General features: G+C 71.6%; 43 protein-coding genes and 1 pseudogene. 20 read left to right on the top strand and 24 right to left on the bottom strand.

Features of this window, described 5'->3' with window-relative positions:
* Window positions 1-486 precede the first annotated feature (486 nt).
* The 5 genes from ACWCP2_RS32365 (at window position 487) to rarD (ending at window position 7,176) form a co-directional block, all read left to right on the top strand.
* Window positions 487-1,800 (top strand): sensor histidine kinase, encoded by a 1,314-nt coding sequence (locus ACWCP2_RS32365; protein WP_450912122.1) that lies wholly within the window; start codon window positions 487-489, stop codon window positions 1,798-1,800.
* A 326-nt stretch (window positions 1,801-2,126) separates the two neighbouring features.
* Entirely contained in the window at window positions 2,127-2,786 is a 660-nt protein-coding gene (locus ACWCP2_RS32360) for a response regulator transcription factor (protein WP_450912124.1), read from the top strand.
* A gap of 144 nt (window positions 2,787-2,930) precedes the next feature.
* Complete coding sequence (locus ACWCP2_RS32355) at window positions 2,931-4,910, top strand: 2-oxoacid:acceptor oxidoreductase subunit alpha (protein ID WP_450912121.1); 1,980 nt, start codon at window positions 2,931-2,933, stop codon at window positions 4,908-4,910.
* Window positions 4,903-5,970 carry a 2-oxoacid:ferredoxin oxidoreductase subunit beta gene (locus ACWCP2_RS32350; RefSeq protein ID WP_450912120.1) on the top strand — a complete coding sequence of 356 codons (1,068 nt, stop codon included), beginning with the start codon at window positions 4,903-4,905 and terminating at the stop codon, window positions 5,968-5,970. Before ACWCP2_RS32355 ends, ACWCP2_RS32350 begins: the two co-directional genes overlap by 8 nt.
* Before the next feature lie 234 nt (window positions 5,971-6,204).
* Window positions 6,205-7,176 carry an EamA family transporter RarD gene (gene rarD, locus ACWCP2_RS32345; RefSeq protein WP_450912119.1) on the top strand — a complete coding sequence of 324 codons (972 nt, stop codon included), beginning with the start codon at window positions 6,205-6,207 and terminating at the stop codon, window positions 7,174-7,176.
* Between the two features lie 78 nt (window positions 7,177-7,254).
* On the opposite strand, the gene ACWCP2_RS32340 is transcribed toward rarD, so the two are convergent.
* Window positions 7,255-7,653: a DUF6193 family natural product biosynthesis protein gene (locus tag ACWCP2_RS32340; protein ID WP_450912118.1), complete on the bottom strand. Its 399-nt coding sequence runs from the start codon at window positions 7,651-7,653 to the stop codon at window positions 7,255-7,257.
* 192 nt (window positions 7,654-7,845) lie between these two features.
* On the opposite strand from ACWCP2_RS32340, the gene ACWCP2_RS32335 reads away from it, so the two are divergent.
* The gene (locus ACWCP2_RS32335; protein ID WP_450912117.1) at window positions 7,846-9,162 is read left to right on the top strand and encodes a M28 family metallopeptidase; all 1,317 of its coding nucleotides are present in this window, start codon (window positions 7,846-7,848) and stop codon (window positions 9,160-9,162) included.
* Between the two features lie 80 nt (window positions 9,163-9,242).
* On the opposite strand, the gene ACWCP2_RS32330 is transcribed toward ACWCP2_RS32335, so the two are convergent.
* The 4 genes from ACWCP2_RS32330 to ACWCP2_RS32315 all read right to left on the bottom strand — a co-directional run bounded on the left by ACWCP2_RS32330 (window position 9,243) and on the right by ACWCP2_RS32315 (window position 12,502).
* Entirely contained in the window at window positions 9,243-9,659 is a 417-nt protein-coding gene (locus tag ACWCP2_RS32330) for a hypothetical protein (RefSeq protein ID WP_450912116.1), read from the bottom strand.
* Window positions 9,656-9,859, bottom strand: coding sequence for a ribbon-helix-helix domain-containing protein (locus tag ACWCP2_RS32325; RefSeq protein WP_239516343.1), 204 nt, complete (start codon window positions 9,857-9,859; stop codon window positions 9,656-9,658). The genes ACWCP2_RS32330 and ACWCP2_RS32325 overlap by 4 nt, the downstream gene beginning before the upstream one ends.
* 113 nt (window positions 9,860-9,972) lie before the next feature.
* On the bottom strand, window positions 9,973-11,235 hold the full coding sequence (locus ACWCP2_RS32320; RefSeq protein ID WP_450912115.1) for a LolA family protein: 1,263 nt from the start codon (window positions 11,233-11,235) through the stop codon (window positions 9,973-9,975).
* Window positions 11,236-11,491: 256 nt separating this feature from the next.
* Entirely contained in the window at window positions 11,492-12,502 is a 1,011-nt protein-coding gene (locus ACWCP2_RS32315; RefSeq protein WP_450912114.1) for a polyprenyl synthetase family protein, read from the bottom strand.
* 201 nt (window positions 12,503-12,703) lie between these two features.
* On the opposite strand from ACWCP2_RS32315, the gene ACWCP2_RS32310 reads away from it, so the two are divergent.
* Together ACWCP2_RS32310 and ACWCP2_RS32305 are read left to right on the top strand one after the other, a co-directional pair.
* Window positions 12,704-14,221, top strand: coding sequence for a peptide MFS transporter (locus tag ACWCP2_RS32310; protein WP_450912113.1), 1,518 nt, complete (start codon window positions 12,704-12,706; stop codon window positions 14,219-14,221).
* Between the two features lie 74 nt (window positions 14,222-14,295).
* Window positions 14,296-16,305, top strand: a complete 2,010-nt coding sequence (locus tag ACWCP2_RS32305; RefSeq protein ID WP_450912112.1) for a CocE/NonD family hydrolase — start codon at window positions 14,296-14,298, stop codon at window positions 16,303-16,305.
* 18 nt (window positions 16,306-16,323) lie between these two features.
* Here ACWCP2_RS32305 and ACWCP2_RS32300 read toward each other — a convergent pair whose 3' ends face one another.
* Window positions 16,324-17,964, bottom strand: coding sequence for a hypothetical protein (locus ACWCP2_RS32300; RefSeq protein ID WP_450912111.1), 1,641 nt, complete (start codon window positions 17,962-17,964; stop codon window positions 16,324-16,326).
* A 109-nt stretch (window positions 17,965-18,073) separates the two neighbouring features.
* The gene (locus ACWCP2_RS32295; protein ID WP_450912110.1) at window positions 18,074-18,880 is read right to left on the bottom strand and encodes an HAD family hydrolase; all 807 of its coding nucleotides are present in this window, start codon (window positions 18,878-18,880) and stop codon (window positions 18,074-18,076) included.
* Window positions 18,881-19,020: 140 nt separating this feature from the next.
* On the opposite strand from ACWCP2_RS32295, the gene fahA reads away from it, so the two are divergent.
* The 8 genes and pseudogenes from fahA (at window position 19,021) to ACWCP2_RS32255 (ending at window position 29,065) form a co-directional block, all read left to right on the top strand.
* Entirely contained in the window at window positions 19,021-20,256 is a 1,236-nt protein-coding gene (fahA, locus tag ACWCP2_RS32290) for a fumarylacetoacetase (RefSeq protein WP_450912109.1), read from the top strand.
* Between the two features lie 150 nt (window positions 20,257-20,406).
* Entirely contained in the window at window positions 20,407-21,177 is a 771-nt protein-coding gene (locus tag ACWCP2_RS32285; RefSeq protein ID WP_450912108.1) for a GntR family transcriptional regulator, read from the top strand.
* A gap of 52 nt (window positions 21,178-21,229) precedes the next feature.
* A complete protein-coding gene (locus ACWCP2_RS32280; RefSeq protein WP_030710222.1) occupies window positions 21,230-21,457 on the top strand; it encodes a 4Fe-4S dicluster domain-containing protein in 228 nt (75 codons plus the stop codon).
* A 14-nt stretch (window positions 21,458-21,471) separates the two neighbouring features.
* On the top strand, window positions 21,472-22,845 hold the full coding sequence (locus tag ACWCP2_RS32275) for an ABC transporter substrate-binding protein (RefSeq protein WP_450912107.1): 1,374 nt from the start codon (window positions 21,472-21,474) through the stop codon (window positions 22,843-22,845).
* Window positions 22,842-23,663: pseudogene (locus ACWCP2_RS32270) on the top strand (ABC transporter permease); the annotation flags it as partial. The gene ACWCP2_RS32275 and the pseudogene ACWCP2_RS32270, both read left to right, overlap by 4 nt.
* 1,029 nt (window positions 23,664-24,692) lie before the next feature.
* The gene (locus tag ACWCP2_RS32265; RefSeq protein ID WP_450912106.1) at window positions 24,693-25,433 is read left to right on the top strand and encodes an ABC transporter ATP-binding protein; all 741 of its coding nucleotides are present in this window, start codon (window positions 24,693-24,695) and stop codon (window positions 25,431-25,433) included.
* Window positions 25,434-25,479: 46 nt separating this feature from the next.
* Window positions 25,480-28,155, top strand: coding sequence for a fumarate reductase/succinate dehydrogenase flavoprotein subunit (locus ACWCP2_RS32260; protein WP_450912105.1), 2,676 nt, complete (start codon window positions 25,480-25,482; stop codon window positions 28,153-28,155).
* A 319-nt stretch (window positions 28,156-28,474) separates the two neighbouring features.
* Window positions 28,475-29,065: a hypothetical protein gene (locus tag ACWCP2_RS32255; RefSeq protein ID WP_450912104.1), complete on the top strand. Its 591-nt coding sequence runs from the start codon at window positions 28,475-28,477 to the stop codon at window positions 29,063-29,065.
* Window positions 29,066-29,160: 95 nt separating this feature from the next.
* Here the strand turns inward: ACWCP2_RS32255 and nuoN are convergent, their stop codons facing one another.
* Genes nuoN through ACWCP2_RS32185 form a run of 14 tightly spaced genes read right to left on the bottom strand, consistent with a single transcriptional unit; the run spans window position 29,161 to window position 45,011 of the window.
* Window positions 29,161-30,780 carry an NADH-quinone oxidoreductase subunit NuoN gene (nuoN, locus tag ACWCP2_RS32250; protein WP_450912123.1) on the bottom strand — a complete coding sequence of 540 codons (1,620 nt, stop codon included), beginning with the start codon at window positions 30,778-30,780 and terminating at the stop codon, window positions 29,161-29,163.
* 35 nt (window positions 30,781-30,815) lie between these two features.
* Complete coding sequence (locus ACWCP2_RS32245) at window positions 30,816-32,408, bottom strand: NADH-quinone oxidoreductase subunit M (RefSeq protein ID WP_450912103.1); 1,593 nt, start codon at window positions 32,406-32,408, stop codon at window positions 30,816-30,818.
* Window position 32,409: 1 nt separating this feature from the next.
* Entirely contained in the window at window positions 32,410-34,305 is a 1,896-nt protein-coding gene (nuoL, locus tag ACWCP2_RS32240; RefSeq protein ID WP_450912102.1) for an NADH-quinone oxidoreductase subunit L, read from the bottom strand.
* Between the two features lie 12 nt (window positions 34,306-34,317).
* Entirely contained in the window at window positions 34,318-34,617 is a 300-nt protein-coding gene (gene nuoK / locus ACWCP2_RS32235) for an NADH-quinone oxidoreductase subunit NuoK (protein ID WP_112449176.1), read from the bottom strand.
* Window positions 34,614-35,435, bottom strand: a complete 822-nt coding sequence (locus tag ACWCP2_RS32230) for an NADH-quinone oxidoreductase subunit J (RefSeq protein ID WP_450912101.1) — start codon at window positions 35,433-35,435, stop codon at window positions 34,614-34,616. The genes nuoK and ACWCP2_RS32230 overlap by 4 nt, the downstream gene beginning before the upstream one ends.
* Window positions 35,432-36,043, bottom strand: coding sequence for an NADH-quinone oxidoreductase subunit NuoI (nuoI, locus tag ACWCP2_RS32225; RefSeq protein WP_450912100.1), 612 nt, complete (start codon window positions 36,041-36,043; stop codon window positions 35,432-35,434). Before nuoI ends, ACWCP2_RS32230 begins: the two co-directional genes overlap by 4 nt.
* A complete protein-coding gene (nuoH, locus tag ACWCP2_RS32220) occupies window positions 36,036-37,406 on the bottom strand; it encodes an NADH-quinone oxidoreductase subunit NuoH (protein WP_450912099.1) in 1,371 nt (456 codons plus the stop codon). Before nuoH ends, nuoI begins: the two co-directional genes overlap by 8 nt.
* Window positions 37,403-39,907, bottom strand: coding sequence for an NADH-quinone oxidoreductase subunit G (locus ACWCP2_RS32215; RefSeq protein WP_450912098.1), 2,505 nt, complete (start codon window positions 39,905-39,907; stop codon window positions 37,403-37,405). Before ACWCP2_RS32215 ends, nuoH begins: the two co-directional genes overlap by 4 nt.
* Entirely contained in the window at window positions 39,904-41,253 is a 1,350-nt protein-coding gene (nuoF, locus tag ACWCP2_RS32210; protein WP_450912097.1) for an NADH-quinone oxidoreductase subunit NuoF, read from the bottom strand. Before nuoF ends, ACWCP2_RS32215 begins: the two co-directional genes overlap by 4 nt.
* Window positions 41,253-42,008, bottom strand: coding sequence for an NADH-quinone oxidoreductase subunit NuoE (gene nuoE / locus ACWCP2_RS32205; protein WP_450912096.1), 756 nt, complete (start codon window positions 42,006-42,008; stop codon window positions 41,253-41,255). Before nuoE ends, nuoF begins: the two co-directional genes overlap by 1 nt.
* Entirely contained in the window at window positions 42,005-43,345 is a 1,341-nt protein-coding gene (locus ACWCP2_RS32200) for an NADH-quinone oxidoreductase subunit D (protein WP_450912095.1), read from the bottom strand. Before ACWCP2_RS32200 ends, nuoE begins: the two co-directional genes overlap by 4 nt.
* The gene (locus tag ACWCP2_RS32195) at window positions 43,345-44,085 is read right to left on the bottom strand and encodes an NADH-quinone oxidoreductase subunit C (RefSeq protein WP_450912094.1); all 741 of its coding nucleotides are present in this window, start codon (window positions 44,083-44,085) and stop codon (window positions 43,345-43,347) included. Before ACWCP2_RS32195 ends, ACWCP2_RS32200 begins: the two co-directional genes overlap by 1 nt.
* Complete coding sequence (locus ACWCP2_RS32190; RefSeq protein WP_243339941.1) at window positions 44,082-44,636, bottom strand: NuoB/complex I 20 kDa subunit family protein; 555 nt, start codon at window positions 44,634-44,636, stop codon at window positions 44,082-44,084. Before ACWCP2_RS32190 ends, ACWCP2_RS32195 begins: the two co-directional genes overlap by 4 nt.
* Window positions 44,637-44,651: 15 nt before the next feature.
* The gene (locus ACWCP2_RS32185; RefSeq protein ID WP_030010013.1) at window positions 44,652-45,011 is read right to left on the bottom strand and encodes an NADH-quinone oxidoreductase subunit A; all 360 of its coding nucleotides are present in this window, start codon (window positions 45,009-45,011) and stop codon (window positions 44,652-44,654) included.
* Window positions 45,012-45,905: 894 nt separating this feature from the next.
* Here ACWCP2_RS32185 and ACWCP2_RS32180 point away from each other — a divergent pair.
* Window positions 45,906-46,781 (top strand): C40 family peptidase, encoded by an 876-nt coding sequence (locus ACWCP2_RS32180; protein ID WP_450912093.1) that lies wholly within the window; start codon window positions 45,906-45,908, stop codon window positions 46,779-46,781.
* A 222-nt stretch (window positions 46,782-47,003) separates the two neighbouring features.
* On the opposite strand, the gene ACWCP2_RS32175 is transcribed toward ACWCP2_RS32180, so the two are convergent.
* Window positions 47,004-47,417, bottom strand: coding sequence for a hypothetical protein (locus tag ACWCP2_RS32175; RefSeq protein ID WP_450912092.1), 414 nt, complete (start codon window positions 47,415-47,417; stop codon window positions 47,004-47,006).
* Between the two features lie 449 nt (window positions 47,418-47,866).
* On the opposite strand from ACWCP2_RS32175, the gene ACWCP2_RS32170 reads away from it, so the two are divergent.
* Window positions 47,867-48,193, top strand: a complete 327-nt coding sequence (locus tag ACWCP2_RS32170; protein WP_450912091.1) for a hypothetical protein — start codon at window positions 47,867-47,869, stop codon at window positions 48,191-48,193.
* 80 nt (window positions 48,194-48,273) lie between these two features.
* Here the strand turns inward: ACWCP2_RS32170 and ACWCP2_RS32165 are convergent, their stop codons facing one another.
* Window positions 48,274-49,266 (bottom strand): hypothetical protein, encoded by a 993-nt coding sequence (locus ACWCP2_RS32165; protein ID WP_450912090.1) that lies wholly within the window; start codon window positions 49,264-49,266, stop codon window positions 48,274-48,276.
* A gap of 188 nt (window positions 49,267-49,454) precedes the next feature.
* Between ACWCP2_RS32165 and ACWCP2_RS32160 the strand changes: the two genes are divergently transcribed.
* Entirely contained in the window at window positions 49,455-49,817 is a 363-nt protein-coding gene (locus ACWCP2_RS32160; RefSeq protein ID WP_450912089.1) for a hypothetical protein, read from the top strand.
* Here the strand turns inward: ACWCP2_RS32160 and ACWCP2_RS32155 are convergent.
* Entirely contained in the window at window positions 49,783-51,066 is a 1,284-nt protein-coding gene (locus ACWCP2_RS32155) for a geranylgeranyl reductase family protein (RefSeq protein WP_450912088.1), read from the bottom strand. The two genes, ACWCP2_RS32160 and ACWCP2_RS32155, sit on opposite strands and share 35 nt — an antisense overlap.
* A gap of 95 nt (window positions 51,067-51,161) precedes the next feature.
* On the opposite strand from ACWCP2_RS32155, the gene ACWCP2_RS32150 reads away from it, so the two are divergent.
* Complete coding sequence (locus ACWCP2_RS32150) at window positions 51,162-51,692, top strand: GNAT family N-acetyltransferase (RefSeq protein WP_450912087.1); 531 nt, start codon at window positions 51,162-51,164, stop codon at window positions 51,690-51,692.
* Window positions 51,693-51,979: the final 287 nt, after the last annotated feature.

The following is a 51,979-nucleotide window of genomic DNA, read 5'->3' as shown; positions in this document are numbered from 1 at the left end:
GGCTGGACGATCCAGCCCCTCCGGCGTGTGAGGAGCGGGGGTCCGGGCGGAGCCCGGGGAACGGTGGAAGGGCGGGTAGGGGACCCAGCCCCGCAGGGCGCCCGGTCGAGGACGGGCAGGGACGGCTCGCGACCGGGCGGGACGGGACGGGGGCGGCGGGGCGGAGTGCGGCAGGACGGAGTGCGGCGCGGCAGGGCACGCCGGCCCGGGAAGAGCCGGGGACGGGCCCGGGATGAGCCGGGACGGGCAGGGACGGCTCGCGGCCGGGCGGGCCGGGACGGGGGGCGGCGCGGCAGGGCACGCCAGCCCGGGATGGCCCGGGATGGGCCGGGCCGGGCTCGGGGGGAGGCAGCCCGGCTGAAGGTGGGGTGCGGGGGGCGGGGTGGGGTTAACCCCCCGGCGGAGAGGCCGACCTGCCGGATGGTTGCCGCAGGGGGCTGCGCGGGAGGGTGGGGGGACACAGTGGAGGAAGGGCGGGTCGGCGACATGAGCAATGGCAGCAGCGGTATCGGCAGGGTGGTGCGGGCTCCGTTCGAGGGGCGGACCTGGCGGGAGTTCGGGTACCTGATGCTCGGGCTGCCGCTCAGCACGCTGTACTTCTCGCTCGCCATCACCGGTGTCAGCCTCGGCGCCGGGCTGCTCGTCACCTTCCTCGGGGTGCCGGTGCTGGCAGGGGTGCTGGCCATGTGCCGCGGGTTCGGGCGCGTGGAGCGGGCCCGGGTGCGCGGGATGCTCCGCCACGACATCGCCGAGCCCGCGCCGGTCAAGGCCGCCAAGGGCGGGGCCATCGCCTGGATGGCGGCGCTGCTCAAGAGCGGGAGCGCCTGGCGGCACGTGCTGTACTCGGTGGTCCACTTCCCGTGGGCGGTGACCGCCTTCTGCGTGGCCCTGACGTTCTGGGCCTACGGCTGGGCCATGCTGCTGTACCCGCTCTGGTTCTGGGTGTTCCCGGCCTTCACCGATCAGCCGGGGCTGCAGGTCTTCCAGAACGACGACTACTCCTTCTATCTGGACTCCCCCCTCGCCATCGTCGTGACCTGCGCCGTCGGGCTGGCCTTCACGCTCGCCACCCCCTGGGTGATCCGCGCCCTGACCACCGCCGACCGGGTGCTCGTCGCCGGGCTCCTCGGGCCGTCGCGGCTCGCGAACCGGGTGAGCGAACTGGAGTCCGACCGCGGCGTCATGGTCGACACGGCTGCGGCCGACCTGCGGCGCATCGAGCGCGATCTGCACGACGGCGCACAGGCCCGGCTGGTGGCGCTGGCCATGGACCTGGGGCTGGCCAAGGAGAAGCTGGCGCAGGACCCGCGCGCCGCCGCGCAGATGGTGGACGAGGCGCACGGGGAGGTGAAGATCGCCCTGCAGGAGCTGCGGGACCTGGCCCGCGGAATCCACCCGGCGGTGCTCACCGACCGGGGGCTGGACGCGGCGCTCTCCTCGGTGGCCTCCCGGTGCGCGGTGCCCGTACGGGTGGCCGTGGATCTGCCCTCGCGGCCGGCGGCGGCGATCGAGGGGATCGCGTACTTCACGGTGTCGGAGCTGCTGCAGAACGTGAGCAAGCACGCGAAGGCCCGTACGGCCGGGGTCGACGTGTGGAAGTCCGGCGAGCGGCTGCTGATCCAGGTGGCCGACGACGGTGTGGGCGGAGCGGGAGCCGGAGAAGGAGCGGGCGAAGGAGCCGGTTCGGGGCTGGCCGGGCTGGCCGAGCGGCTCGACGCCGTGGACGGGGTGCTGGTCGTGGACTCCCCCGCCGGAGGCGGGACGACCGTCACCGCCGAGCTCCCCTGGCGCACCGTCTGACACTCCCCCCCCCTGATCCCGATCACAGACACCGCAGACACAGGTGACCGCACGGATGCCCCCCCCATGTGGGGGTGTCCGTGCGGTCATCCGTGTCTGCGATCGGCCCTCGCGGGTGCCGTTCGCCCCGCCGCGTCCGGGGGCCAAAGGCCCCACTTTCGGAGCCGGTGGCTCCGGAAGGCCTCCGGGGGCCGGAAACCGCCGGTCCGGGGGTGCGCGTTGATCGTGATCCGGCTATATCCGGGCTCAAGACTGGGATGCTTGGCTGAGTCAGGGAAACACGGGGTTCGAGTGGACGCGGGAGCAGCGAAGTCGTGGAAGACAGGGTGCGGGTGGTCATCGCCGAGGATTCAGTGCTGCTGCGTGAGGGCCTGACCCGGTTGCTGACCGACCGGGGGCATGACGTCGTCGCAGGCGTCGGGGACGCGGAAGCCCTGATCAAGACGGTGGCGGAGCTGGCCGCGGAGCATGCGCTGCCGGACGTGGTGGTGGCCGATGTGCGGATGCCGCCGACGCACACCGACGAGGGAGTACGGGCCGCCGTGCGGCTGCGGCGCGATCACCCCGGGATAGGTGTGCTCGTGCTGTCCCAATACGTGGAGGAGCAGTACGCCACCGAGCTGCTGGCCGGCTCCAGTACCGGGGTGGGGTACCTGCTGAAGGACCGGGTGGCCGATGTGCGCGAGTTCCTCGACGCCGTCGTCCGCGTGGCCCGGGGCGGTACCGCGCTGGACCCGGAGGTGGTGGCGCAGCTGCTCGGGCGCAGCCGCAAGCAGGACGTGCTGGCGGGGCTGACCCCGCGCGAGCGCGAGGTGCTCGGGCTGATGGCCGAGGGGCGGACCAATTCCGCGGTGGCCAAGCAGCTGGTGGTGAGCGACGGCGCGGTGGAGAAGCACGTCAGCAACATCTTCATGAAGCTGGGACTGTCACCCAGTGACGGGGATCACCGGCGGGTGCTGGCCGTTCTCACCTACCTAAGATCTTGATCAACTGACACTCTGTCAGGCAAGGCCGGATTCGGACAGACCGCCGAAGGGGCGGTCCAGAAAATGAGCAGCCCGGGGAAGCGATCCCTACGGTCGTAGGGTGGACCTTGGGCAGTGCTCACGCCTCGAAGGAGGTCCAGTTCAGTGACCAGCCAGGTCAGTAGCCCAGCCGAACAGTCCGACGGGGCCGAAGGCGCAGTCGTCGGCGAGCAGCGGACGTCCCCGGGCCCGGACGGCGAACCCGCAGGTCATGCGGGCCACGAGGCCCCCGCGAAGGAAGTACGCCGGCTCGATCGGGTGATCATCCGCTTCGCGGGTGACTCCGGTGACGGCATGCAGCTCACCGGTGACCGTTTCACCTCGGAAACCGCCTCCTTCGGCAACGACCTCTCGACGCTGCCGAACTTCCCGGCCGAGATCAGGGCGCCCGCCGGCACCCTCCCGGGTGTGTCGTCCTTCCAGCTGCACTTCGCCGACCACGACATCCTGACGCCGGGCGACGCCCCGAACGTCCTGGTGGCGATGAACCCGGCGGCGCTGAAGGCGAACATCGCGGACGTGCCGCGCGGCGCGGAGATCATCGTCAACACCGACGAGTTCACCAAGCGCCCGATGGCCAAGGTCGGCTACGAGACCTCCCCGCTGGAGGACGGCTCGCTGGAGGCCTACAACGTCCACCCGGTGCCGCTGACCACCCTCACGGTCGAGGCGCTGAAGGAGTTCGGGCTCTCCCGCAAGGAGGCCGAGCGCAGCAAGAACATGTTCGCGCTCGGACTGCTGTCCTGGATGTACCACCGGCCCACCGAGGGCACCGAGACCTTCCTGCGGCAGAAGTTCGCGAAGAAGCCGCAGATCGCGGAGGCCAACGTCACCGCCTTCCGGGCGGGCTGGAACTTCGGCGAGACCACCGAGGACTTCGCCGTCTCCTACGAGGTGGCCCCGGCCACCCGCGCCTTCCCGACCGGCACCTACCGCAACATCTCCGGGAACCTCGCCCTGTCCTACGGGCTGATCGCGGCGAGCCGCCAGGCCGATCTGCCGCTCTACCTGGGCTCGTACCCGATCACCCCGGCCTCGGACATCCTGCACGAGCTGAGCAAGCACAAGAACTTCGGCGTACGGACCTTCCAGGCCGAGGACGAGATCGCCGGCATCGGCGCGGCGCTGGGCGCGGCCTTCGGCGGCGCGCTCGGCGTGACCACCACCTCCGGCCCGGGCGTGGCCCTGAAGTCCGAGACGATCGGCCTCGCGGTCTCCCTGGAGCTGCCGCTGCTGATCGTGGACATCCAGCGCGGCGGCCCCTCCACGGGCCTGCCGACCAAGACGGAGCAGGCCGACCTGCTCCAGGCCATGTACGGGCGCAACGGCGAGGCCCCGGTGCCGATCGTCGCCCCGCGCACGCCGGCGGACTGCTTCGACGCCGCGCTGGACGCGGCCCGGATCGCGCTGACCTACCGGACCCCGGTGTTCCTGCTCTCCGACGGGTACCTGGCCAACGGCTCCGAGCCCTGGCGGATCCCGGACGTGGCGGACCTGCCGGACCTGGGGGTCCAGTTCGCCGCCGGACCCAACCACGAGCTGGCCGACGGCACCGAGGTCTTCTGGCCGTACAAGCGCGATCCGCAGACCCTGGCCCGCCCCTGGGCGGTCCCGGGCACGCCGGGGCTGGAGCACCGGATCGGCGGCATCGAGAAGCAGAACGGCACGGGCAACATCTCGTACGACCCGGCCAACCACGAGTTCATGGTCCGCACCCGCCAGGCCAAGATCGACGGCATCCTGGTCCCCGACGTGGAGGTCGACGACCCGGACGGCGCGCGGACCCTGGTGATCGGCTGGGGCTCGACGTACGGGCCGATCACGGCCGCCGTACGCCGGCTGCGGCTCGCCGGGCTCCCCATCGCGCAGGCCCACCTGCGCCACCTCAACCCGTTCCCGAGGAATCTGGGTGAGGTCCTGAAGCGTTACGACAAGGTAGTGGTGCCGGAGATGAACCTCGGGCAGCTCGCGACCCTCCTGAGGGCGAAGTACCTGGTCGACGCGGCGTCGTACAACCAGGTCAACGGCATGCCGTTCAAGGCCGAGCAGCTCGCCAACCATCTCGAGGAGGCCATCAATGACTGAGGTGACCGACAGCCCGACCCTGCTCTCGCTGGTGCCCAAGGCGGCCGCCAAGCAGTCGATGAAGGACTTCAAGTCGGACCAGGAGGTCCGCTGGTGCCCCGGCTGCGGCGACTACGCGGTGCTCGCCGCCGTCCAGGGCTTCATGCCGGAGCTGGGGCTGGCGAAGGAGAACATCGTCTTCGTCTCGGGCATCGGCTGCTCCTCGCGCTTCCCGTACTACATGGACACGTACGGGATGCACTCCATCCACGGCCGCGCCCCGGCCATCGCCACCGGGCTCGCGACCTCGCGCCGCGACCTGTCGGTCTGGGTGGTCACCGGTGACGGGGACGCGCTCTCCATCGGCGGAAACCACCTGATCCACGCCCTGCGGCGGAACGTCAACCTCAAGATCCTGCTGTTCAACAACCGGATCTACGGGCTGACCAAGGGGCAGTACTCCCCCACCTCCGAGGTCGGCAAGATCACCAAGTCGACCCCGATGGGCTCGCTCGACGCCCCCTTCAACCCGGTCTCGCTCGCGATCGGCGCGGAGGCCTCCTTCGTGGCCCGTACGGTCGACTCCGACCGCAAGCACCTCACCGAGGTGCTGCGCGCGGCGGCCGCCCACGAGGGCACGGCGCTGGTGGAGATCTACCAGAACTGCAACATCTTCAACGACGGCGCCTTCGAGGTCCTCAAGGACCACGAGCAGGCCCAGGAGGCCGTGATCCGCCTCGAACAGGGGCAGCCGATCCGCTTCGGCGTGGACAACGCCCAGGGCGTGGTGCGCGACGTGGCCACCGGCGACCTGGAGGTCGTGACGGTCACCCCGGAGAACGAGTCCCGGATCCTGGTCCACGACGCCTCCTCGGCCTCCCCGACCAACGCGTTCGCGCTGTCCCGGCTGGCCGACCCCGACACGCTGCACCACACGCCCATCGGGGTGTTCCGCAACGTGCGGCGGCCCGTCTACGACACGCTCATGGCCGATCAGCTGGAGACGGCCGTGGACCGCAGCGGCAAGGGCGACCTGGGCACGCTGCTGAACGGGAACGACACCTGGACGGTGGTCGGCTAGCCGGGCGTGAGGCCTCCGCCCCGGCCCACCGGAGCCCGGACCCGCAGGCAGGGTCCGGGCTCCGCCGCGTACCGGGCTCCGTCGCGGACCGGGCTCCGCCGCGTACCGGACGCCGGGCGTACCGGACGCCGGGCCTCCACCCGAGTGTCATGAGCATCTCGCCGGACACTAATGACTTTCGGGGCGCGCGGCGCTACCGTCGTCAGGTTGGCTTGAAGTAGCTCTGGAGGTCCCGTGACGGCACAGAACGACCAGCGCACCGGGCTGCTCTACGGCTTCGCCTCGTACGGGATGTGGGGGATCGTGCCCCTCTTCTGGCCGCTCCTCCAGCCCGCCGGAGCCGTCGAGATACTCGCCCACCGCATGGTGTGGTCCCTGGCCGTGGTCGGCGTGGCGCTGCTGGCCCTGCGGCGCTGGGGCTGGGTCCCGGAGCTGCTGCGCCAGCCCCGCAAGCTCGCCCTCACGGCGGTGGCCGCCGCCCTGGTCACCGTGAACTGGGGCGTGTACATCTGGTCGGTCAACAACGGCGCGGTCGTCGAGGCGAGCCTCGGCTACTTCATCAACCCCCTGGTCACCATCGCGCTCGGCGTCCTGGTGCTCGGCGAGCGCCTGCGCCGCACGCAGTGGGCGGCGGTCGGGATCGCCGTCACGGCCGTGCTGGTCCTCGCCGTCGGGTACGGACGGCCGCCGTGGATCTCGCTGATCCTGGCCTTCTCCTTCGCCCTGTACGGGCTGATCAAGAAGCAGCTCGGCATGGGCGGCCTGGAGTCGCTGACCGCCGAGACCGTGATCATGTTCCTGCCCGCCCTCGGCTACCTGCTGTGGCTCGGCTCGCGGGGCGAGTCCACCTTCACCGCGCAGGGCCCGGGGCACGCCGTCCTGCTGGCGTCGGCCGGGCTGGTCACCGCGATCCCGCTGATCTGCTTCGGCGCCGCGGCGATCCGGGTCCCGCTGTCCACCCTCGGACTGCTCCAGTACATGGCCCCGGTCTTCCAGTTCGGCCTCGGTGTCCTGTACTTCCACGAGGCCATGCCGCCCGCGCGCTGGGCCGGCTTCTCCCTGGTCTGGGTCGCCCTGTCGATCCTCACCTGGGACGCCCTGCGCACCGCCCGCCGCTCGCGCGTCCTGCGGCCGGGCGGACCGGCGGGGTCCCGGCCCGCGCCGCTGCCGGCGCCCCTCCCGGCCCCGGCGCGCGAGAGCGCGTAGGACCGGGACCGGAGCCGGCGGCACCGACGGGCGCGTCCCCGGACGCGCCCGTCCGCACGTCCGCCGGACCCGGGCGGCCTACGCCTCCATCGGCAGCCCCGTGGCGGCGAGCCGCAGGCGGGCCGGTACGTGGGCGAGCACCAGGGTCACGGCCTCCGCGGCCGTGGCGGCCTCGCCCACCTCCGCGGAGGGATCGCGCCGCATGACGCGGAACCGCCCGTCGGGCAGCGGGATCACGAAGGGGACCGCGACCTCGTAGGGGAAGCGGGTCGTGCTGCTGAAGTTCACGTGGCCGTGGCTCGTGTACGGGTACAGCTGCCGCAGGATCGGGTCCTCGTAGGCCGCCTCCAGCACCGCGATGGTGCCGGTGCGCCAGTCCTCGGAACCGAGGCGCTCCAGCCTGTCCGCCCATGCCCGCCGCGTGCCGGCCCACTGGGCCTCGACGACCGCCGCACGGGTCTCTTCGTTCACGTTCATCCCCCCAGTGTGCTCCCGCACCGGCCCCGGGGGCGGCTCCGTCCGCTTTCCGAACGGGTGTGACCGGATTGAGGTCTTGACGGACTGTCATGTCCTCGCTGACCATCAGGCTCGCACTGACGCACGTTGCTCACTTGTTCCACCCCGCACGTTTCCGCACACATCCCCAGTACGGAATCCCGGAGCCCCCACATGAGCCTGTCCGTCTCCCGCCGTCTGGCCGCCGTGACCGCCCTCGCGGTCGCCGGCCTCCTCTCCGCCACCGCCCCCTCCGCACTCGCCACGCCGGCCTCGGTCGCCGCCGCGCCCACGCCGCCCGACATCCCGGTGGCCAACGTCAAGGCGCACCTGACGCAGCTGCAGTCCATAGCCACCGCCAACGGCGGCAACCGCGCCCACGGCAAGGCCGGTTACAAGGCCTCGGTCGACTACGTGAAGGCCAAGCTGGACGCGGCCGGTTTCACCACCACCCTGCAGACCTTCACCTCCAGCGGCGCCACCGGCTACAACCTGATCGCCGACTGGCCGGGCGGGGACCCCAACTCGGTCCTGATGTCCGGCTCGCACCTGGACTCGGTCAACGCGGGCCCCGGCATCAACGACAACGGGTCCGGCTCGGCCGCGATCCTGGAGACCGCACTGGCCGTCTCGCGCGCGCAGCTCCAGCCGACGAAGCACCTGCGGTTCGGCTGGTGGGGCGCGGAGGAGCTGGGCATGATCGGCTCGAAGTACTACGTGAACAACCTGCCGGCCGCGGAGAAGTCGAAGATCTCCGGCTACCTGAACTTCGACATGATCGGTTCGCCGAACCCGGGCTACTTCGTCTACGACGACGACCCGACCATCGAGCAGACCTTCAAGAACTACTACGCGGGCATCGGCGTCTCCACCGAGATCGAGACCGAGGGCGACGGCCGCTCCGACCACGCGCCGTTCAAGAGCGCCGGGATCCCCGTCGGCGGCCTGTTCTCGGGCGCCGACTACACCAAGACGGCGGCTCAGGCCACGAAGTGGGGCGGCACCTCCGGTCAGGCCTTCGACCGCTGCTACCACGCCTCCTGCGACACCTCGGCGAACATCAACGACACCGCCCTGGACCGCAACTCCGACGCGATCGCCTACGCGGTCTGGAACCTCGGGGCGGCCACCCCAGTCCCGCCGGGCAAGTCCTTCGAGAACACCACGGACGTCACGATCCCGGACTCCCCCGCCGCCGCGGTGAACTCGCCGATCACGGTCTCGGGCGTCACGGGCAACGCCCCGGCCACCACCAAGGTCGACGTGAACATCGTCCACACCTACAGCGGTGACCTGGTGGTCGACCTGGTCGCCCCGGACGGCAGCGTGTACAACCTGCACAACCGCACCGGCGGCAGCGCGGACAACATCGTCAAGACCGTCACGGTCAACGCCTCCTCCGAGGTCGCCAACGGGGTCTGGAACCTCCGGGTCAAGGACGCGGCGGCGCAGGACGTCGGCTACATCAACAGCTGGAAGATCACCTTCTAGGACGCCGCCCCGCCGAGCGGTCCAGTCCTTCAGGAGCTCCGGCACGATCCGATGGGATCGCGCCGGAGCTCCGGCACGTCCTACGTGTCCTGCGCGAGGCCCCGTAGCGAGACCGACAGCGGGTCCTGGATCCGGGCCCGCAGCTCCTCCGCGACCGCGGCGACATCGGCCTGCCCCAGCTTCGCGGCCTCCACCAGATCGCCGAGTTCCTCCGGCGACGGCAGCTGCTTGGCTCCGGCGACCCGCAGGTAGGAGCGGGTGGCGGCGGCGGCGTAGAACTCGTTCATCGGGGATTCCAGCGCCGGGCACACCGCGAGCGTGTGCAGAAACGCCGCGGCCCGCCACGCGGTGTCCGGGGCGGGCTGCTCGGGGACCAGGACGAGGTCGTTCTGGTGCCGGGCCACGGCGGCGGCCACTCCGGAGGGATCCCACACGGCGGGATCGGACGGGAGATGGTGAGCCAGGGCCGTCCAGGCCCACTCCATGGTGATCTTCAATGCCCGAACCGCTCCTGGAAGTAGCCCCAGTGGTCGGCGAACTCCTCTATCCCGGACAGGAAGTTCTTCCGGTCCTCGTCGAGCTCGCGTTCCGTGACTTCGGTGATCAGCGCGGTGACCGTCGTGCCCAGGGCCGCCGCTCGCGCCTTCAGGCGTTCGTGGAACTCTTCTTCCAGGCGGATGGTGACGTGTCTCGACATGCTTTTCACGGTACAGCGGGGCTGCTGTACGCAGGGCGGGAACGGCACAAGGGTGGGCAGGGACACAGTCCCCGCCCACCCTCGGACAGCCGCTTCGGCGCCGTGCGCCCCGGTTACTTGTTGGCGTCGGCCGCCTTCACCAGCTCGGCCTTGGTGACCGCGCCGACGTAGACCTTGCCGTCGTCGGTGATCAGCGCGTTGACCACGCGGGTCTTCAGGACGCGGCCCGCCCCGAACTTCCCGGAGACCTTCTCGCCGAGCGAGTCGAGGAACTGCGCGGCCCCCTTGGGCGCGTTCTTGTCCTTGGCCGCGTCGTCCAGGCCCTTGAGGGTGTTGGTCGCGCCGGTCTCGATCCGGGCGATGGAGGTCCAGCCCTCGCCGAGGACCTTGGGCTCGCCCTGGGCGCCGTCGGCGCCGCCGGTCAGGCCGCCCAGGCCGGGGATGGCCTCGAGCGCGTCCAGGCCCTTGTCGGCGCCCTTGTCGGCGCCCTTGCCCTTGCCGTGCTCGCCGGGTGCGCCCTCGGTCACCTTGGCGTCCTTGGGCGGGGTGAAGGCGAAGGTGCCGGCGGCGGGCTTGGAGAAGTCGACCTTGGTGAATCCGGCGTCCACGATCGGCTTGCCGCCATCGGTGGAGAGCACCTGCACCCGCAGCGGCACGCCGTTCTTCGCGTCCACCGCGATCTTCACCGAGGCGACCGTGGAACCGGTCCCCTTCGGCTTCAGGACCAGCTGGTAGGCGTCGCGCCCGGCCACCTGGGCCGTGTCGCCCACGCTGATGGCGGTGGTCGGCCCGGCGGCCTTCAGGACCTCCTGGGCGATCTCCTGCGGGGAAGCCGGGAGGCCGTCCGCGCCCTTGCCCTTGTCGCCCTTGCCCTTGTCGCCCTTGCCGGACCGGTCCGCGTCCCCCTTGCCGGCGGGCGCCTTCTCGTGGAAGGCCTCCTTCGACTTGGAGTCGTATCCCCAGACGTCGTCGCCGTTGTGGACGAGGCTGTACTCGTCCTTGCCGTCCACGAACGTGAGCTTCTGGCGGTCGGGGCCGTCGGCCGCCACGCGGAAGGTGTGGGTGCCGCTCGCCAGCTGGGCGAGCTTGTCCTGCGGGTCGGCGGAGCCGCCGGTCACGCCGCCACCGCCGCCCAGCAGGCCGGCCGGAAGGCTCGGCAGTCCCAGGTCCGTGCTGATCTTGGCGCTGCCGGACAGCTGCTGCACGTCCGAGGCCGCGATCTTCTCGATGAGCTGCTGGGCCGTCACCTTCGGAAGGTCCGGTCCCCCGCCGTTCGCGAAGGCCGGAACCATCGCGATCGTGCCGGCGACCACACCGAACACCGCGACCGGTACGGCGTACCGAGCGGCCTTGCGGGTCTTTGCGTTCGTTGCCATGTCTGTCTGCCCTACCTCTGTGTGTACGGCGGCGACCTACCCGTCTTCTTGCGTGTACACGTCCACCCCGCGCCGCCAATCTCACCCGATCTGGTGGGGATGTGCCTCTATCTGACCAAAGAAGCGGGGGTCGGGGCGTCAGCCCCCGGAGCCAACTGTGCGTACGCCCCAGGGATGACATGGCGAGGGCCCGGCGTCCCCCACCCGTAGGGGTCGCCGGGCCCTCGCCCCTGATCTCGGTGTGCGCGTCCCGCCGTCAGCCCGCGCGGTGCACCACGGCGTCGCACAGCTCCACCAGCGCCGACTTCGCGAAGCAGTCGGGCAGCGGGGCCAGCGTGGCCCGCGCCTCCTCGGCGTACCGCACGGTGTCCTTGCGGGCCTGCTCCAGGGCCGGGTGGACCCGCAGCCGGGCGAGCACGTCGGCGTGCCGGGCGTCGTCCGTCAGATCGCCGTCCAGGAGCCGTACGAGCTCCAGGTCGGCGGGGTCGCCGCCCTGGGCCGCCATCTCGCGCAGCCGCAGGACCGGCAGCGTCGGGATGCCCTCGCGCAGGTCGGTGCCGGGGGTCTTGCCGGACTCGTGCGAGTCGGAGGCGATGTCGAGGACGTCGTCGGCGAGCTGGAAGGCGGTGCCGAGCCGCTCGCCGTACTGGGTCAGGATGTCGACGACCGACTCGTCGGCGCCGGACATCATCGCGCCGAAGCGGCCGGAGACGGCGATCAGCGAGCCGGTCTTGCCGGCGATGACATCGAGGTAGTGCTCGACCGGGTCGCGGCCGTCGCGCGGGCCCGCCGTTTCCAGGATCTGGCCCGTCACCAGGCGCTCGAAGGCCTCGGCCTGGACCCGTACGGCCTCGGGGCCGAGGTCCGCCAGGATGTGCGAGGCGCGGGCGAAGAGGAAGTCACCCGTCAGGACGGCCACGGAGTTGCCCCAGCGGGCGTTGGAGCTCTCCACGCCGCGGCGCACGTCCGCCTCGTCCATGACGTCGTCGTGGTAGAGCGTCGCCAGGTGGGTGAGTTCCACGACCACGGCGGAGGGGACGATCCCGGGTGCGTAGGGATCGCCGAACCGGGAGGCCAGCATCACCAGCAGCGGCCGGAACCGCTTGCCGCCGGCGCGGACCAGGTGCTGTGCGGCCTCGGTGATGAAGGGGACTTCGCTCTTGGTGGCTTCCAGCAGACCCGCCTCGACGGCGGCCAGTCCGGCCTGGACATCGGTCTCAAGAGCCTGGTCCCGCACGCTCAGTCCGAACGGCCCGACGACGGTCACGAGGGGTACTCCTGTCTGCTGACGATCACCTTGACGATCACACGGATTGTCGATGTGTCGCTGCCATCACTCAAGCCAGCGTATCGGGTCTGTTTTCGATCACCCAGGGCGCCCGCCCGGCCACGGGCACCGTACCGGCCGGGCGGGGCCCCATGCGCCCCGGTATGTTCTAGAGCAGCCGAAACAACCGGAGAATGTGTTTTGTCCAGAACTTCTACCGATATAGACGACTCGTCCGACCCGGAGGCCGACCAGCCGCCGCCCGGCGACGACCACGCCTTCCTCGGGCATCCCAGGGGGCTGGCCACGCTCTCCGGGCTGGAGGTCTGGGAGCGCTTCTCGTTCCTGGGCATGCAGGCCATCCTCGTCCTCTACTTCGCGGACACGGTGGCCCACGGCGGCCTGGGGATGAACCCGGGCACCGCGGCCTCCGTCTCGGCGGCCTACGGGACCATGGTCTACCTCGTCTCCGTCGCCGGCGGGTGGCTCGCCGACCGGATCCTCGGTTCGTACCGGGCCGTGCTCTGGGGCGGCATCCTGATCGCCTGCGGCCACTACGCCATGGCCGTGCCGACCGCCGCCATGACCTGGGCGGGCCTCGGCCTGATCAGCGCCGGCACCGGTCTGCTGAAGCCGAACGTGGCCAGCATGGTCGGCAAGCTGTACAAGACGGACGACGACCGGCGCGACGCCGGCTTCGCCCTCTACTACATGGGCATCAACATCGGCGCCTTCGCCGGCCCCCTGATCACGGCCTGGCTCGGCGAGCACGAGGGCTGGCACTGGGGCTTCTCGGCCGCCGCCATCGGCATGACCGCGGGCCTGATCCAGTACGTCGCCGGCCGCCGCCACCTGGCGGGGCGCAAGCACTCCGCCGAGTTCGCGCTCGCGCCCGACGCGATGCGCACGGCAGTGATCAGGATCATCGCCGGAATCCTGGTCTTCGCCGCCCTCGCCACCCTTCTGGCGGTACTGGGCTGGCTGACGATGGACCGCTTCGTCGACCTGCTCACCCTGGTCTCGGTGATCGCGCCGATCGTCTACTTCGCGATCATGTTCCGCAGCGACCGGGTGACGGCCGCGGAACGGGGGCGCCTGCGCCCGTACGTCGTGCTGTTCCTGGCCTCGGTGGCCTTCAACTTCATCCTCTTCCAGGCGTACTCGACGATGATGCTGCTCGCCTCGACGAACGCCCGCACCGAGATCCTCGGCTTCACCTTCCCGGCCGGCTGGTACGCCTCCGCGCTCGGCGCGTTCGAGGTGCTCCTGGCGCCCGTCGTCGCCGCGCTGTGGGTCCGGATGGGCCACCGGCAGCCGCACGCCTCCAACAAGATCGCCATCGGCGTGATCCTGGGCGGCCTGTCCTTCCTCCTGATGGTCATCCCGACTTCGGGGCACACGGGTGACACGTACAAGATGGCCGCCTGGTGGATCATCGGCTCCTACCTGCTGCTCGGACTCGGCGACATCCTGCTGGAGACCTCCGGCATGTCGGCCACCACGAAGCTCGCCCCCAAGGCCTTCGCCAGCCAGACCATGGCCCTGTGGTTCCTCTCCCTGGCCCTGGCCAACGGCATCCAGGCGCAGGTGGTCAAGGTCTACGACCAGGTCTCCCACCCCGCCTACTTCGGCGTCAACGGCGCCATCGCGGTGGCGGTGGGGCTCGCGGTGATCGCGGCCGCACCGTGGCTCAAGCGCACGATGCACCCGGTCCACTGACGCCACCCCTTTGTCCTCTGACTTTGTCCGCTGACCCCACCGACCCTCCCGAGGAGATGGGCGAGAGAGCCTCGATGATCATCCGAACCGATTTCCCCTACGGGACCACCCACGAGGACGTCCGGATCCCCCTCCCGGACGGCACCGAGCTGTACGCGCGCATCTGGCGGCCGGCCACCGACGAGCCCGTCCCGGCGCTGCTGGAGTACCTCCCGTACCGGCTCACCGACTGGACCGCCCCGCGCGACTGGCAGCGCCACCCCTGGTACGCGGGCCACGGCTACGCCTCCGTACGGGTCGACGTGCGCGGCCACGGCAACAGCGGCGGCGACCCGGGCGACGAGTACGACGCGCAGGAGCTCGCCGACGGGGTCGCGGTCGTCGAATGGCTGGCGGCCCAGCCCTGGTGCACGGGCTCGGTCGGCATGTTCGGGATCTCCTGGGGCGGCTTCAACAGCCTCCAGATCGCGGCGCTCACCCCGGAGCCCCTCAAGGCGGTCGTCACCGTCTGCTCCACGGACGACCGCTTCGACAACGACGTCCACTACATGGGCGGCTCCCTCCTCGCCGTCGACATGCACGCGTGGGCGGCGACCATGCTCGCCTTCGCCTCCCGCCCGCCGGACCCGCTCTACGCGGGCGAAGGCTGGCGGGATCAGTGGCTGTCACGCCTCGGCGCGGTGGACCCCCTCCTCCACACCTGGCTCTCCCACCAGACCCGCGACGCGTACTGGCGCCACGGCTCCGTCTGCGAGGACTACGGCGCGATCGGCGCGGCCGTCCTGGCCGTCGGCGGCTGGCACGACCCGTACCGCGACACGGTGCTCCGCCTGGTCTCGGCCCTGCCCGCCGACCGGGTCCGCGGCCTGATCGGCCCCTGGTCGCACCAGTACCCCGACCGGGGTCTGCCCCCGGGCCCCGCGATCGGCTTCCTCCAGGAGACCCTGCGCTGGTGGGACCACTGGCTCAAGGGCAAGGACACCGGCGTCATGTCCGAACCCCTGCTCCGCTCCTGGATCTCCGAGTCGCACCCGCCGGCGACCAGCTACCCGGCCCTGCCGGGCCGCTGGGTCGGCGACCCGTCCTGGCCCTCCCCGAACGTGGACCCCGTCACCTACGCCCTCCAGGGCGCGCCGGTGGCCGTGGCCTCCCCGCAGCACACGGGCCTGGACGCGGGCCGCTTCTTCCCCTTCGGCAACGACGCCGACCTGCCGCCGGACCAGCGCGAGGAGGACGCGAAGTCGGCCTGCTTCGAGTTCCCCGTCGCGGACGGCTCCGGCCCGGTGGAGATCCTGGGCCGCCCGGTGGTCCGGCTGCGCCTGCGCATGGACGTCCCGTACGGCCAGGTCGTGGCCCGCCTCTGCGACGTGGCCCCGGACGGCTCCTCGACGCTGGTCACCCGCGGCGCGCTCAACCTCTCCGCCCGGCAGGGCCGGGACAAGGCGGTGCCGTGGCCGGTGGGCTCGTACGAGGACGTGGCCTTCGAGCTGAACGGCATCGGCCACTCCTTCCCGCCCGGCCACCGCATCCGCCTGGCCGTCTCCTCCGCCTACTGGCCGTGGATCTGGCCCCGCGCCGGCTCGGAGGCCGGCTGGACCCTGGACCCGGCGGGCAGCGCGGTGGAACTCCCGGTCCGCGACCCGTCTGCGGACGGCGGCGACCCGATCCTCTTCGAGGCCCCGGAACAGTCGGAGCCGCTGGGGGTCTCGTACCCGGAGACCCTGGACACCCCCCGGCCGGAACGGCTGGTCGTACGGGACGTCGCGCGCGGGGTGTGGCGCCTGGAGGTGGACCCGCGCTACGGCGGCACCCGGGTCTACCCGGACGGCCTCGAATTCAGCGAGGACGCGCTGGAGATCTACGAGATCCAGGAGGCGGACCCCTTGTCGGCCCGGACCCACTCCACCTGGACGGTGCGCCTGCACCGCCCGGAGCTGGGCTGGGACGTCTCGGTGGTGACCCGCTCGGAGATCTCGTGCGACGAGGGCGGCTTCCTCACCTCGAACGAGGTGGTGTGCCGCGAGGGCGACGAGGTCCTCTTCCACCGCACGTGGGAGCGCAGGCTCCCGCGGGCGGCGGTCTGAGGCCCCTCCCCCGAGGGCCTAGTTCAGCGAGCCGAAGACGTGCTGCCACTGTCCGATCGCCTGGGTGACCTGGGAGGAGGCGCCGACCGCGGCCGTGAGCGCGGCCAGGGCGTTGCGGCCGCGGCGCCGGTTGCCGCCCGCGTCCGGGTCGGCCATCGCCGCGGCGACCTCGGCGACGTTCTCCAACTGCTCGGCGCGGACCTGGGGGTCGAGGTCCGGATCGGCCTGCACCGCCGCGCTCAGGGCGTTGATCGCTTCCGCGGACTGGGTGTCGCCGCGCTGCATCACGGCGGCGACGTTCGAGCCGATGTTGTTCAGCGTGTTCGCGATCTGCACGACACCGGCCTGAATGGTGATGCCGCTCTTCGGAACGTTCTCACCGGAGTGATCTGCGTAGTCGGGCATGGATCTCAGTACCTCCACCATGTAGTTCAGGGAAAGCGACACGAAAATCCGGTGCATGCGGGAGCGGATGTGCGCGGCGGCCGAGGTGTCGCCCCATCGGCTCACCGCGTGGAACCCCTCGGTCGTCCGGGCGAACCGCCGGCGGATGTCGACCGTGAGGAAGTCCTCCAGCAGTTCGGCCCCCTCGTCCCAGTCCCGGGCGTCCATCGAGAAGCTGCCGGACCGCGTCTGCACGAGACGGCGGGCATGGCGTTCGACGTACGCGGAGATCCTGTCCTCGACCGCTTCCGCGACCGTGTCCGCCCTGACCCGGGCCACCCCCGGGGGAGACAGCCGCGGCGGCGCCTCGTAGGGCGGGAGGGCCCGGAGCCCACGGGCGGCGGCGGCCAGGTCCTCGGTGAGGCGCCGCAGGAAGGTCTCCCACTCCCCGTCCGGCCGGACCGGGGTGCCGGGAGCGTCGTACGCCCGGTCGGGGGCGTCGCACCATTTCCGGAGCTTGTCGCCGTGCTTGCGCAGGGCGCGCACCTCGACGGCGGCCCGCTCGTGCAGATCGGCCAGCAGGTCACCGCGGGCCTCCGCCCAGGCGACGGCCTGACGGACCGCGTGGTCCGCCTCCGCGGTCAGCCGCCGGCCCTTCTGGACCCGGCCCCAGCTCCGGCCGCCGGCGCCGGCCCGGTAGCGCCCGACGGGCAGATTGCCCTCCGCCTTGGAACGCAGCCGGGCGGCGTGGGCGTCGGCTTCCGTCGCGACGGAACGGACGAGGCCGGCCCCCACCTCGGCGCACAGCCGACGGACCTGCTCGGGATCGGGCAGCACCAGATCGGGCCGGGAGGGCAGTGGCATCCCGACGAGGCCCAGGGGCTCCATGCCGGAATCCTCCGGTTCGACCGTGGCCGGGGCGGGCCGGAACGCGGCGGGTCCCTTCCGTCTGCGGTGGCTCTCCTGCCGCCAGCGGAGCGCCTCGGCGTCGGCCCGCGCCTGCTCCTCCCGCTTCGCCTCCTGCTCGCGCCGCAGGCGTTCGGCCTCCCGCGCCTGCTCCGCGCGCTTCGCCTCGTACGCGAGCCGGTGGCGTTCGGCCTCGCGCGCCGCCTCCTGCGCCTGGCGCTCGGGCTCCACCTTCTTCTTCCAGACGAGCACGCCGCCGAGGAACAGGGAGAACAACACGTAGTTGCCCGCGGCCTCATCGCTCACCAGGCCGAAGACGATCAGCCCGATGAACCAGACGATGGACCCGACGACGATTCCCGCGCACATCAGGCCACCCCCGTTGCCTCGCACAGCGAATGAACATGCTGCAACGCCCGGTCCCCGTGTGCCAGTTCCATTCCGGCCATGACTGCGTCCTGGCCGACGGCACCCCTCTTCAGCCGAAGAGCCGCTCCAGGACCACCGCGATGCCGTCCGCCTCGTTCGAGAGGGTGACCTCGTCCGCGACGGCCAGCAGTTCCCGGTGGGCGCCCGCCATCGCCACCCCGTGCGCCGCCCACGCGAACATCGGGATGTCGTTCGGCATGTCGCCGAAGGCGATCGTGGAGGACCCGGTGACGTCCAGGAGTTCCGCCGCCACCGCCAGCCCGCTCGCCTTGTCGATGCCCGGGGGCTGGAGCTCGACCGTGTGCTCCCCCGCCATGGTGACGTTGACCAGGTCCCCGACCACGCCCCGGGCGATCTCCGTCAGCTCGTCGTCCGACAGCCGCGGGTGCTGGAGGAGGACCTTGTTGATCGGGGAGGTCCACAGGTCGGACCGGCGGCCCACCGCGACCACCGGCAGGTGCGGGTGCCACATCCGGTAGCCCGGCCCTATCAGCATCTCCGCGTCGAGGCCCTCCTGGTTGACCGCCGCGTAGACCTCGCCGACCTCCGCCTCGATCTTCCCGAGGGCGACGTCGGCCAGTTCCCGGTCCAGGGCCACGGAGTGCAGGAGCAGCCCGGCCGCCGCGTCGTAGACCTGCGCTCCCTGTCCGCACACCGCGAGGCCGGTGTAGCCGAGCCCGTCCAGGACGTGGCGGACCTGCGGGACGGGGCGGCCTGTCACGATGATGTGCCGGGCGCCGGCCGCGCGGGCGGCGGCCAGTGCGGCGTAGGAGCGGGCCGAGACGGTGTCTCCGGCGCGCAGCAGAGTCCCGTCCAGGTCGGTGGCCACGAGTGCATAGGGGAGGGCGGAAGTCACGTGTCAAGGATACGGACCCCCTCGGACAAGTCCTACAAATAGTGCCCGAATCCGGCCTCCCGCACGCCCCACCAGCCCCGTAACGTGTCAACCAGCCCCCGGGACACCCCCGGGCCGCGTCGAAAGCGAGGCAGCACCCCATGCCCCAGCAGAGCCCCCTCGATCTCCCCGAGGGCGACCCGTTCGGGCCGCACAACCTCCCCTACGGCGTGTTCTCCACCGCCGGCGGCGGGGACGCAGAGCAGCGGCGCCGGATCGGTGTCCGCATCGGCGGACACGTGCTCGACGCCGGGGCGGCCGCGGCCGCGCTCGGCTCCCCGTACGCCGCACTGCTCGGGCAGCCCTCGCTCAACCCGCTGCTCGCCGCGGGCCGGACCGCCTGGAAGGACGTGCGCCGTGCGCTGACCGCCTGGGTCACCGACCCCGGCCACCGCCCCTCCGTGGAGCCGCACCTGCTGCCCCTCGAAGACGTCGTGCTGCACCTCCCGTACGAGGTCGCCGACTACGTCGACTTCTACGCGAGCGAGCACCACGCGACGAACGTCGGCAAGATCTTCCGGCCGGACGGGGACGCGCTGACGCCCAACTGGAAGCACCTGCCCATCGGTTACCACGGCCGGGCGGGAACGATCGTCGTGTCCGGCACCGAGGTCGTCCGCCCGAGCGGCCAGCGCAAGGCGCCCTCCGACCCCGCGCCCGTCTTCGGGCCGTCCGTGAAGCTCGACATCGAGGCCGAGGTCGGCTTCGTCGTCGGCACCCCCTCGGAGCAGGGCCGTCCCGTGGCCCTCGGCGACTTCGAGGAGCACGTCTTCGGGCTGTTCCTGCTCAACGACTGGTCCGCGCGGGACATCCAGGCCTGGGAGTACGTGCCGCTCGGCCCCTTCCTCGGCAAGTCCTTCGCCACGTCCGTCTCCGCCTGGGTCACCCCGCTGGAGGCCCTGGACGCCGCCCGCGTCGCCCCGCCGGCCCGCGACCTCCCGCTCCTGCCCTACCTCGACGACTCCGCCGCGGACCGCCCCGGCGGCTTCGACCTGCGGATCAGCGTCTCCATCAACGGGCAGGAGGTGGCGCGTCCGCCGTTCGCCTCGATGTACTGGACCGCCGCCCAGCAGCTCGCCCACATGACCGTCAACGGCGCCTCGCTGCGCACCGGCGACGTGTACGGCTCGGGCACGGTCAGCGGCCCGGACGTCGACCAGCGCGGCTCGCTGCTGGAGCTCACCTGGAACGGCCGCGACGCGATCGAGCTCGCCGACGGCAAGCGCACCTTCCTGGAGGACGGGGACACCGTCACCCTGACCGCGTGGGCACCGGGCGCCGACGGCACCCGCGTGGGCCTCGGCGAGGTCGCCGGCCGCATCGTGGGCACCCGGTAGTCCAGCAGGTGGGACGGCCGCTGACGGCGGGGTGGCGGATCTCTCCGCCGCCCCGCCGTTCTCGCAGGTCGTAGCCGTACGCCGGCACCCGCGGGTGGCGCAACACTGCGGCAACACCACCGGCCGGGACCCCTCGGTATGTTCCCTGCCATGCCAGCCGAACGCACCCGCGAACACACCGTCCCGGTCGCCGCCGCGCGCCGCCGGCGGCTGCGCGCGGACCGGGCGCGACAGCTCGCCGACCTGCTGCGCCACCAGATCCTGGCGGGCGGCTACCCCACCGGCGTCCTCCCCCTGGAGGACGCACTCGCCGCCGACTACGGCGCCGGCCGCAACACCGTGCGCCAGGCCCTCGACCTGCTGCGCGGCGAGCAGCTCGTCGAACGGCGCCCCGGCGTCGGCACCGTCATCGTCTGCGCCAAGTACCCGCACGGCCTCGACCGCCTCCAGGGCCTGGCCGAAACCCTCCACGAACACGGCCGGGTCACCAACGAGGTCCGCACCGTCGGCCCCGTCCGCGCCCCGGCCCCCGTCGCCGGGCGGCTGCGCCTGCCCGAACACTCCGACGTGCTCTACATCGAGCGGCTGCGCCGCCTGAACGGGCTGCCGCTCTCGCTCGACCTCACGTACGTCCCCCTGGACATCGGCGCGGACCTGATCGGCTGCGACCTGGAGAACACCGACGTGTTCCGGCTGCTGGAGTCCCTGACCGGGCAGCCGCTGGGCCACGCCGAGATCACCCTCGAAGCCGTCAACGCCGACGCGCACTCCGCGGCCGTCCTGCAGGCCCCGCGCGGGGCCGCCGTCCTGATGCTGGAGCGCCTCACCCACCTCGGCGACGGCCGGCCCGTGGACCTGGAGTTCATCCGCTTCCGCGGCGACCGGATCACCATGAGCGGCCTGCTGCACCGCGGCGCGTAAGTCCTCGTAGCGCCGCCGTACCCCCTCCGCCCCTCCCTTCCTGGAGACAGCCATGCCTCTGGTCCCCCAGCGCGGCGACGTGCCCGTGACCATCGACGAGTCCCTGTGCATCGACGGCTGCACCCTGTGCGTCGACATGTGTCCGCTCGACTCGCTCGCGATCCGCGAGGACAACGGCAAGGCCTACATGCACGTGGACGAGTGCTGGTACTGCGGCCCGTGCGCCGCCCGCTGTCCCACCGGCGCGGTGACCGTCAACATGCCCTACCTGCTCCGGTGAAAGGCCCCCTCCCCATGCGTACGCGCACGAAAGCCCTCGCTCCCGTCCTCCTGCTGAGCCTCCCGCTGGCCACCGCGTGCGGTGGCGCCTCCGGAGCGGACGGCGGCTCCCGGACGGTCACCGTGACCGTCGGCTACCAGTCCAAGACCATCAACACCGTCACCGCCGGTACGCTCCTGCGCTCCCTCGGGTACTTCGAGCAGGAGCTCGCGGCGCGCGGCAAGAAGGACGGGGTCACCTACGAGGTCGAGTGGCAGGACTACGCCACCGGCGCCCCGATCACCGCCCAGATGACCGCCGGGAAGATCGACATAGGCTCGATGGGCGATTTCCCCCTGCTCATCAACGCGGCGCGCGGCAAGGAGCTGAAGCAGCCCACGCACCTCGTCTCCGTCACCGGCTACAACCTGCGCGGCGGCCTCAACACCGTGGTCACCGCGACCGGTTCCCCGCTGGAGTCGCTCGCCGGCCTGAAGGGCAAGAAGGTCTCCACCTCGGTCGGCTCCGCCGCGGACGGGACCCTCGTACGGGCCCTGCAGCGCGCCGGGATCGATCCGCAGAAGGGGATCGAGAAGCTCAACCAGCAGCCCAGCGTGGGTGCTTCGGCGCTCCAGGCGGGCAGCGTCGACGCCCTGTCGCAGTTCGTCGCCTGGCCGGGCCAACTGGCCTTCGAGGGGAAGGCCAAGGCCCTGTACGACGGGGCCGAGCTGAACCTGCCGACCTTCCACGGGGTCACGGTCCGCGAGAAGTTCGCCGCGGAGCGCCCGGCCGTCCTGGACGACTTCCTGCGGGCCCAGCGCAAGGCGACCGAGTACCTGCGCACGCAGCCGGTGGCGGCCGCCGAGTCGGTGGCCGAGGAGACCGGACTCCCGGCGGAGGTCGTGTACCTCTACAACGGGGCCAACGGCATCGCGACCTTCGACCCGGCCCTGCGGCCGGAGCTGCTGGCGGCGCTGAAGGAGGACGTGCCCGTCCTGAAGGCGGCGAAGCTGGTGGACTCCGTGGACGTGGACGGCTTCGTGGACCCGCAGCCGCTGGCGCGCGCCGGGGTGGGCGCACCGTACCCGGCGGCCGCGCCGGCCCGGCCGGAGCTGTGGCTGAAGGAGGGCAACCGCACGCAGACCTTCGAGACCCCCGCGGCCCTGCTGAAGGCGCTCGCGGCGGCGGGACCGGGCGGCGTCCGGGCGGCCTACGTGCCCGACGCGGTGACGGGCACGCTCTGGTTCGCCGACAAGGCGGTGTGGGTGGCGGAGGGCTCCGAACTGCGGGCGTTCGTCACCGCGGCGGGAGCGAAGGCGTACGCGGCGCAGCACGCGGGGTCGGGAGCCCGGATCGTCTCCTTCGCCGAAGCGGGGGCCGCGGCCGGGGCCGCGGCCGGGGCCCCGTGACGGCTCGCCGCCGGCTCCTGCGGCTGGCTTCGCTCGCCGCGGCCCTGGTCGCCTGGCAGCTCCTGACCTCCCTCGACGTCAGCCTGTGGCTGCGCTTCGAGCAGTTCCCGACCGTGGTCGAGGTGGCCTCGACGTTCGCCGACCGGGCGACGACCGGCCCCTTCTGGCAGGACCTCGGCTTCAGCCTGCGGCGCATCGTGACCGGCTTCGCGCTGGCTTCCCTCCTGGGCGTGGCCGCGGGGACGGCGATCGCCCGCTCCCGGCTCGCGGCGGACCTGCTCGGCCCGGTCCTCGAAGTCCTGCGGCCGATCCCGGCGATCGCGCTGGTGCCGGTGGCGATCCTCCTCTTCCCGACCAACGAGCAGGGGATCGTCTTCATCACCTGCGCGGCGGCGTTCTTCCCCGTCCTGGTCTCCACCCGGCACGCGGTGTCCGCGCTGGCCCCGGTGTGGGAGGAGGCCGTCCTGACGATGGGCGGCGGCCGGGCCCGGGTCCTCTTCTCGGTGGTCCTCCCGGGAGCCCTCCCGGGCATCTTCGGCGGGCTCTCGGTGGGGATCGGGGTGTCCTGGATCTGCGTGATCTCCGCCGAGATGATCTCGGGCGAGTACGGGGTCGGTTACCGCACCTGGCAGGACTACACGGTCGTGGACTACCCCGGGGTGTTCGTCGGCATGGCCACGATCGGCGCGCTGGGCTGGCTCACCTCGACGGCCGTCGAACGCACGGGCCGCCACCTGACCCGCTGGCTCCCGTCCCGCCCCCAGGGGCCGGGGGCCCGCGCATCGGGTGCCCGCGGCCCCGGCTCCCGCGCGTCTCGTGGCCGCAGCCCGAGCCCCACCCGGGGTGCCCCCGCCCCGGGCCCCACCCCGGGTGCCCGCAGCCCGAGCCCCACCCCGGGTGCCCGCGGCCCGAGCCCCACCCCGGGTGCCCGAGCCCCCGACTCCCGCGCCTCTGGTGGCCGCGCCCCGAGCTCCCGCAGTCCGGCTCCCGCCCACCCCGGGTCCCTCGTCCCGGGTTCCCGCAGCCCGGCCCCGGACCCGGCCGCCGACGGGCCGCCCGGCTAGGCGCTGCGCGGCACGGAGTCCCCTACCCGCCCTTCCACCGTTCCCAGGGCTCCGCCCTGACCCCCCGGCCCCGGGCTGCGCCCGAGCCCCTGGGGCTCCGCCCCAGACCCCGCTCCTCAAACGCCGGAGGGGCTGGAATCACCCACAGCCCCTGGGCAACAGGCCCGGGGCGCAGCCCCAGGGAACAGGCCCGGAGCCCAGCACCGGGCAACAGGTCCGTGGCGCAGCCCACGGGCAACAGGCCCGTGGCGCACCCCCCGGGGAACGGGCCCGGAGCGCAGCCCACGGGCATCAGGCCCGGAGCGTGGCCTCAGGGAACGGATCCGGGGCGCAGCCCCAGGGAACAGGCCCGGAGCCCAGCATCGGGCAACAGGTTCGGGGCGCAGCCCCAGGGAACAGGCCCGGAGCCCAGCATCGGGCAACAGGTTCGGGGCGCAGCCCCCGGAACGGGTCCAGGGCACAGCCCCCGGGCAACGGGCCCGGGGCACAGCCCCCGGGCAACGGGCCCGGGGCGCAGCCCCAGGGAAGGCCCGGGGCGCAGCACCCGGGAACAGCACCTGGGGCCCGGCCCCAGCGAACGGGCCCGGGGCGCAGCCCCCGGGGAACGAGGTCCGGGGCGCAGCCCCCGGAGTATCGGGTCCGGGGCGGAGCCCCGGGGAACGGGCGAAGGGTGGGTAGGGGAACTTGCCCCGCAGGGCCCGGGCACCCGCACCCGCACCCGTAGACACGACGGCAGCGGCGCCGGCCACCACGTCCGAGGCGACCGCAGGACAGGAAGGGACCATGTCCGTACACACGCTCACCCCCGCCCCACCCACCGGCGCCGCCCTCCGTCTCACCGGCGTCAGCGTGGGCCACCCCACCACCGCGCCCGTCCTCGACGGCCTCGACCTGACCGTCGACGCGGGCGAGATCCTCACCGTCGTCGGCCCGTCCGGCTGCGGCAAGTCCACCCTGCTGCGCACCCTGGCGGGCCTGCTGCCGCCGCTGCACGGCACCGTCACCCAGGACGGGACCCCGGTCACGGGCCCGCACGCCGACCGTGCGCTGGTGTTCCAGGACGACGCCCTCCTCCCCTGGCGCACGGTCCGGGCCAATGTCGAGCTCCCGCTGGCCATCCGCGGAGCCACCCGCGCGGAGCGCCGCCGTACGGCCGCCGACTGGCTGGCGCGGGTGGGTCTCGCCGACCACGCGCACAAGCATCCGCACCAGCTCAGCGGCGGCCAGCGCCAGCGCGTGCAGCTGGCCCGGGCGCTCGCCGCCGCGCCCCGCGCCGTCCTGATGGACGAACCCTTCGGCGCGCTCGACGCCCAGACCCGCGCCGGGATGCAGGACCTCCTCGTCACCGTGCTCGCCGGCAGCGGCGCCACCGTCGTCTTCGTCACCCATGACGTGGACGAGGCCCTGCACCTGGGCGATCGCGTCGCGCTCCTCGCCACCGGCGAGCTGATCGACGTACCGGACCCCCGTTCGCGCACCGCGGACCGTTCCGCGCTCCGCCGCCGCATCCTCGGATCCCTCTGATCCCTCTGATCCCTCCGATCCACCCGATCCCTCCGAAAGGTCCCCCATGGACATCCCCGCGCTCGCCGACGCCGAGGAACTGACCTGCGACGTGCTCGTCATCGGCGGCGGCACCGCCGGCACCATGGCGGCGCTGACCGCCGCCGAGGCCGGTGCGCGGGTGCTGCTCCTGGAGAAGGCTCACGTACGGCACTCCGGCGCGCTCGCCATGGGCATGGACGGGGTCAACAACGCCGTCATCCCGGGCCGCGCCGAGCCCGACGACTACGTCGCGGAGATCACCCGCGCCAACGACGGCATCGTCGACCAGTCCACGGTCCGCCAGACGGCGACCCGCGGGTTCGGCATGGTGCGGCGGCTGGAGTCGTACGGGGTGAAGTTCGAGAAGGACGAGCACGGCGAGTACGCGGTGCGCCAGGTCCACCGCTCCGGCTCGTACGTGCTGCCCATGCCGGAGGGCAAGGACGTCAAGAAGGTGCTGTACCGGCAGTTGCGCCGCCGGGAGATGCGGGAGCTGATCCGGATCGAGAACCGGGTGATGCCGGTCCGCGTCCTGACCGACCCCGATGACGGCCGGGCGATCGGCGCGGCCGCCTTCAACACCCGTACCGGCGCCTTCGTCACCGTCCGGGCGGGGGCCGTCATCCTCGCGACGGGGCCGTGCGGACGGCTCGGGCTGCCCGCCTCCGGGTACCTCTACGGGACCTACGAGAACCCCACCAACGCCGGTGACGGGTACGCGATGGCCTACCACGCGGGCGCCGCGCTCACCGGCATCGAGTGCTTCCAGATCAACCCGCTGATCAAGGACTACAACGGCCCGGCGTGCGCGTACGTCGCGAACCCCTTCGGCGGCTACCAGGTCAACCGGCACGGCGAGCGGTTCGTCGACTCCGACTACTGGTCGGGGCAGATGATGTCGGAGTTCGCCGCCGAACTGGCCTCCGACCGGGGCCCGGTGTACCTCAAGCTCAGCCACCTCCCCGAGGAGACCGTCGCCGCCGTCGAATCGATCCTGCACACCACCGAGCGGCCGACGCGCGGCACCTTCCACGCGAACCGGGGCCACGACTACCGCACGCACGACATCGAGATGCACATCTCCGAGATCGGCCTGTGCGGCGGCCACTCGGCCTCCGGCGTCCGCGTCGACGACCACGCCCGCACCACCGTGCCCCGGCTGTACGCGGCCGGGGACCTGGCGTCCGTACCGCACAATTACATGATCGGCGCGTTCGTCTTCGGCGACCTGGCGGGGGCGGACGCGGCGCAGTACCGCCCGTACGAAGGCGAGCTGCCGGCCGACCAGCTCGCCGCCGCGCACGAGCTGATCTACCGGCCGCTGCGCCATCCGGACGGTCCGCCGCAGCCGCAGGTGGAGTACAAGCTGCGCCGGTTCGTGAACGATTACGTCGCCCCGCCCAAGACCGGCGCGAAGCTGTCGCTCGCCGTGGAGGCCTTCACCCGGATGGAGGGGGAGATCGGCGAGATGGGCGCCACCACCCCGCACGAGCTGATGCGCTGCGCGGAGGTCTCCTTCATCCGGGACTGCGCGGAGATGGCGGCACGGGCCTCGCTCGCGCGGACCGAGTCCCGCTGGGGGCTGTACCACGAGCGGCTCGACCACCCGGAGCGCGATGACGCGGGCTGGCTGCACCACCTGGATCTGCGCAAGTCCCCTTCGGGGGCGATGGAGTTCACGGCGCGGCCGGTCGACCCCTACCTGGTGCCGGTCGCGGAGTTCACCCCGACGGGCGGGCCCTCCCGGCACCTGGGCGAGGTCGAGCTGGTCGGCGTGGCCCTGGCGGGTGGCGGGGCCCGGGGGGCGGCCCCGGCGCCGGCCGGCCGGGACGCCGGATCCGCGCCGGGCTCGCCCCGGATCCTGGAGCTGCTCTCCCTGGCGGAGGAGGCCCCGGGCCTGCACGCCCTCCTCCCCTACCTCGACGACCCCGACCCGGCGGTCCGCGCCACGGCGGTGGCGGTGCTCGGCGAAACCGTCCCGGCGGGGGCCGGGCCCGCGCTCGGCGAGCGGCTGGCCGACCCCGACCCGGCGGTCCGCGCGGCCGCGGCGGCGGCGCTGCGCGAACTGCTGGAGGTGCTCACGCCCGAGCCCGCACTGGGCGCGGCCCTGCGGGCGGGGCTCGCGGTGGCGGACCCGGCGGTCCGGTCGGCGGCGCTCGAAGCCCTACGGGTCCTGCGGCTCGGGGAGCCCGGCCTGTACGAGCGGTCCCTGCGGGACGCCGACGTGGACGTCCGCATCCAGGCGGTGCGGGCGCTGGTCTCGGTGGACGCGGAGGCCGCGCTGGCTTCGGCCACCGGGGACTCCTCGCGGGAGGTACGGGTGGCCGTAGCCAAGGCCCTGGGCACCCTGCGGGCCGGCTCCGCGCTGGGCCCGCTCCTGGCGGACCCCGACCCGCTGGTCCGGGCGGCGGCGCTGGCTTCGCTCGGCGCCACGGGCGGGCATGCGGCGCGGGCCGTCTCCGCCCTCTCCGACCCGGCGTGGCAGGTCCGCGCGGGGGCTGCCGCCGGGCTGTCCTCGGCGCCGGCCGCGGTGGCGGTGGCCCCGCTCGCCCTCGCCCTGGCCGACCCGAACGCGGACGTCCGCAAGGCGGCGGTGCTCTCCCTGCGCACGCACCGGCCCGAGCCTGCCGCCGTGGCGGCCCTGGCCACGGCCGCCGCCGACCCCGACGCGGACGTCCGCGCCTACGCCACCCGCCCGTAGCCCCGGGTCCCCCGGGCGGGTGCGGGTGGCCGGGCCCTGCGGGGCAAAGTCCCCTACCCGCCCTTCCACCGTTCCCCGGGCGCTGCCCGGACCCGGTCCTCAAACGCCGGACGGGCTGAAGGCAGGGGTGCCGGGCTGCGCCCGGACCCCCTGGGGCTCCGCCCCGGACCCCGGTCCTCAAACGCCGGACGGCTGAAAGGGGAGCGGGCGCCGTCCCCCCGTTCGGCCCCCGCCGCGTGCGGCCCGGGCGCGGCGCCCGGATCGTGGATGCAAGCCCCGACTCCGACCCGGCCCCGACCCCCGAACGGCAGGAGCACCTATGTCCCTCCGCCCCCGCAAGGTTTTCCTGACCTGTGCCGCCGCCATATCCGTAGGCCTGGCCGCCGTCGCCCCCGCCCATGGTGTCGACGGGCCCGCGCCCGACCCGAGGAACGCGCAGGCCATGCGGGACATGGCGACGGCGATCCGGGTGTCGGCCAAGTACGCGGACGAGCAGCAGGCCCTGAAGGACGGGTACGTGCCGCACGGGGAGGCGTGCATGACCAACCCGTTCGGGGTGGGGGCCATGGGCTACCACTACGTCAAGGAGGCCTACTGGGGTTCGACGGACCCCAGCAAGCCGGCCGCGCTGCTCTACAGCACCGCGAAGGACGAGCACGGCCGCCGCAAGCTGGAGGCGGTGGAGTGGATGTCCCGCGACCGGGACCAGGACTTCAAGACCACCGATGACCGCCCGACCATGTTCGGGCTGCCCTTCGACGGCCCCATGCCCGGCCACTGGACGGGGATGCCCAAGCACTACGACCTCCACCTGTGGGCATACAGGGACAACCCGGCGGGCCGCTTCCACAACTGGAACCCGGCCCTGACCTGCCCCAAGAACACCGCCCCCATGACCCACCCCCACTGACCCCACTGAGCACGGCAGGGCACGCCCCTGCACGGCACGGCAGAGGGCCCGGCCCCCGTGAAGGGAAGCCGGGCCCTCGGCCGTACTCCGTACGGTCAGCGCACGAACGTGCTCGCGCTGCCCGCCAGGTCCAGGAAGTACTGCGGGGCCACGCCCAGTACCACCGTGACCGCGACGCCGACCGCGATCGTCGTCATCGTCAGCGGGGACGGGACGGCGACCGTGGGGCCGTCCGCCTTCGGCTCGCTGAAGAACATCAGGACGATCACCCGGATGTAGAAGAACGCGGCGATCGCGGACGAGATGACACCGACCACGACCAGCGCACCCGCGCCGCCCTCCGCCGCCGCCTGGAACACGGCGAACTTGCCGGAGAAGCCGGAGGTCAGCGGGATGCCCGCGAAGGCGAGCAGGAAGACCGCGAAGACCGCCGCCGTGAGCGGCGAACGACGGCCCAGCCCGGCCCACTTGGACAGGTGCGTGGCCTCGCCGCCCGCGTCGCGCACCAGCGTGACCACCGCGAAGGCGCCGATCGTCACGAAGGAGTAGGCCGCCAGGTAGAAGAGGACGGACTTGATGCCCGCCTCCGAGGTGGCGATCACACCGGCCAGGATGAAGCCGGCGTGCGCGATCGAGGAGTAGGCCAGGAGCCGCTTGACGTCGGTCTGGGTGACCGCGATGACCGCGCCCGCCAGCATCGTGACGATCGCGACGCCCCACATCACCGGCCGCCAGTCCCAGCGCAGTCCGGGGAGGACGACGTAGAGGAGACGCAGGAGGGCGCCGAAGGCGGCCACCTTCGTCGCCGCCGCCATGAAGCCGGTGACCGGGGTGGGGGCGCCCTGGTAGACGTCCGGGGTCCACATGTGGAAGGGGACCGCGCCGACCTTGAAGAGCAGGCCCGTCAGGATCAGCGCGCCGCCGATCAGCAGCAGCGCGTCGTTGCCCATGGTGTCGGCGAGCGCCGGGTCGATGTTCGTGACCGTGCCGTCGATGACCTCGGCGATCGACGCGTACGAGACCGAGCCCGCGTAGCCGTAGACGAGCGCGATGCCGAAGAGGAGGAAGGCGGAGGAGAAGGCGCCGAGCAGGAAGTACTTGACGGCCGCCTCCTGCGACATCAGCCGCTGGCGGCGGGCGACGGCGCAGAGCAGGTACAGCGGGAGGGAGAAGACCTCCAGGGCCACGAACAGCGTCAGCAGGTCGTTGGCCGCGGGGAAGATCAGCATCCCGGCGATCGCGAACAGGGCCAGCGGGAAGACCTCGGTGGTGGTGAAGCCCGCCTTGACGGCTTCCTTCTCGCTCTCGCTGCCCGGTACGGACGCCGCCTGCGCGGCGAAGGAGTCGACCCGGTTGCCGTGGGCGGCCGGGTCCAGACGCCGCTCGGCGAAGGTGAAGACGGCCACGACCGAGGCCAGGATGATCGTGCCCTGGAGGAAGAGGGCCGGGCCGTCGACGGCCACGGCGCCCATGGCCGCGATGTGCGCCTTGGAGCCGCCGTACCCGCCGGCGGCGAGGCCGACGACCGCCGCGAAGGCCGAGGCCAGCGCGGCGACGGCGAGGAACACCTGCGTGTAGTAACGGCCCTTGCGCGGTACGAAGGCCTCGACGAGGACTCCGATGATCGCCGCGCCCAGCACGATGAGCGTGGGCGACAGCTGGGCGTACTCGATGTGCGGGGCCGGGATCTTGTCGATCGGCGCCGCGGCCGCCAGGTTCGGCAGCAGGTTCTGGGCAGCAGTCAGGGTGCTCACTTGGCCGCCTCCCCATTCTTGGCCTCGACAGCCACCTCGGGCTTCGGGTCCGTCTGCTTCACGTCAGACATGGTGTGCTCCACCGCCGGGTTGACGATGTCGGTCAGGACCTTCGGGTAGACGCCCAGACCGATCAGCAGCGCGATCAGCGGGGCGACCACCAGGACCTCCCGCAGGCGCAGGTCCGGCATGGTGCGGACCTCCTCCTTGACGGGGCCGGTCATGGTGCGCTGGTAGAGGACCAGCGTGTAGAGCGCCGCCAGCACGATGCCGACGGTGGCGATGATGCCGACGACCGGGTACCGGGCGAAGGTGCCGACCAGGACCAGGAACTCGCTGACGAACGGCGCGAGGCCGGGGAGCGAGAGGGTGGCCAGGCCGCCGATGAGGAAGGTGCCGGCCAGGACCGGGGCCACCTTCTGCACGCCGCCGTAGTCGGCGATGAGCCGCGATCCGCGCCGCGAGATCAGGAAGCCGGCGACCAGCATGAGCGCCGCCGTCGAGATCCCGTGGTTGACCATGTAGAGCGTCGCGCCGGACTGGCCCTGGGAGGTCATCGCGAAGATGCCCAGGATGATGAAGCCGAAGTGCGAGATGGAGGCGTACGCCACCAGCCGCTTGATGTCCCGCTGGCCGACCGCGACCAGGGCGCCGTAGACGATGCTGATCAGGGCCAGGACCAGGATCACCGGTGTGGCCCACTTGCTGGCGTCGGGGAAGAGCCCGAGGCAGAAGCGCAGCATCGCGAAGGTGCCGACCTTGTCGACGACGGCGGTGATCAGGACGGCGACCGGGGCCGTGGCCTCGCCCATCGCGTTCGGCAGCCAGGTGTGCAGCGGCCACAGCGGGGCCTTCACCGCGAAGGCGAAGAAGAAGCCGAGGAACAGCAGCCGCTCGGTGTTGGTGGACATGTCGAGGGTTCCCGCGGCGCGGGCCTCGGCGATCTCCTGGAGCGAGAAGTTCCCGGCGACCACGTAGAGCCCGATGACCGCGGCCAGCATGATCAGGCCGCCGACCAGGTTGTAGAGGAGGAACTTGACCGCCGCGTACGAGCGCTGCGCGGCCGCGTTCTCGTCGGACCCGGAGTGCGCCCGGTCTCCGAAGCCGCCGATGAGGAAGTACATCGGGATGAGCATGGCTTCGAAGAAGATGTAGAAGAGGAAGACGTCGGTGGCCTCGAAGGAGATGATCACCATCGCCTCGACCAGCAGGATCAGGGCGAAGAAGCCCTGGGTCGGCCGCCAGCGGGAGGACGAGGTCTCCAGCGGGTCGGCGTCGTGCCAGCCGGCCGCGATCACGAAGGGGATCAGCAGCGCGGTGAGGGCGATGAGCACCACCCCGATGCCGTCGACGCCCAGTTCGTAGCGGACGCCGAAGTCGGCGATCCAGGCCCGGGATTCGGTGAGCTGGTAGCGGTCGCCACCGGGCTCGAAGCGGACCGCGACGAGCACGGCCAGGGCGAGGGTCGCCAGCGAGAAGAGCAGGGCGAGCCATTTGGCGGCGGTCCGGCGGGCGGCCGGGACGGCCGCCGTCAGGATCGCGCCGACCGCGGGGACCGCGGCCGTCACCGTCAGAAGCGGGAAACTCATCTCACACCGCCCTCATCAGCAGGGTCGCGGCGATGAGGATCGCCGTGCCCCCGAACATCGAGACCGCGTAGCTGCGGGCGTAGCCGTTCTGCAGCTTGCGCAGCCGGCCCGACAGCCCGCCGACTCCGGCGGCCGTGCCGTTGACCACGCCGTCGACCAGGCTGTGGTCGACGTAGACGAGGGAGCGGGTCAGGTGCTCCCCGCCGCGGACCAGGACCACGTGGTTGAAGTCGTCCTGGTAGAGGTCCCGACGGGCCGCCCGGGTGAGGAGCGAGCCGCGCGGGGCGACGACCGGGACGGGCTTCCTGCCGTACATCGACCAGGCGATGGCGACGCCGATGACGAGGACCACCATGGTGGCCCCGGTGACCGTCGCGGCGCTGACCGGCGGGTGTCCGTGCTGGTGTCCGGTGACGGGCTCCAGCCACTTCAGGAAGCGGTCGCCGATCCCGAAGAAGCCGCCCGCGAAGACCGAGCCGAAGGCCAGCACGATCATCGGGATGGTCATGGTCTTCGGGGACTCGTGCGGGTGCGGGGCGTGGCCTTCGGCGTCCGGCTGCCAGCGCTTCTCGCCGAAGAAGGTGAGGAGCATGACGCGGGTCATGTAGAAGGCGGTGATCGCCGCGCCCAGCAGGGCCACCCCGCCGAGGATCCAGCCCTCGGTGCCGCCCTTCGCGAAGGCCGCCTCGATGATCTTGTCCTTGGAGAAGAAGCCCGACAGGCCCGGGAAGCCGATGATGGCGAGGTAGCCGAGGCCGAAGGTGACGAAGGTGACCGGCATGTACGTCCGCAGGGCCCCGTACTTGCGCATGTCGACCTCGTCGTTCATCCCGTGCATCACGGAACCGGCGCCGAGGAAGAGGCCCGCCTTGAAGAATCCGTGCGTGACCAGGTGCATGATCGCGAACACGTATCCGATGGGGCCGAGGCCGGCCGCCAGGATCATGTAGCCGATCTGCGACATCGTCGAGCCGGCGAGGGCCTTCTTGATGTCGTCCTTCGCGCAACCGACGATCGCACCGAACAGGAGCGTCACGGCTCCGACGATGGTGACCACCAGCTGGGCGTCGGGCGCCCCGTTGAAGATCGCGCCCGAGCGGACGATCAGGTAGACGCCGGCGGTGACCATGGTCGCCGCGTGGATGAGGGCCGAGACCGGGGTCGGGCCCTCCATCGCGTCCCCGAGCCAGGACTGGAGCGGCACCTGCGCCGACTTGCCGCAGGCGGCCAGCAGCAGCATCAGGCCGATCGCCGTCAGCTTGCCCTCGGAGGCGTCGTCCGCCGCGCCGAGGACCGGGCCGAAGGCGAAGGTCCCGAACGTGGTGAACATCAGCATGATGGCGATCGAGAGGCCGATGTCGCCGACGCGGTTGACCAGGAAGGCCTTCTTGGCCGCGGTGGCCGCGCTGGGCTTGTGCTGCCAGAAGCCGATCAGGAGGTACGAGGCGAGGCCCACGCCCTCCCAGCCGAAGTACAGCAGCAGGTAGTTGTCGGCGAGGACCAGCAGGAGCATGGCCGCGACGAACAGGTTGAGGTAGCCGAAGAAGCGGCGGCGCCGCTCGTCGTGCTCCATGTAGCCGATGGAGTAGATGTGGATGAGCGTGCCCACGCCGGAGATCAGCAGGACGAACGTCATCGACAACTGGTCCAGCTGGAAGGCCATGTCGGCCTGGAACCCCTCGACGGGGATCCAGGTGAACAGCCGCTGGTGCAGGGTGCGGTCCTCGGCTCCGCGGCCGAGCATGTCGGCGAAGAGGACGACGCCGGTCCCGAAGGAGGCGGCGGCGAGCAGGGTGCCGAGCCAGTGCCCCACCTTGTCGAGGCGGCGGCCGCCGCAGAGCAGCACCGCCGCTCCGAGCAGGGGCGCCGCGATCAGCAGCACAATCAGGTTCTCCACTGTGAACGCCCCTTACAGCTTCATCAGGCTGGCGTCGTCGACCGAGGCCGAGTGGCGGGTACGGAACAGCGACACGATGATCGCGAGGCCCACCACGACCTCGGCGGCGGCGACGACCATCGTGAAGAACGCGATGATCTGGCCGTCGAGGTTGCCGTGCATCCGGGAGAAGGTGACGAAGGCGAGGTTGCAGGCGTTGAGCATGAGCTCGACGCACATGAACAGCACGATCGCGTTCTTCCGGATCAGGACTCCGGCCGCCCCGATGGTGAACAGCAGCGCGGACAGGTACAGGTAGTTGACCGGGTTCACTTCGAGGCCTCCTCACGGGCGTCGCGGCCGAGCCGCTCGGACGACCGCTGCTCCAGGGCCTTCAGGTCGTCCAGGGCCTTGCCGGAGACGTCCCTGATCTGGCCGCGGGCGCGCAGCGTCTGGTTGACGGTGAGCTCGGAGGGGGTGCCGTCCGGCAGCAGGCCCGCGACGTCCACGGCGTTGTGCCGGGCGTAGACGCCGGGTGCGGGCAGCGGCGGGAGCTGGACGCCCTCGCGTACGCGGCGCTCGGCGAGCTCGCGCTGGGTGGCGGCCCGCTCGGTGCGCTCGCGGTGGGTGAGCACCATCGCGCCGACGGCCGCGGTGATCAGCAGGGCGCCGGTGATCTCGAAGGCGAACACGTACTTGGTGAAGATCAGCGTGGCCAGGCCCTCGACGTGCCCGCCGGAGTTGATCCGGCCCAGCCCGTTGAAGTGGCCCAGCCGGGCGTTGGAGAGGCCGGCGATCAGCAGGATGCCGAAGCCGAGTCCGCACAGGGCGGCCAGCCAGCGCTGTCCCTTGATGGTCTCGGTCAGCGAGTCCGCGGCGGTGACGCCGACGAGCATGACGACGAAGAGGAAGAGCATCATGATCGCGCCGGTGTAGACGACGACCTGGACGATGCCGAGGAAGTACGCCCCGTTGGCGAGGTAGAAGACCGCCAGGATGATCATCGTCCCGGCCAGGCTCAGCGCGCTGTGCACGGCCTTCTTCATGAGGATCGTGGCCAGCGCGCCGATGACGGCGACCGTGCCGAGGACCCAGAACTGGGCCGCCTCACCGGTGGAGGTGAGGGTGGCGGCCGCGGCGAGGGCGCTCATGCGCCCACCCCCTCGGAGCTGTTGTCCGCGGTCTCGCCCTTGGAGACGGCGACCTGGCGGACCGTGCCGGGAGCCGCCCCGGTCACCAGCCCGCGGTAGTAGTCGGTGTCGTCGGCGCCCGGGAAGATCGAGTGCGGTGCCTCGACCATGCCCTCGGTGAGCCCCGAGAGGAGCTGCTCCTTGGTGTAGATGAGCGCTTCGCGGCTGGAGTCGGCCAGTTCGAACTCGTTCGTCATGGTCAGCGCCCTGGTCGGGCACGCCTCGACGCACAGCCCGCACAGGATGCAGCGGGCGTAGTTGATCTGGTAGACCCGGCCGTACCGCTCACCCGGGGAGTAGCGCTCCTCCTCGGTGTTGTCCGCGCCCTCGACGTAGATCGCGTCGGCGGGACAGGCCCAGGCACACAGCTCGCACCCGATGCACTTCTCCAGACCGTCCGGGTGGCGGTTGAGCTGGTGCCGCCCGTGGAAGCGGGGTGCGGTGGTCTTTTCCTGCTCCGGGTACTGCTCGGTGAGGCGCTTCTTGAACATGGCCTTGAAGGTCACGCCGAAGCCGGCCACCGGGTTCTGCCACTTCTCGCCCTGCTCGGCATCAGAGTTGTCAGACATTCTCAGCACCCCCCTCTCGGTCACTGTCAGTATTCGCCGCGCCACTGACAATGAGCTCCCGCTCACTGCGGGGCCGCCTGCGCGGTACGGGTGCCAGGTGCTGGCCGGGCTTGGGCGGTACGGGGAATCCGCCCGCCAGGGGGTCGAAGGGTTCGGCGGCCGCGGCCTGTTCGGCGTCCGCGAGGGCCGTCTTCTCCTTCTTGTCGCGGAACAGGTCCGCGACGAAGGACAGCAGCAGGAGCGCGATGACCCCGCCGCCGACGTAGAGCACGATCTCCTGGAAGTCGTAGTTCTCGTTGCGCAGTGCCCGGACGGTGGCGACCAGCATCAGCCACACCACGGAGACCGGGATGAGCACCTTCCAGCCGAGCTTCATCAGCTGGTCGTAGCGCACGCGCGGGAGCGTGCCGCGCAGCCAGATGAAGAAGAAGAGGAGCAGCTGGACCTTGATGACGAACCAGAGCATCGGCCACCAGCCGTGGTTCGCGCCCTCCCAGTACGTGGAGATCGGCGCCGGGGCCCGCCAGCCGCCCAGGAACAGGGTGACGGAGACCGCGGAGACGGTGACCATGTTGACGTACTCGGCGAGCATGAACAGCGCGAACTTGATCGAGGAGTACTCGGTGTTGAAGCCGCCGACCAGGTCGCCCTCGGACTCCGGCATGTCGAAGGGGGCGCGGTTCGTCTCGCCGACCATCGTGATGACGTAGATGATGAAGGAGACCGGCAGCAGGATGATGTACCAGCGGTCCGCCTGGGCCTCGACGATCGCCGAGGTCGACATCGACCCGGAGTAGAGGAAGACCGAGGCGAAGGCCGCGCCCATCGCGATCTCGTAGGAGATCATCTGCGCGCAGGAGCGCAGGCCGCCGAGGAGCGGGTACGTGGAGCCGGAGGACCAGCCGGCCAGCACGATGCCGTAGATGCCGACCGAGGCCACCGCGAGGATGTAGAGCATCGCGATCGGCAGGTCGGTCAGCTGCATCGTGGTGCGCTGGCCGAAGATGGAGACCTCGTTGCCCGAGGGGCCGAAGGGGATCACCGCGATGGCCATGAAGGCCGGGATCGCCGCGATGATCGGGGCCAGGACGTAGACGACCTTGTCGGCCCGCTTGACGATCAGGTCTTCCTTCAGCATCAGCTTCACGCCGTCGGCGAGCGACTGGAGCATGCCCCAGGGGCCGTGCCGGTTGGGGCCGATGCGCAGCTGCATCCAGGCGACGACCTTGCGCTCCCACACGATGGAGAAGAGCACGGTCACCATCAGGAAGGCGAAGCAGAACACCGCCTTGACGACGACGAGCCACCAGACGTCCCTGCCGAACAGGGAGAGGTCTTCGGCGGCGATCTGAACGGTGTTCACGCGCCCACCTCCGCAGGGGAGTCGCTGGTGTCGGCGGGGGTGGCCGGGCCGATGCGGACCAGCTCCCCCGGGCGGGCTCCGGTGTCGGCGAGGACTCCGGAGCCGGTGGAGTTCATCGGGAGCCAGACCACCCGGTCGGGCATCTCGGTGACGCGCAGCGGCAGTTCCACGGAGCCGGCGGGGCCGGTCACCGCGAGGACGTCGCCGTGCTTGACGCCGGTCTCGGCGGCCGTGGCGGCCGACAGGCGGGCGCTCGCCTCGTGCCGGGTGCCGGCCAGGGCCTCGTCCCCGTCCTGGAGCAGACCCTGGTCCAGGAGGAGCCGGTGGCCCGCGAGGACCGCCTCGCCCGCGCCGGGGCGGGGCAGCAGCGCCCGGTCCCCGGGCCGTCCCTCGGCCCGCTCCCCGGCCCACGGGCCGAGCCCGTCGAGCTCCCGGCGTACGGCGTGCACGTCGGGCAGCGCGATCGGCCGGTCGGCGGCGTCGGCCAGCATGTGCAGCACGCGGGAGTCGGCGGGGGCGAGCCGGCGGGTCATCTGCTCGGGCTTGAGCGCGGCCTCGAACGGCCGGACCCTGCCCTCCCAGTTGATGAACGCGCCGGGCTTCTCGGCGACGGCCGCGACCGGGAAGACCACGTCCGCGAGGTCGGTGATCTCGCCGGGCCGCAGTTCCAGGGAGACCACGAACGCCTCCTGGAGCGCGAGCTTCGCGCGGGCCGGGTCCGGGAGGTCGGCGAGCTCGACGCCCGCGACCAGCAGGGCCGAGAGTTCCCGGGTCGCCGCGGCCTCGACGATCTGGCCGGTGTCGCGGCCGTAGCGGTGCGGCAGCTCGTCCAGGCCCCAGGCGGCCGCGACCTCGTCGCGGGCACGCGGATCGGTGGCCGGGCGGGCACCGGGCAGCAGGGACGGCAGCGCGCCCGCCTCGACGGCGGCCCGCTCTCCGGCCCGGCGCGGGATCCACACCAGGGTGGCGCCGCTCGCTGCGGCGGCCCGGACGGCCGCGGTCAGCGCGCCGGGCACGCCCGCGAGGCGCTCCCCGACCACGATGACGGCGCCGGGCAGGCGCAGTGCGTCGGCGGCGGCCTGGCCGCCGTCCTCCAGCCCGGCCTGCGAGGCCAGGGCGTTCAGCCACTCGGGCTCGGTGCCGGGGGCGGCGGCGAGCCAGGTGCCGCCCGCCTTCTCCAGGCCGCGCGTGGCGAACGGGGCGAGGGCGAAGGTCCGCTGCTTGTGCTTGCGGTGGGCCTTGCGCAGCCGCAGGAAGACCCCGGGGGCCTCCTCCTCGGCCTCGATGCCGACGAGGAGCACGGCCGGGGCCGCCTCCAGCGAGGTGTTGGTGACCCCGCTGCCGTCGAGGTCCTTGCCGGTGCCGGCGACGGTGGCGGCCAGGAACTCGGCCTCCTCGGCGCTGTGCACGCGGGCCCGGAAGTCGATGTCGTTGGTGTCGAGCACGACCCGGGCGAACTTGGCGTACGCGTAGGCGTCCTCGACGGTGAGGCGTCCGCCGGTCAGCACGCCGGCCCGGCCGCGCGCGGCGGCGAGCCCGGCCGCGGCGGCCTCCAGGGCCTCGGGCCAGCTGGCCGGGGCCAGGACCCCGTCGCTGCCGCGGACCAGCGGGGTGGTGAGCCGGTCGGGGCGCTGCGCGTAGCGGAACCCGAAGCGGCCCTTGTCGCAGATCCACTCCTCGTTGACCTCGGGGTCCTCCGCGGCCATCCGGCGCAGCACCTTGCCGCGGCGGTGGTCGGTGCGGGTCGCGCAGCCGCCCGCGCAGTGCTCGCACACGCTCGGGGAGGAGACGAGGTCGAAGGGGCGGGAGCGGAACCGGTAGGCGGCCGAGGTGAGGGCGCCGACCGGGCAGATCTGGATGGTGTTGCCGGAGAAGTACGACTCGAAGGGGTCTCCCTCTCCGGTGCCGACCTGCTGGAGCGCGCCGCGTTCCAGCAGCTCGATCATCGGGTCGCCGGCGATCTCGTTGGAGAAGCGGGTGCAGCGCGCGCACAGCACGCACCGCTCGCGGTCCAGCAGCACCTGCGTGGAGATCGGGACCGGCTTCTCGTAGGTCCGCTTCCTGCCCTCGAAACGCGATTCGGCGTTGCCGTGGGACATCGCCTGGTTCTGCAGCGGGCATTCGCCGCCCTTGTCGCAGACCGGGCAGTCCAGCGGGTGGTTGATGAGCAGCAGCTCCATCACCCCGCGCTGGGCCTTGTCGGCGACCGGGGAGGTCAGCTGGGTCTTGACGACCATGCCGTCGGTGCAGGTGATGGTGCAGGAGGCCATCGGCTTGCGCTGGCCCTCGACCTCGACGATGCACTGGCGGCAGGCGCCGGCCGGCGAGAGGAGGGGGTGGTCGCAGAACCGGGGGATCTCGATGCCGAGCTGTTCGGCGGCCCGGATGACCAGGGTTCCCTTGGGCACCGACAGCTCGATGCCGTCGATGGTCAGGGAGATGTGGTCCTCCGGGACCGCGGCCTCTCCGCCGCCGGAGGCTGCCGTAGTGGTCACGGTCATGCGGTCACCTCCGTGTCGGCCCAGAGGGTCGACTTCTTGGGGTCGAAGGGGCAGCCCTTGCCCGTGATGTGCTGCTCGTACTCCGCGCGGAAGTACTTGAGCGAGGAGAAGATGGGGCTGGCGGCGCCGTCGCCGAGCGCGCAGAACGACTTGCCGTTGATGTTGTCGGCGATGTCGTTCAGCTTGTCCAGGTCCGACATGACGCCCTTGCCCGCCTCGATGTCGCGGAGCAACTGGACCAGCCAGTACGTGCCTTCGCGGCAGGGCGTGCACTTGCCGCAGGACTCGTGGGCGTAGAACTCGGTCCAGCGGGTCACCGCCCGCACCACGCAGGTCGTCTCGTCGAAGCACTGCAGGGCCTTGGTGCCGAGCATGGAGCCGGCCGCGCCGACGCCCTCGTAGTCGAGGGGGACGTCGAGGTGCTCGTCGGTGAACATCGGGGTGGAGGAGCCGCCCGGGGTCCAGAACTTCAGCCGGTGCCCGGGGCGCATGCCGCCGCTCATGTCGAGGAGCTGGCGCAGGGTGATCCCGAGCGGGGCCTCGTACTGGCCGGGGCCGACGACGTGCCCGGAGAGCGAGTACAGGGTGAAGCCGGGGGACTTCTCGGTCCCCATCGACTTGAACCAGTCCTTGCCCCTGTTCAGGATCGCGGGAACCGAGGCGATGGACTCCACGTTGTTCACGACAGTGGGGCAGGCGTAGAGCCCCTCGACCGCGGGGAAGGGCGGACGCAGCCGGGGCTGGCCGCGGCGGCCTTCGAGGGAGTCCAGGAGGGCGGTTTCCTCGCCGCAGATGTAGGCGCCCGCGCCCGCGTGCACGGTGATGTCCAGCTTCAGCCCGCTCCCGAGGATGTTCTCCCCGAGGTAGCCGGCCTCGTACGCCTCGCGGACCGCCTCGTGCAGGCGGCGCAGCACCGGCACGGTCTCGCCGCGCAGGTAGATGAAGGCGTGCTCCGAGCGGATCGCGTAGCAGGCGATGATCATTCCCTCGATGAGGGAGTGCGGGTTGGCGAAGAGGAGCGGGATGTCCTTGCAGGTGCCCGGCTCCGACTCGTCCGCGTTGACCACGAGGTAGTGCGGCTTGCCGTCGCCCTGCGGGATGAACTGCCACTTCATGCCGGTGGGGAAGCCGGCCCCGCCGCGTCCGCGCAGGCCCGAGTCCTTCACGTAGGCGATGAGGTCGTCGGGGGTCATGGCGAGCGCCTTGCGCAGGCCCTCGTACCCCTCGTGGCGCCGGTAGGTCTCCAGCGTCCACGACTGCGGCTCGTCCCAGAACGCCGACAGGACGGGCGCGAGGAGCTTCTCCGGACTCGTGCCGTTCTTGCTCAGTTCGGTGGACACGCTCATCACTCCCCTCCCTCGATGGTGGCCTCGCCGCGCGGGTGCACGACCGGGGCGTGCGGGGCTTCGCCGCGCGCGATGCGCAGGCCGATCAGGGACGCGGGGCCGGCGCCGCCGCTCGCCTCGACCGCGCCCTCGCGCTCGTCGGGGAAGCCCGCCAGGATCCGGGCGGTCTCCTTGTACGTGCACAGCGGCGCGCCCCGGGTCGGCTCCACGGGGCGGCCGGCCAGCAGGTCGTCGACCATGGCCTTGGCGGACTCGGGGGTCTGGTTGTCGAAGAACTCCCAGTTGACCATCACCACGGGGGCGTAGTCGCAGGCCGCGTTGCACTCGATGTGTTCGAGGGTGACCTTGCCGTCGGGGGTGGTCTCGTTGTTGCCGACCCCGAGGTGTTCCTTGAGCTCGTCGAAGATGGCGTCGCCGCCCATGACCGCGCACAGGGTGTTCGTACAGACGCCGACCTGGTAGTCCCCGGAGGGCTTGCGGCGGTACATCGTGTAGAAGGTCGCCACCGCCGTGACCTCGGCGGTGGTCAGGCCCAGCACCTCGGCGCAGAACCGGATGCCGGTGCGCGAGACGTAGCCCTCCTCGGACTGCGTCAGGTGCAGCAGCGGGAGCAGCGCGGAGCGGCTGTCGGGGTAGCGGGCGATGACCTCCTTCGCGTCCGCTTCGAGCCGGGCGCGCACGTCCGCCGCGAAGTCGGGTGCCGGAAGCTGGGGCATGCCCAGGCTCACCCCTGGTACGGGCTGATTGGCCGTCATCGGTCGACGCCTCCCATCACGGGGTCGATGGAGGCGACGGCCACGATGACGTCGGCGACCTGGCCGCCCTCGCACATCGCGGCCATGGCCTGCAGGTTGGTGAAGGACGGGTCGCGGAAGTGGACCCGGTAGGGGCGGGTGCCGCCGTCGGAGACGACGTGCACGCCGAGTTCGCCCTTGGGCGACTCCACGGCGGCGTAGGCCTGTCCGGCCGGTACCCGGAAGCCCTCGGTCACCAGCTTGAAGTGGTGGATGAGGGACTCCATCGAGGTGCCCATGATCTGCTTGATGTGGTCGAGCGAGTTGCCGAGGCCGTCGGGGCCCATGGCGAGCTGCGCCGGCCAGGCGATCTTCTTGTCGGCGACCATGACCGGGCCCGGCTCCAGCCGGTCCAGGCACTGCTCGACGATCCGCAGGGACTGGCGCATCTCCTCCAGGCGGATCAGGAACCGCCCGTAGGAGTCGCAGGACTCGGTGGTCGGCACGTCGAACTCGTAGTTCTCGTAGCCGCAGTACGGGTCCGTCTTGCGCAGGTCGTGCGGGAGGCCGGCCGAGCGCAGGACCGGGCCGGTGGCGCCGAGCGCCATGCAGCCGGTGAGGTCGAGGTAGCCGACGTCCTGCATGCGGGCCTTGAAGATGGGGTTGCCGGTGGCGAGGCTGTCGTACTCCGGCAGGTTCTTCTTCATGGTCTTCACGAACTCGCGGAGCTGGTCCACGGCGCCCGGGGGCAGGTCCTGGGCGAGACCGCCGGGGCGGATGAACGCGTGGTTCATGCGCAGTCCGGTGATCAGCTCGAACACGTCGAGGATCAGCTCGCGGTCGCGGAACCCGTAGATCATGATCGTGGTCGCGCCCAGCTCCATGCCGCCGGTGGCGATGCACACCAGGTGGGAGGAGAGCCGGTTGAGCTCCATCAGCAGGACGCGGATGACGGAGGCGCGGTCCGGGATCTGATCGGTGATGCCGAGCAGCTTCTCGACGCCCAGGCAGTACGCCGTCTCGTTGAAGAACGGCGTCAGGTAGTCCATGCGCGTGACGAAGGTGGTGCCCTGCGTCCAGTTCCGGTATTCGAGGTTCTTCTCGATGCCGGTGTGGAGGTAGCCGATGCCGCAGCGGGCCTCGGTGACCGTCTCGCCGTCGATCTCCAGGATCAGGCGCAGCACTCCGTGGGTGGACGGGTGCTGCGGGCCCATGTTGACGACGATCCGCTCGTCGTCCGCGCGGGCCGCCGACTGGACGATCTCGTCCCAGTCACCGCCGGTGACGGTGTAGACGGTGCCCTCGGTCGTTTCGCGCGCCGAGGCGTGGTCGGCGGAGGCGTGGTTAGAGGTGCTCATCAGCTGTACGACCTCCGCTGGTCGGGAGCCGGGATCTGGGCGCCCTTGTACTCGACGGCGATGCCGCCGAGCGGGTAGTCCTTGCGCTGCGGGAAGCCCTGCCAGTCGTCCGGCATCATGATCCGGGTGAGGGCCGGGTGCCCGTCGAAGATCAGGCCGAAGAAGTCGTACGTCTCGCGCTCGTGCCAGTCGTTGGTCGGGTAGACCGAGACGATCGAGGGCACGTGCGGGTCGGCGTCCGGGGCGGTCACCTCCAGCCGCAGGATCCGGCCGTGGGTGAGCGAGCGCAGGTGGTAGACGGCGTGCAGCTCGCGGCCCTTGTCGTCGGGGAAGTGCACCCCGCTCACTCCGGTGCAGAGCTCGAAGCGCAGGGCCGGGTCGTCGCGCAGCGTCTTCGCGACGAGGTGCAGGTGCTCGCGCGCGATGTGGAGGGTCAGCTCCGACCGGTCGACGACGACCTTCTCGATCGCGTTCTCCGGGACGAGGTCCTGCTCCTCCAGCGCTCCTTCGAGCTCGTCGACGACCTCGTCGAAGTACGAGCCGTACGGGCGGGCGCTCGCGCCGGGCAGGGCCACGGTGCGCACGAGGCCGCCGTAGCCGCTGGTGTCGCCGCCGCTGCTCGCGCCGAACATGCCCTTGCGGACGCCGATCACCTCGGGACCGGCCGCTCCGCGGGGCGCGGGCACGTTGTCGCCGTCGCCGGCATGGGGGCCGCTGTGCACGGCCGGGTCCTCGCTCACCGCAGGAGCCCCTTCATCTCAATGGTGGGGAGCGCCTTGAGGGCCGCCTCCTCCGCCTCGCGGGCCGCCTCTTCCCGGTTCACGCCGAGCTTGCCGCCCTGGATCTTCTGGTGGAGCTTGAGGATCGCGTCGAGCAGCATCTCGGGGCGGGGCGGGCAGCCGGGCAGGTAGATGTCCACGGGCACGATGTGGTCGACGCCCTGGACGATCGCGTAGTTGTTGAACATTCCGCCCGAAGACGCACAAACACCCATGGAGATGACCCACTTGGGAGCGGGCATCTGGTCGTACACCTGCCGCAGCACCGGCGCCATCTTCTGGCTGACCCGGCCGGCCACGATCATCAGGTCGGCCTGGCGCGGGGATCCGCGGAAGACCTCCATGCCGAAGCGGGCCAGGTCGTACCGGCCCGCTCCGGTGGTCATCATCTCGATGGCGCAGCAGGCCAGGCCGAAGGTGGCCGGGAAGACGGACGCCTTGCGCACCCACCCCGCGGCCTGTTCGACGGTGGTCAGCAGAAAGCCGCTCGGCAGCTTCTCTTCCAGTCCCATGGAAAATTCAGCCCCTCAGTCCCATTCCAGGCCGCCGCGGCGCCATACGTAGGCGTAGGCGACGAAGACGGTGAGCACGAAGAGGAGCATCTCGACGAGCCCGAAGATCCCCAGCGAGTCGAAGGTGACCGCCCAGGGGTAGAGGAAGACAACCTCGATGTCGAAGACGATGAAGAGCATCGCCGTCAGGTAGTACTTGATGGGGAAGCGGCCGCCGCCGGCGGGCATGGGAGTGGGCTCGATGCCGCACTCGTACGCTTCAAGTTTTGCCCGGTTGTACCGTTTTGGACCGATCAGCGTGGCCATGACCACGGAGAAGATCGCAAACCCTGCGCCGAGGGCGCCGAGCACGAGGATGGGCGCGTACGCATTCACGCTCCTCGCTCCTTCCAGTCGTCCTTGACCGTTGGACCGCTGCCGGCGCCACGCGCCCCGCCTCGCATGTGAGGCAGTTCACAAGCCGGACTGGTGCGCATCTTATGCCCGCCCATCTGTGATCTGCGACACGGGTTACAACAACGAGTTTGTGATCTCCACCACCTGACGAACGATCATGAAGCCCAATGAGTGGTGATCTTCATACGTGAAGCATCCACATGATCACCAAAGGTGACATCCGCACCCGTCGTTGCAGGTGGAAGGCCCGCCGCACTATCAAACCGTGGCCTCTGCATGCAAATTGGCGAGGGCGGGCGCGTGATGATAAAGGGATCGGCGTCGCCCGGTCGGGGGACCTCGTGAGGACGGGAGTGGACGCGTGCATGCGTTCACTAACTCGGGGCAGAGGGGACCCGGAGGGCAGCACGAGGGCAGCACGAGGGCAGCACGAGGGCAGCACGAGAGTGGCTCGCGAGGCGGCGAGAGGGTGGCGGGAGATCGGCCGGCGGCCCCCGCGAGGGCGCCCCGGGGCGGACCGCGGCGCGGCCCCGGCCCGGCCCCGGCCCGGCCCCGACCCGGCGGTGCGTTCACGGTTCGGTCACAGGAGGGGCACAGCGTCCGCATGGCGTGACACTCCTGTGACCTGCGCCACTCGGAATTCGGGGCGCCGAAACGGGGCTTGGCCATCTGTGCGGGTGGATGGTAGGCCCGGGATCAATTCGGACTTATTGCGGAAACCCCATGATCACAGCCCTGCGAGCGGCTGTCCGATTCGCCCGTTACGGCGTCAATAAGAGGTACGACGCGCCCGGTTAGCCCGCTTCGCGCACAACTGTGGCGCAGACCACGTTTCTTGAACGCAACCGGCGTGCCCTGATAGCGGTTGTACCCATGTCCCTCACCGCTCACATACCCAGCCACCGGAAGCCCCGCCGCAGCGCCTCGAAGCTCGCGGTCCGCGCCGGAGTTGCCGGTGGCGTCCTCAGCACCCTGGCCATGGCCGGCACGGCGAGCGCCACCCCCTCCGCCGAGCCCGCGCACGAGACCACTCTCGAAATGCCGGTCCTCAACCTGGACCTGAGCGCCGAGGTGTCCTCGTCCGTGGCCAAGGCCGCGGAGAACACCCGCGCCCTCGCCGTCGACGGCGAGCTCAACGCCCTGGAGGAGACCGCCCGCACGGGCGCCGCCGCCGAGGCGAAGAAGCTGAAGGCCGACGCCCAGCAGAAGGCCGACGCGGAGGCGAAGGCGAAGGCCAAGGCCGAGGCGGACCGCAAGGCCGAGGCCGAGCGCGCCAGCCGCAGCACCGCCCGCACCTCGCTCCAGAGCAACTCCGGTTCCTCCTCGTCCTCCTCGTCGAGCGGCTCCTCCACGGGCTCCTCGCAGGGCAAGGGCACCGTCACGGCCCCCGCGACCGGCTCCGCCGCCGCCATCGTCAACTTCGCCCGCGCGCAGGTCGGCAAGGCGTACGTCATGGGCGGCACCGGCCCGTCCTCCTTCGACTGCTCGGGCCTCGTCCAGGCCGCGTACCGCCAGGCGGGCATCAGCCTGCCGCGCATGTCGCAGGCGCAGTCCTCGGCCGGCACCTCGGTCTCCCTGAGCGCCCTCGAACCGGGCGACATCCTGTACTGGGGCTCCAAGGGCAGCGCGTACCACGTCGCCGTCTACGTCGGCGGCGGCAAGTTCGTCGGCGCGCAGAACCCCAGCACCGGCATCGTCGAGCGCTCCCTGAGCTACGACAAGCCGACGGGCGCCGTCCGCGTCCTCTGACGCATCGCCACACTCTCCCCGCAGTCCCGGGCCGCTCCCGGTGACGCGCGAAAGGCCGGTACTCCCCCGCTCGGGGGTGGAGTACCGGCCTTTCGGCGTCCCGGGAGTCCTCCGGGGGCGCCCGCAGGCTCCGGGAGGTCCCGGAGCCTCGGAGGGGGTGCGGGCCGCCGTACGGGCGGTGCGGGGAGCCGTGGAGGCGGAGCCGCGCCGCGCCGCGAGCCCTCAGTCGAGGAACGTGGCCGAGGTGATCTTGTTCTTGAAGTTCACGCTGGCGTTGCCCGTGTAGCCCGGCGGGAGGGAACCGATCAGACCGGTGAGGTTCACCTCGGTGGCGACCTTCCAGGTGTAGGTGTCCCGGTTCCGGTAGGACGCGGTGTCGTCGTTCGTCACCCGGTTGCGGCCTTCGCAGTTCTCCGGCCCGACGAAGAGGTTGTTGTAGAAGTTCCAGTCCGAGGACATCAGGTCGAAGACACAGCCGCCCTGGTTCGAGTTGTAGTAAAGCCCGAACTCGCTGGTTTCCAGATAGCCGTTCCGCTCCGTGTTGGCGGCGGCCGGAGCGGCCGAAGCCAGGAGAACGGCGCCGACGGATACCGCGGCCGCGCAGCCGGCGGCAATTTTGTTAAGGGCCTTGCTCATGGGTGATTTCTCCATCTTCAGGGAATTGATTCCGGCCGGGATTAAACCTTCCAGGGCACCGCGGGGCAAGGGGCTTCTCGGCTCTTCAGACCACAACCAGCGTGGCGAGTAACGGACTTGTCCGCTTTGCGGCCGCCCGATTACGCTCTCCCGCGGCCTTCCGCCCCTCTCTGGCACCCACGCGTGGCATCAACGCGTGAAACCGGCTCGTCGCACCAACTCATCGCATCGACTCATCGCACCAACGCGCCCTTCCACTCCGCCGACCGCAAGGGAAACGCCTCGTGCGTGTACGCGAAATATCCTCGTCACTCCTTTTGTGCCTCGTACTGACCGGATGCGGAGGCGGGGAATCCCCGGGGAACTCCGGAGCGGGAAATTCCGGCCGTACGGCCGGGCCCACCGCCAGCCCCTCGATCGCGGTGGCGGACGTGCCGTTCTACACGTGCATGAAGCAGCACGGAATGACCGTCTCCTACGGGGACGACGGGGCCCCGCACTTCGTGGAGAAGGACAGCCCGCAGTACCCCCCGGCGCAGCAGGCCTGCCTGCCGCTGCTCCCGGCCCCCTCCCCCGTCCAGGCGAGCGCGCAGGACCTCGCCGCCGCCCGCAAGTCCTCGGAGTGCATGCGGTCCAAGGGCATCTCCTGGTACCCGGACCCCGATCCGGTCACCGGCGAGGTGCAGCAGAAGGACGGCGGCACCTCCGAGCAGTGGCAGGAACTCAAGCGGGACCACCGCGACGCGTACCGGGCCTGCATGCCCCGGCCCTCCTGACCGGAGCGCCGGGCGCGCGGCACGCGGCACGCGCCGCGCGGTGAGCGGCGCACGTCGCACGTCGCACGGACCCGCGCGGCTCAGACCATCCCCGCCGCCAGCTTGTACCGGGCCTCGCGCTGCTTCTTGTAGAGCGCGAGGGTCTCGGCCTGCTCCTCCACCAGCCGCTTCTGGTAGGCCGTCTCCACCGCCGCCCAGATGCCCACGAGGTTCACCTCGCGCTTGCAGGCGACGTCGGCCTTGGCCGCGGTGACGGCCTTGGGGCCGCCCGGATCGGCCTCCAGGCCGAGCTTCTGGACCACCTCGTAGGGGTCCTTCAGGCCGGTGTACCCCGACTTCTCCATGCACGCGGACCAGTTCTTCAGCACCGCGGTCACCCGCGAGTCCCCCTTGGAGCGTTCGTGCGCCTCCGAGGCCAGGCCGAAGGGGAACAGCAGGTCCACGCTGTCCTTCGTCGGCGCGTACAGCTTGCGGTACGCCTCCCGGATGCAGCCGCCGGCCGGTACCTTCTGGCCCCCGACGTCGATGCCGCTGTCCACCGTGGCGGCCTCTTCCTCGCTCGCCGCGTCCGGGGGCTGCGCGGCGCCCTGCTGCCCGCCCGGCCGTTCGCCGTGCATGACCAGGGTGGCGCTCTCGCTCAGCGGCGCGGCCGCCGGCTTGACCGGCCGCCCCCTGCCCGCGGTCGCGTCGTAGCCGTGGGCCGCCGCGAACTGCGCGTCGGCCGCGCCGAAGAGCGCCCGGTGGCGTCCCTCGGGGCCCTGGGCGCCGGCCGGATCGGAGGGCCTGACCTCCTCGTACGGGAACCCGTACCGGGCCATGCACCGGGAGAGCAGCCGCTGCTGCACCTGCCCCATGCGGACGGTCTCGGCGTCGGTGTCCGTGTACGCGTCCAGGGGCAGCACGATCGAGGCGGTGGCCGGGGCGACGGCCACCTCACCGAGTTCCGGCTCTCCGTGCGCACTGCCTCCGTCCGCGTCCGAGCAGCCGGCCAGGACCAGTGCCAGCAGGACGGCGGCGGCCGGGAGGGCGGGGCGGCGGAGCGGACGGGAGGGTGTGGCGGAAGACGTGTTCACTCTCGGAAATTGAACAGCCAGGGGTTACCGGGGACAAGGCCCTTCTCGCCTGCTGGTCAGCCAATCTTCTTGCCTGGAAACCAACTTGCCCGCCGTCCCGGCTGGCGGTCGCCCCGTGCCGAACGAGCCGGATCCTGCCAAGATGGCCGGGGCGAGCGCGCCCGAGTCGCCCCAGGAAGTGGTGATCCGTGACGACCATTCCGTCCGACGAACCCCCCGTTACCGGTCCCGGTTTCGGTCCCGGTTCCGATCCCGACGCCGTCCCGGCCGCCGCCGGGCTCGGCATGCTGTCCCTCGGCGGCTGGCTGCTGACCACCACCCGCCCCTGGCAGAAGCCCGGCTCCCCGCTCGCGCTCACCCTGGAGTGGACGGCCTCCGGCACCCTGATGCTCTGCGGCCTGGTCCTGCTGGCCCGCTGCGTCCGCCACGTCCACGGCACCGCCGGCCCCGCGCGAAAGGCCCCGGACGACGGTCCGTACGGGGCCCCGCGGATCAGGGCCGTGGCCAAGGCCAGGGTCAGGCCTTGGGGGCGACCTTCGAAAGGCCGTTGATGACGCGGTCCATCGCGTCGCCGCCCGTCGGGTCGGTCAGGTTGGCCAGCATCTTCAGGGTGAACTTCATCAGCACCGGGTGGCTCAGGCCGCGCTGGGCGGCGACCTTCATGATCTTCGGGTTGCCGATGAGCTTCACGAAGGCGCGGCCCAGGGTGTAGTAGCCGCCGTAGGTCTCCTTCAGGACCTTCGGGTAGCTGTGCAGGGTCAGTTCGCGCAGGGCGGGCGTCGCCCGGGAGTGGGCCTGCACGATGACGTCGGCGGCGATCTGGCCCGACTCCATCGCGTAGGCGATGCCCTCGCCGTTGAACGGGTTGACGAGCCCGCCCGCGTCACCGACGAGCAGCAGCCCCTTGGTGTAGTGCGGCTGGCGGTTGAAGGCCATCGGCAGGGCCGCGCCCCGGATGGGCTGCGTCATGTTCTCGGGGGTGTAGCCCCAGTCCTCCGGCATCGAGGCGCACCACGCCTTGAGGACCTCGCGCCAGTCCAGCTCCTTGAAGGCGGAGGAGGAGTTGAGGATGCCGAGGCCGACGTTGGAGGTGCCGTCGCCCATGCCGAAGATCCAGCCGTAGCCGGGCAGCAGCCGGTCCTCGGCACCGCGCCGGTCCCACAGCTCCAGCCAGGACTCCAGGTAGTCGTCGTCGTGGCGGGGAGAGGTGAAGTACGTGCGTACGGCCACGCCCATCGGGCGGTCCTCGCGGCGGTGCAGGCCCATCGCCAGCGAGAGGCGCGAGGAGTTGCCGTCGGCGGCGACGACGAGGGGGGCGTGGAACGTGACCGGGGTCTTCTCCTCGCCCAGCTTCGCCGTCACGCCCGTGATGTGGCCGGTACGGGGATCGCGTACGGGCTCGCCCACGTTGCAGCGCTCGTACAGCCGGGCCCCGGCCTTCTGCGCCTGCCGGGCCAGCGTCTCGTCGAAGTCGTCGCGCTTGCGGACGAGTCCGTAGTCGGGGAAGGAGGCCAGCTCGGGCCAGTCCAGCTGGAGCCGCTGGCCGCCGCCGATGATGCGCAGGCCCTTGTTGCGCAGCCAGCCGGCCTCTTCCGAGACGTCGATGCCCATCGACACGAGCTGCTTCGTGGCGCGCGGCGTCAGGCCGTCGCCGCAGACCTTCTCGCGCGGGAACGCGGTCTTCTCCAGGAGCAGGACGTCGAGTCCGGCCTTGGCCAGGTAATAAGCAGTGGTCGAGCCGGCGGGCCCGGCCCCGACGACGATCACGTCCGCGGAGTGCTCGGAGAGGGGCTCGGTCACGGCGGGTCTCCCGAAGGCTCGATAAAGGGTGCCCATTGGCACAAGACCTGTGCAGTCTATGCAGCGAGAGAGATCGCGATCCGAAGGGCTGCCCTGTGACCACCTCGCCGACCCGGCCGCTCCCCGCCGTCCAGCTCCGTGTGCCCACGGACGAGGACGCGCACGCCTGGCACCGGGTCTTCCACGACCCCGACGTCATGGAGTTCCTCGGCGGCCCCGCCGAGCTGTCCTTCTACGAGGAAATCACCGCCCGGCAACGGATGCACGACGCCCGCCTCGGCTTCTGCCTGTGGACCCTGCTCGACGCGGACGGGGAGGTCCTCGGCTTCACCGGGGCGCAGCCGTGGCCGGAGTCCAAGGGGTGGGGGCCGGTCGGGGAGATCGAGATCGGGTGGCGGCTGGGGCGGGCCGCTTGGGGGCGGGGCTATGCGTATGCCGCTGCGCTGGCGACGTTGGAGCGGGTGCGGGGGGCTGGGGTGCGGGATGTGGTGGCGATGATCGACGATGCGAATGTTCGCTCGATCGCGGTGGCGGAGCGGCTGAACATGACCCTGGCGGCCCGCCACCCCATCCCGGGCACGCCCCGCACCGCCCGCCGCTACACCCTCCCCCTCCAGCCGGCCTGACCCCCGCTGCGCGGGGCGGCTCCCGGCACGTGCCGCGGGTGCACCGCTGCGCGGGAAGTACCCCGCTGCGCCCCTTGCCGCTGCGCGGGGCCCGCCCCCACCCGCAGCCCGGGCTGCTGGTGTGCCGCTGCGCGGGGCGGAGTCCCCTACCCGCAGCCCGGGCTGCGGGTGCGCCGCTGCGCGGGGCGGAGTTCCCCTACCCGCCCTTCCACCGTTCCCCGGGCGCTGCCCGGACCCCGGTCCTCAAACGCCGGACGGGCTGGGGAGGGGTCCCGGGCGGGGCGGAC

Source organism: Streptomyces sp. NPDC002104, from assembly GCF_053593795.1.
Note: the sequence above shows the minus strand (reverse complement) of the source record. Positions and strands in the feature narration are given on the sequence as shown.

Coding starts and splice junctions, on each gene's coding strand:
- ACWCP2_RS32190 (WP_243339941.1), bottom strand. CDS start 44,636: ATGGGACTGGAAGAGAAGCTGCCGAGCGGCTTTCTGCTGACCACCGTC.
- ACWCP2_RS32350 (WP_450912120.1), top strand. CDS start 4,903: ATGACTGAGGTGACCGACAGCCCGACCCTGCTCTCGCTGGTGCCCAAG.
- ACWCP2_RS32245 (WP_450912103.1), bottom strand. CDS start 32,408: ATGAGTTTCCCGCTTCTGACGGTGACGGCCGCGGTCCCCGCGGTCGGC.
- ACWCP2_RS32175 (WP_450912092.1), bottom strand. CDS start 47,417: ATGAGCAAGGCCCTTAACAAAATTGCCGCCGGCTGCGCGGCCGCGGTA.
- nuoF (WP_450912097.1), bottom strand. CDS start 41,253: ATGAGCGTGTCCACCGAACTGAGCAAGAACGGCACGAGTCCGGAGAAG.
- ACWCP2_RS32265 (WP_450912106.1), top strand. CDS start 24,693: ATGTCCGTACACACGCTCACCCCCGCCCCACCCACCGGCGCCGCCCTC.
- ACWCP2_RS32300 (WP_450912111.1), bottom strand. CDS start 17,964: ATGTGCGCGGGAATCGTCGTCGGGTCCATCGTCTGGTTCATCGGGCTG.
- ACWCP2_RS32320 (WP_450912115.1), bottom strand. CDS start 11,235: ATGGCAACGAACGCAAAGACCCGCAAGGCCGCTCGGTACGCCGTACCG.
- ACWCP2_RS32325 (WP_239516343.1), bottom strand. CDS start 9,859: ATGTCGAGACACGTCACCATCCGCCTGGAAGAAGAGTTCCACGAACGC.
- ACWCP2_RS32335 (WP_450912117.1), top strand. CDS start 7,846: ATGAGCCTGTCCGTCTCCCGCCGTCTGGCCGCCGTGACCGCCCTCGCG.
- ACWCP2_RS32275 (WP_450912107.1), top strand. CDS start 21,472: ATGCGTACGCGCACGAAAGCCCTCGCTCCCGTCCTCCTGCTGAGCCTC.
- ACWCP2_RS32260 (WP_450912105.1), top strand. CDS start 25,480: ATGGACATCCCCGCGCTCGCCGACGCCGAGGAACTGACCTGCGACGTG.
- ACWCP2_RS32285 (WP_450912108.1), top strand. CDS start 20,407: ATGCCAGCCGAACGCACCCGCGAACACACCGTCCCGGTCGCCGCCGCG.
- ACWCP2_RS32365 (WP_450912122.1), top strand. CDS start 487: ATGAGCAATGGCAGCAGCGGTATCGGCAGGGTGGTGCGGGCTCCGTTC.
- ACWCP2_RS32340 (WP_450912118.1), bottom strand. CDS start 7,653: ATGAACGTGAACGAAGAGACCCGTGCGGCGGTCGTCGAGGCCCAGTGG.
- fahA (WP_450912109.1), top strand. CDS start 19,021: ATGCCCCAGCAGAGCCCCCTCGATCTCCCCGAGGGCGACCCGTTCGGG.
- ACWCP2_RS32170 (WP_450912091.1), top strand. CDS start 47,867: ATGAAGCAGCACGGAATGACCGTCTCCTACGGGGACGACGGGGCCCCG.
- ACWCP2_RS32280 (WP_030710222.1), top strand. CDS start 21,230: ATGCCTCTGGTCCCCCAGCGCGGCGACGTGCCCGTGACCATCGACGAG.
- ACWCP2_RS32305 (WP_450912112.1), top strand. CDS start 14,296: ATGATCATCCGAACCGATTTCCCCTACGGGACCACCCACGAGGACGTC.
- nuoI (WP_450912100.1), bottom strand. CDS start 36,043: ATGTCTGACAACTCTGATGCCGAGCAGGGCGAGAAGTGGCAGAACCCG.
- ACWCP2_RS32255 (WP_450912104.1), top strand. CDS start 28,475: ATGTCCCTCCGCCCCCGCAAGGTTTTCCTGACCTGTGCCGCCGCCATA.
- ACWCP2_RS32230 (WP_450912101.1), bottom strand. CDS start 35,435: ATGAGCGCCCTCGCCGCGGCCGCCACCCTCACCTCCACCGGTGAGGCG.
- ACWCP2_RS32180 (WP_450912093.1), top strand. CDS start 45,906: ATGTCCCTCACCGCTCACATACCCAGCCACCGGAAGCCCCGCCGCAGC.
- nuoE (WP_450912096.1), bottom strand. CDS start 42,008: ATGACGGCCAATCAGCCCGTACCAGGGGTGAGCCTGGGCATGCCCCAG.
- ACWCP2_RS32215 (WP_450912098.1), bottom strand. CDS start 39,907: ATGACCGTGACCACTACGGCAGCCTCCGGCGGCGGAGAGGCCGCGGTC.
- ACWCP2_RS32200 (WP_450912095.1), bottom strand. CDS start 43,345: ATGAGCACCTCTAACCACGCCTCCGCCGACCACGCCTCGGCGCGCGAA.